Annotated in this window: 48 protein-coding genes and 1 pseudogene; 24 read left to right on the top strand and 25 right to left on the bottom strand. The window is 57.1% G+C overall.

The features are described 5' to 3' along the window. Positions 1-172: 172 nt before the first annotated feature. Entirely contained in the window at positions 173-982 is an 810-nt protein-coding gene (gene iolB / locus ACESQ2_RS22595; protein ID WP_025107465.1) for a 5-deoxy-glucuronate isomerase, read from the bottom strand. Positions 983-1000: 18 nt separating this feature from the next. After that, the gene (locus ACESQ2_RS22600) at positions 1001-2506 is read right to left on the bottom strand and encodes a CoA-acylating methylmalonate-semialdehyde dehydrogenase (protein ID WP_373171329.1); all 1506 of its coding nucleotides are present in this window, start codon (positions 2504-2506) and stop codon (positions 1001-1003) included. 361 nt (positions 2507-2867) lie between these two features. Between ACESQ2_RS22600 and ACESQ2_RS22605 the strand changes: the two genes are divergently transcribed. Beyond that, positions 2868-3689, top strand: coding sequence for a TIM barrel protein (locus ACESQ2_RS22605; protein WP_032747679.1), 822 nt, complete (start codon positions 2868-2870; stop codon positions 3687-3689). A gap of 86 nt (positions 3690-3775) precedes the next feature. Then, the gene (locus tag ACESQ2_RS22610; protein ID WP_046878221.1) at positions 3776-5278 is read left to right on the top strand and encodes a helicase HerA-like C-terminal domain-containing protein; all 1503 of its coding nucleotides are present in this window, start codon (positions 3776-3778) and stop codon (positions 5276-5278) included. 41 nt (positions 5279-5319) lie between these two features. Here ACESQ2_RS22610 and lptG read toward each other — a convergent pair whose 3' ends face one another. Together lptG and lptF are read right to left on the bottom strand one after the other, a co-directional pair. Continuing rightward, on the bottom strand, positions 5320-6402 hold the full coding sequence (lptG, locus tag ACESQ2_RS22615) for an LPS export ABC transporter permease LptG (RefSeq protein ID WP_014227676.1): 1083 nt from the start codon (positions 6400-6402) through the stop codon (positions 5320-5322). Beyond that, positions 6402-7499, bottom strand: coding sequence for an LPS export ABC transporter permease LptF (gene lptF, locus ACESQ2_RS22620; protein WP_004098132.1), 1098 nt, complete (start codon positions 7497-7499; stop codon positions 6402-6404). The genes lptG and lptF overlap by 1 nt, the downstream gene beginning before the upstream one ends. Before the next feature lie 393 nt (positions 7500-7892). Between lptF and pepA the strand changes: the two genes are divergently transcribed. From pepA to ACESQ2_RS22645, 5 genes are all read left to right on the top strand, one after another. After that, complete coding sequence (gene pepA, locus ACESQ2_RS22625; protein ID WP_004098131.1) at positions 7893-9404, top strand: leucyl aminopeptidase; 1512 nt, start codon at positions 7893-7895, stop codon at positions 9402-9404. A 122-nt stretch (positions 9405-9526) separates the two neighbouring features. Further along, a complete protein-coding gene (holC, locus tag ACESQ2_RS22630) occupies positions 9527-9970 on the top strand; it encodes a DNA polymerase III subunit chi (RefSeq protein WP_004098129.1) in 444 nt (147 codons plus the stop codon). Next, complete coding sequence (locus tag ACESQ2_RS22635) at positions 9970-12825, top strand: valine--tRNA ligase (protein WP_373171330.1); 2856 nt, start codon at positions 9970-9972, stop codon at positions 12823-12825. Before holC ends, ACESQ2_RS22635 begins: the two co-directional genes overlap by 1 nt. Positions 12826-12947: 122 nt before the next feature. Beyond that, entirely contained in the window at positions 12948-13451 is a 504-nt protein-coding gene (locus ACESQ2_RS22640) for a GNAT family N-acetyltransferase (RefSeq protein ID WP_004098126.1), read from the top strand. 152 nt (positions 13452-13603) lie between these two features. Beyond that, complete coding sequence (locus ACESQ2_RS22645) at positions 13604-14626, top strand: alpha/beta hydrolase (RefSeq protein ID WP_064405950.1); 1023 nt, start codon at positions 13604-13606, stop codon at positions 14624-14626. A gap of 40 nt (positions 14627-14666) precedes the next feature. Here ACESQ2_RS22645 and miaE read toward each other — a convergent pair whose 3' ends face one another. Together miaE and rraB are read right to left on the bottom strand one after the other, a co-directional pair. Continuing rightward, the gene (miaE, locus tag ACESQ2_RS22650) at positions 14667-15425 is read right to left on the bottom strand and encodes a tRNA isopentenyl-2-thiomethyl-A-37 hydroxylase MiaE (protein ID WP_014227673.1); all 759 of its coding nucleotides are present in this window, start codon (positions 15423-15425) and stop codon (positions 14667-14669) included. Positions 15426-15477: 52 nt separating this feature from the next. Beyond that, positions 15478-15903, bottom strand: coding sequence for a ribonuclease E inhibitor RraB (gene rraB / locus ACESQ2_RS22655; RefSeq protein WP_004098122.1), 426 nt, complete (start codon positions 15901-15903; stop codon positions 15478-15480). 99 nt (positions 15904-16002) lie between these two features. On the opposite strand from rraB, the gene ACESQ2_RS22660 reads away from it, so the two are divergent. Further along, the gene (locus ACESQ2_RS22660) at positions 16003-16098 is read left to right on the top strand and encodes a hypothetical protein (protein WP_370798676.1); all 96 of its coding nucleotides are present in this window, start codon (positions 16003-16005) and stop codon (positions 16096-16098) included. Beyond that, positions 16068-17072 carry an ornithine carbamoyltransferase gene (argF, locus tag ACESQ2_RS22665; RefSeq protein ID WP_014227672.1) on the top strand — a complete coding sequence of 335 codons (1005 nt, stop codon included), beginning with the start codon at positions 16068-16070 and terminating at the stop codon, positions 17070-17072. The genes ACESQ2_RS22660 and argF overlap by 31 nt, the downstream gene beginning before the upstream one ends. Positions 17073-17183: 111 nt before the next feature. Here argF and ACESQ2_RS22670 read toward each other — a convergent pair whose 3' ends face one another. After that, on the bottom strand, positions 17184-17636 hold the full coding sequence (locus ACESQ2_RS22670) for a YhcH/YjgK/YiaL family protein (protein ID WP_373171332.1): 453 nt from the start codon (positions 17634-17636) through the stop codon (positions 17184-17186). Between the two features lie 192 nt (positions 17637-17828). On the opposite strand from ACESQ2_RS22670, the gene ACESQ2_RS22675 reads away from it, so the two are divergent. From ACESQ2_RS22675 to ridA, 5 genes are all read left to right on the top strand, one after another. Continuing rightward, entirely contained in the window at positions 17829-17933 is a 105-nt protein-coding gene (locus ACESQ2_RS22675) for a pyrBI operon leader peptide (protein ID WP_072351778.1), read from the top strand. Between the two features lie 36 nt (positions 17934-17969). Beyond that, a complete protein-coding gene (gene pyrB, locus ACESQ2_RS22680) occupies positions 17970-18905 on the top strand; it encodes an aspartate carbamoyltransferase (RefSeq protein ID WP_014227670.1) in 936 nt (311 codons plus the stop codon). Between the two features lie 11 nt (positions 18906-18916). Next, the gene (pyrI, locus tag ACESQ2_RS22685) at positions 18917-19378 is read left to right on the top strand and encodes an aspartate carbamoyltransferase regulatory subunit (protein ID WP_004098115.1); all 462 of its coding nucleotides are present in this window, start codon (positions 18917-18919) and stop codon (positions 19376-19378) included. Positions 19379-19638: 260 nt separating this feature from the next. After that, on the top strand, positions 19639-21102 hold the full coding sequence (gene gbpA / locus ACESQ2_RS22690) for an N-acetylglucosamine-binding protein GbpA (protein WP_049103809.1): 1464 nt from the start codon (positions 19639-19641) through the stop codon (positions 21100-21102). 154 nt (positions 21103-21256) lie between these two features. Continuing rightward, positions 21257-21643: a 2-iminobutanoate/2-iminopropanoate deaminase gene (gene ridA, locus ACESQ2_RS22695; protein WP_009652347.1), complete on the top strand. Its 387-nt coding sequence runs from the start codon at positions 21257-21259 to the stop codon at positions 21641-21643. A 67-nt stretch (positions 21644-21710) separates the two neighbouring features. On the opposite strand, the gene mgtA is transcribed toward ridA, so the two are convergent. Beyond that, entirely contained in the window at positions 21711-24419 is a 2709-nt protein-coding gene (gene mgtA / locus ACESQ2_RS22700) for a magnesium-translocating P-type ATPase (RefSeq protein WP_373171333.1), read from the bottom strand. 144 nt (positions 24420-24563) lie between these two features. Then, positions 24564-24617 carry a mgtA regulatory leader peptide MgtL gene (gene mgtL / locus ACESQ2_RS22705; RefSeq protein WP_219539102.1) on the bottom strand — a complete coding sequence of 18 codons (54 nt, stop codon included), beginning with the start codon at positions 24615-24617 and terminating at the stop codon, positions 24564-24566. A 180-nt stretch (positions 24618-24797) separates the two neighbouring features. Between mgtL and treR the strand changes: the two genes are divergently transcribed. From treR to treC, 3 genes are all read left to right on the top strand, one after another. After that, a complete protein-coding gene (gene treR, locus ACESQ2_RS22710; RefSeq protein ID WP_373171335.1) occupies positions 24798-25745 on the top strand; it encodes a trehalose operon repressor TreR in 948 nt (315 codons plus the stop codon). Between the two features lie 128 nt (positions 25746-25873). After that, the gene (treB, locus tag ACESQ2_RS22715) at positions 25874-27292 is read left to right on the top strand and encodes a PTS trehalose transporter subunit IIBC (protein WP_014227666.1); all 1419 of its coding nucleotides are present in this window, start codon (positions 25874-25876) and stop codon (positions 27290-27292) included. A 54-nt stretch (positions 27293-27346) separates the two neighbouring features. Then, a complete protein-coding gene (gene treC, locus ACESQ2_RS22720; RefSeq protein ID WP_368767771.1) occupies positions 27347-29002 on the top strand; it encodes an alpha,alpha-phosphotrehalase in 1656 nt (551 codons plus the stop codon). A gap of 123 nt (positions 29003-29125) precedes the next feature. On the opposite strand, the gene celB is transcribed toward treC, so the two are convergent. The 3 genes from celB to ACESQ2_RS22735 all read right to left on the bottom strand — a co-directional run bounded on the left by celB (position 29126) and on the right by ACESQ2_RS22735 (position 32203). Beyond that, complete coding sequence (gene celB, locus ACESQ2_RS22725) at positions 29126-30481, bottom strand: PTS cellobiose transporter subunit IIC (protein WP_049069346.1); 1356 nt, start codon at positions 30479-30481, stop codon at positions 29126-29128. Between the two features lie 26 nt (positions 30482-30507). Next, positions 30508-31815, bottom strand: coding sequence for a 6-phospho-beta-glucosidase (locus ACESQ2_RS22730; RefSeq protein ID WP_046878189.1), 1308 nt, complete (start codon positions 31813-31815; stop codon positions 30508-30510). A 79-nt stretch (positions 31816-31894) separates the two neighbouring features. Then, positions 31895-32203 carry a PTS sugar transporter subunit IIB gene (locus tag ACESQ2_RS22735; RefSeq protein WP_014227662.1) on the bottom strand — a complete coding sequence of 103 codons (309 nt, stop codon included), beginning with the start codon at positions 32201-32203 and terminating at the stop codon, positions 31895-31897. A gap of 259 nt (positions 32204-32462) precedes the next feature. Between ACESQ2_RS22735 and ACESQ2_RS22740 the strand changes: the two genes are divergently transcribed. From ACESQ2_RS22740 to nrdG, 3 genes are all read left to right on the top strand, one after another. Then, the gene (locus ACESQ2_RS22740; RefSeq protein ID WP_032750034.1) at positions 32463-33206 is read left to right on the top strand and encodes a MurR/RpiR family transcriptional regulator; all 744 of its coding nucleotides are present in this window, start codon (positions 32463-32465) and stop codon (positions 33204-33206) included. A gap of 370 nt (positions 33207-33576) precedes the next feature. After that, positions 33577-35715, top strand: a complete 2139-nt coding sequence (gene nrdD / locus ACESQ2_RS22745; protein ID WP_032695170.1) for an anaerobic ribonucleoside-triphosphate reductase — start codon at positions 33577-33579, stop codon at positions 35713-35715. A 320-nt stretch (positions 35716-36035) separates the two neighbouring features. Beyond that, positions 36036-36500, top strand: coding sequence for an anaerobic ribonucleoside-triphosphate reductase-activating protein (gene nrdG / locus ACESQ2_RS22750; protein ID WP_046878219.1), 465 nt, complete (start codon positions 36036-36038; stop codon positions 36498-36500). Positions 36501-36507: 7 nt separating this feature from the next. Here nrdG and ACESQ2_RS22755 read toward each other — a convergent pair. From ACESQ2_RS22755 to pmbA, 13 genes and pseudogenes are all read right to left on the bottom strand, one after another. Further along, positions 36508-36627 (bottom strand): annotated as a pseudogene (locus ACESQ2_RS22755) (type II toxin-antitoxin system mRNA interferase toxin, RelE/StbE family); the annotation flags it as partial. Positions 36628-36653: 26 nt separating this feature from the next. After that, positions 36654-38564, bottom strand: coding sequence for a transcription antiterminator (locus ACESQ2_RS22760; protein ID WP_046878188.1), 1911 nt, complete (start codon positions 38562-38564; stop codon positions 36654-36656). Between the two features lie 22 nt (positions 38565-38586). Further along, positions 38587-39738 carry a lactonase family protein gene (locus ACESQ2_RS22765; protein ID WP_046878187.1) on the bottom strand — a complete coding sequence of 384 codons (1152 nt, stop codon included), beginning with the start codon at positions 39736-39738 and terminating at the stop codon, positions 38587-38589. An 87-nt stretch (positions 39739-39825) separates the two neighbouring features. Further along, on the bottom strand, positions 39826-40566 hold the full coding sequence (locus tag ACESQ2_RS22770; protein WP_014227653.1) for a KDGP aldolase family protein: 741 nt from the start codon (positions 40564-40566) through the stop codon (positions 39826-39828). Further along, positions 40563-41681, bottom strand: a complete 1119-nt coding sequence (locus tag ACESQ2_RS22775) for a DgaE family pyridoxal phosphate-dependent ammonia lyase (protein WP_014227652.1) — start codon at positions 41679-41681, stop codon at positions 40563-40565. Before ACESQ2_RS22775 ends, ACESQ2_RS22770 begins: the two co-directional genes overlap by 4 nt. Next, positions 41665-42798 (bottom strand): amidohydrolase/deacetylase family metallohydrolase, encoded by a 1134-nt coding sequence (locus tag ACESQ2_RS22780; protein WP_373171338.1) that lies wholly within the window; start codon positions 42796-42798, stop codon positions 41665-41667. The genes ACESQ2_RS22775 and ACESQ2_RS22780 overlap by 17 nt, the downstream gene beginning before the upstream one ends. Before the next feature lie 42 nt (positions 42799-42840). Then, positions 42841-43485 (bottom strand): DUF4310 family protein, encoded by a 645-nt coding sequence (locus ACESQ2_RS22785; RefSeq protein ID WP_004098076.1) that lies wholly within the window; start codon positions 43483-43485, stop codon positions 42841-42843. Between the two features lie 12 nt (positions 43486-43497). Continuing rightward, the gene (locus ACESQ2_RS22790) at positions 43498-44274 is read right to left on the bottom strand and encodes a DUF4311 domain-containing protein (RefSeq protein ID WP_004098075.1); all 777 of its coding nucleotides are present in this window, start codon (positions 44272-44274) and stop codon (positions 43498-43500) included. Between the two features lie 21 nt (positions 44275-44295). Continuing rightward, positions 44296-44595: a DUF4312 family protein gene (locus ACESQ2_RS22795; protein ID WP_004098073.1), complete on the bottom strand. Its 300-nt coding sequence runs from the start codon at positions 44593-44595 to the stop codon at positions 44296-44298. A 2-nt stretch (positions 44596-44597) separates the two neighbouring features. Then, entirely contained in the window at positions 44598-44960 is a 363-nt protein-coding gene (locus tag ACESQ2_RS22800) for an SFCGS family glycine-rich protein (protein ID WP_004098072.1), read from the bottom strand. A gap of 11 nt (positions 44961-44971) precedes the next feature. Then, a complete protein-coding gene (locus ACESQ2_RS22805) occupies positions 44972-45310 on the bottom strand; it encodes a PRD domain-containing protein (RefSeq protein WP_004098070.1) in 339 nt (112 codons plus the stop codon). 291 nt (positions 45311-45601) lie between these two features. Continuing rightward, on the bottom strand, positions 45602-45988 hold the full coding sequence (gene cybC, locus ACESQ2_RS22810) for a cytochrome b562 (RefSeq protein ID WP_032695164.1): 387 nt from the start codon (positions 45986-45988) through the stop codon (positions 45602-45604). 36 nt (positions 45989-46024) lie between these two features. Then, the gene (gene pmbA, locus ACESQ2_RS22815; RefSeq protein ID WP_004098067.1) at positions 46025-47377 is read right to left on the bottom strand and encodes a metalloprotease PmbA; all 1353 of its coding nucleotides are present in this window, start codon (positions 47375-47377) and stop codon (positions 46025-46027) included. Between the two features lie 94 nt (positions 47378-47471). On the opposite strand from pmbA, the gene yjgA reads away from it, so the two are divergent. The 4 genes from yjgA to ACESQ2_RS22835 all read left to right on the top strand — a co-directional run bounded on the left by yjgA (position 47472) and on the right by ACESQ2_RS22835 (position 53057). Continuing rightward, a complete protein-coding gene (yjgA, locus tag ACESQ2_RS22820; protein ID WP_004098062.1) occupies positions 47472-48023 on the top strand; it encodes a ribosome biogenesis factor YjgA in 552 nt (183 codons plus the stop codon). Positions 48024-48672: 649 nt separating this feature from the next. Next, entirely contained in the window at positions 48673-50184 is a 1512-nt protein-coding gene (locus ACESQ2_RS22825; RefSeq protein WP_049079517.1) for a CoA-acylating methylmalonate-semialdehyde dehydrogenase, read from the top strand. Between the two features lie 194 nt (positions 50185-50378). Further along, a complete protein-coding gene (locus tag ACESQ2_RS22830; RefSeq protein ID WP_224260361.1) occupies positions 50379-51521 on the top strand; it encodes an iron-containing alcohol dehydrogenase in 1143 nt (380 codons plus the stop codon). A 327-nt stretch (positions 51522-51848) separates the two neighbouring features. Continuing rightward, positions 51849-53057 carry an aldose 1-epimerase family protein gene (locus tag ACESQ2_RS22835; protein ID WP_046878183.1) on the top strand — a complete coding sequence of 403 codons (1209 nt, stop codon included), beginning with the start codon at positions 51849-51851 and terminating at the stop codon, positions 53055-53057. The last annotated feature ends 215 nt before the right edge of the window (positions 53058-53272 follow it).

Here is a 53272-nt window from a genome sequence, read left to right on the forward strand (position 1 = left end):
ACGTAAACGTCTTATCCGGGCTACTTGTCCGCAGACGACGGTAAACCCGTAGCCCGGCTAAGCGCAGCGCGAGCCGGGGATATGGCAGAATTGCGACGACGATCTTATTCGGGTAACAGGATCAAAAAGGCCGGCTAGCATGGCTAACCGGCCTTTTTATCCTCAACCGATGCTAATCGTGGCGAGGATAATCTGGGCTATTGATCCACGCGTGATCCTCTTCCCAGGTAAACATCCATTTGCGATCCGGGCCGGCCATCACGTTCAGATAGTAGCTGTCATATCCGGCAATCGCCGCCACCGGATGGTAGCCGCGCGGCACCATGACCACATCGTGGTTGTAGGGGGCCATGCAGGCATCAAGGCTGCGGTCATCGGTATAGACGCGCTGGAAGGCAAAACCCTGCGGCGGATCGAAACGGTGATAGTAGGTCTCTTCCAGCTGGGTTTCCTGGCCCGGCAGCGCCGTATCATGCTTGTGCGACGGCCATGAGCTGGTCGCCCCTTCCTCGGTGTAAACCTCCACCACCAGCAGGCAGTCCGCCTGCGCGCTATCCGGCAGAATATTGTGCACCAGCCGCTGGTTACGCCCTTTACCGCGATGCTCTACGCCCACGTCCTGCGGGGAGATAACCCGTGCAGGGAAGGTTCCTTTACCCGGGGCGCTGCATACGGCCAGCTCGAGGTCAGAATCTGCCGTCACTTCGACTTTATCCTGCGGCGGCACGTAGACTGACCAGGGCGGCGTCCGCTCAAACGGCGACATACGCTGGCCGAGGTTCGGGAAATCCGCCTGCGTGGTTTTTACCGAAGCCAGGCCGGCAACCAGCACCAGGCACAGTTCGCGATCGCCGCTTTCCAGGGTGACGGTTTGCCCTTTCTTTAACATCCAGACATCAAAACCAATGTACTTCCACCCCGCGCTCTGCGGGGTGATGTGCTGAATCTGCCCTTCTTTTTTTGCTTTAGCCAGTAAAGACATGGCGCTCTCCTTCGCCGATTAGCCTAACGTCGGCATACTGAATTCAGATACGGTTTGCTGACCCTGCGGCCAGCGGACGGTGGCGGTTTTCATACGCGTATAGAAGCGCACGCCGTCCGGGCCATGGACGTTCAGTACGCCGAATACGGAGCGTTTCCAGCCGCCAAAGCTATGGAAGGCCATTGGAACGGGTACCGGTACGTTGACCCCAACCATTCCGGCCTGGACATCATGGACAAATTCACGCGCGGTGTGGCCGTTGCTGGTAAAGACGGCGCTACCGTTGCCGAACTCATGGCTGTTCACCAGCTCCAGCGCGCTGTGGTAATCCGCCACGCGAACAATCCCCAGCACCGGGCCAAAAATCTCTTCGCGCCAGATAGTCATCTCCGGCGTGACGTTGTCGAACAGCGTTCCGCCGACGTAGTATCCCTCTTCAAACCCGGGCACCTGCGGCTTGCGTCCGTCAACCACCAGCGTCGCCCCCTCGCTAACCCCTTTATCAATATATCCCAGCACTTTTTTCTGATGGGTATCGGAGACGACCGGCCCCATTTCGTTCTCTTCTTTTCCGCGCATACAGCCCGGCCCAACCTTCAGGGATTCCACCAGCGGCTTCAGGCGCGCAATCAGTTTATCCGCCGTTTCATCACCCACGGCAACCACCACCGGCAGCGCCATGCAGCGCTCGCCCGCCGAGCCGAACGCGCCGCCCATAATGGCATTCACGGTGGCATCAAGATCGGCATCCGGCATCACAATCGCGTGGTTTTTCGCCGCGCCAAACGCCTGTACTCGCTTGCCATAAGCGCTGGCGGTTTTATAAATATGCTCCGCCACGCCGGAAGATCCGACAAAGCTTACCGCCGCGATCCGCGGGTCCCGGTATAGCTGCTCGGCATCTTCGTTGCTGCAGTGCACGACGTTAAAGACGCCATCCGGCAGACCCGCTTGTTTCAGCAATTCCGCCAGACGCACCGCGGCAGTAGGCGCCAGCGCTGGCGGCTTCAGGACAAAGCTGTTGCCGCAGGCCAGCGCCAGCGGGAACATCCACATCGGTACCATCGCCGGGAAGTTGAACGGCGTAATGCCCGCTACCACGCCCAGCGGCTGCATCAGAGAATAGCTATCAACGCCGGTGCCGACATCCGATGAGAACTCCCCTTTGATCAGGTGCGGAATACCGCAGGCAAACTCAACGACTTCCATGCCGCGCGTCAGCTCCCCCATCGCGTCGGAAAACACTTTACCGTGTTCGCTGACGATAATCCCCGCCAGCTCTTCAGCGTGCTGTTCCAGTAACATTTTAAAATTGAACATCACGCGGGCGCGGCGCAGCGGCGTGGTGCGCGACCAGCTTTCAAAAGCATCACGCGCCACCTGAATGGCGTCAGAGACTTCCTGCGCGGTCGATAACGTGACTTCGCGGACCACTTTGCCCGTCGCGGGGTCGAAAACCGGCATTGTTTTGCTGCTGCCGCTGGTAACGGTTTTCCCGCCAATAAAGTTTCCTGTGATAGTCATGCTCTCGCCTCATCTGTATGGGGTATCGGGGGCCAACGCAGTACGGCCCATTACTGGATCTGCTGTGCTGTAACCGTAGTAAAATGAAATTAATATTTCAATATTGATGACTAGTGAAATTCTATTTTGGTGATGATGGTCGCAATTTCGTGTAAGAAATTGCCGGCTTGCGGACTAAAGCACGATAAAAAGAGTTGAGATTTAGCGCCACCTGCAACCCGTGCTCTTTAAAACGCAGCAGAAAAATATTTTGCGAGTCGGCTCAAAAAATCACCATTTCATACATTGCTAATTTTGGAATAAATGTTTTGACTATGAGGCATTCGAACGAATCCGATCCCTACATTTCTGGAGAGTCAAAATGGCTATTGCATCGCAACGTTTCTGCATCAACCGCAAGATCGCCCCGTCACTCAGCATTGAGGCCTTTTTCCGGCTGGTGAACAGCCTGGGGCTGAACAAAGTCGAGCTACGTAACGACCTCCCCAGCGGAAAAGTAACCGACGACCTGAGCCACCAGCAGGTGCGGGAGCTGGCTGACCGCTACCATATTGAGATCCTCACTATCAATGCGGTCTACCCCTTCAACTGCCGCACCGCAGAGGTTCGTAGCCTGACGGAGTCATTGCTGAAAGAAGCCAAAGCCGTTGGTGCCAAATCGCTGGTGCTGTGCCCGCTGAACGATGGTACCGAGGTTCCGGCGAGCGAAACCCTTAACGCCCTGCGTGACCTGGCGCCGCTATTCGCCTTCTACGGTATTCAGGGGCTGGTGGAGCCGCTCGGTTTCCCGCAGAGCTCGCTCCGCTCCTCGGCGCAGGCGCAAACGCTGATCCACGACGCGCGGGTGCCGTTTAAGCTGCTGATAGATACCTTCCATCATCATCTTTATCCGCAGGCGGAGCAGGAGTTTAACCAGGTGGATATCGGCGAAATCGGTCTGGTCCATCTTTCCGGCGTAGAGGATACCCGCCCGCGCGAAGCCCTTACCGACAATGAGCGCATCATGCTGACCGCAAAAGACCAGCTGCAAAGCTGCGAGCAGGTCAAAAACCTGGAGGCGCGCGGCTATCAGGGCGTGTATGCGTTCGAACCCTTCGCGCCGGAATTGGCAAACTGGAGCGAAGACGATATCCGCCGCGAAATCGAACAGAGCATCGCGTTAATTCAGCGCCACTGCGCCTGACGTGAATAAGCGAAGGTGCGCGTGATTTCCCTCCTTTTGCTATCAGGTTGCCTATACTCGCAGCAGGATAAATGGAGAAATCGCTCATGAGCTCACCTCTGCTGATTGCACGCACGCTGGATAAACAGCTGCATTTACTGCCCGCTATGGCCAACCGCCACGGCTTGATTACCGGCGCCACGGGGACCGGTAAAACCGTCACTCTGCAAAAGCTGGCGGAGTCTTTCTCGGAAATCGGCGTTCCGGTATTTATGGCCGATGTGAAAGGCGACCTCACCGGTATCGCCGAGTCGGGCCAAAGTTCGGAAAAGCTGCAGGCGCGTCTGGAAAAAATCGGCGCAACGGACTGGCAGCCGCACGCCAATCCGGTGGTGCTATGGGATATTTTTGGCGAAAAAGGCCACCCGGTTCGCGCCACGGTTTCCGATCTCGGGCCGCTGCTGCTGGCTCGCCTGCTCAACCTCAATGAGGTTCAGTCCGGGGTGCTGAATATCATCTTCCGTATCGCCGACGATCGCGGGCTGCTGCTGCTCGACTTTAAAGACCTGCGCGCCATAACCCAATACATTGGCGACAACGCCAAAGCGTTTCAGAACCAGTACGGCAACATCAGCAGCGCCTCCGTTGGGGCGATTCAGCGCGGATTATTAACCCTGGAGCAGCAGGGCGCGGAGCACTTTTTCGGCGAACCTATGCTCGATATCCAGGACTGGATGCGCGTCGACGCTGAGGGTAAAGGGGTGATTAATATCCTGAGCGCCGAAAAGCTTTACCAGATGCCGAAGCTGTACGCCGCCAGCCTGCTGTGGATGCTCTCCGAGCTTTACGAACGCCTGCCGGAGGCCGGTGACCAGGAGAAGCCAAAACTGGTCTTTTTCTTTGATGAAGCGCATCTGCTGTTTAACGATGCGCCGCAGGTGCTGCTGGATAAAATCGAGCAGGTCATTCGCCTGATTCGTTCTAAAGCCGTCGGGGTCTATTTTGTTTCACAAAACCCGGCGGACATTCCCGATGCGGTTCTCGGTCAGCTGGGTAATCGCGTGCAGCACGCCCTGCGCGCCTTCACGCCGAAAGACCAAAAAGCGGTAAAAACCGCCGCGCAGACCATGCGCGCGAATCCCGCGTTCAGTACCGAACAGGCGATCCAGGAGCTGGGCACCGGCGAGGCGCTGATCTCCTTTCTTGATGAGAAAGGCAGCCCTTCGATAGTGGAACGCGCGATGGTTATCGCACCCTGCTCGCGTATGGGGCCGGTCACCGATGACGAACGTAACGGGCTGCTTAACCACTCGGCGCTGTACGGAAAATATGAAGAAGAGATCGACCGTGAATCGGCCTTTGAAAGGCTGCAACAGGGCGTTCAGAGCACAACGGAGCAGCAGCAATCACCGCCCGCAAAAGGCCAGCAAAACGGCGATGACGACGGTCTGCTCGGCGGGCTCAAAGACATTCTGTTCGGCACCACCGGGCCGCGCGGCGGCAAACGCGACGGCATTGTGCAAACGGCGGCCAGGAGCGCGGTGCGTCAGGTCACCAACCAGATAGTCAGGGGAATGCTGGGAAGCTTACTTGGCGGGCGGAAACGCTAAAAAAAGCCCCCTTTCTGACTTCAGGAAGGGGGCGCGTGACGTCAGGTTTTACGCATCATCAGCCAGAGGCTCAGCAAGAAGAAGCTGGCGCTCGGCAACAGCGCGCCGATAATCGGCGGAATGCCGTACACCAGGGTGAGCGGGCCGAAAATCTGGTCCAGCACGTAGAAGATAAAGCCGAAGCTGATCCCGGTCACCACTCTGACGCCCATCGGTACGCTACGCAGCGGGCCGAAGATAAACGACAGCGCCATCAGCATCATCACCGCCACCGACAGCGGCTGGAAGATTTTGCTCCACATATTGAGCTGATAGCGGCCCGGATCCTGACCGCTGGACTTCAGATAGGTAACATAGTTGTGCAGGCCGCTGATGGACAGCGCGTCCGGGTCCAGCGCCACCACGCCGAGCTTGTCCGGCGTCAGGTTGGTCTTCCAGGTCCCGCTGACCGTCTGCGTTCCGGTGACCTGTTTCGGGTCAGTCAGGTTGGATTCATCCACCTGCGACAGTCGCCAGAGCTTATTCTCGGTGTCGAACTTTGCCGAAGCGGCATAGCGAACGGACTGCAAGCGGCGCTGGTCGTTAAAGGCGTAAATGCTCACCCCGCCCAGCTCATCGTTGCCTTTTACCCGCTCGATATACACAAAGTTATGGCCGTCTTTCGCCCATAGCCCCTGCTGAGTGGAAAGCAGCGAACCGCCGTACATCTGCTGAGCACGATAGTTACGCGCCATCTGCTCGCCCTGCGGGGCAACCCACTCGCCCATCGCCATGGTCAGCAGCACCAGCGGAATCGCGGTTTTCATCACCGACAGCGCCACCTGCAAACGGGTAAAGCCGGAAGCCTGCATCACCACCAGTTCGCTGCGCTGCGCCAGCATCCCCAGCCCCAGCAGCGCGCCGAGCAGCGCCGCCATCGGGAAGAAGATTTGGATATCTTTCGGCACGCTGAGAATCGTGTAGATTCCGGCCCCCAGCGCATCATAGTTGCCCTGCCCGGCCTTTTTCAGCTGGTCGACAAACTTGATGATGCCCGAGAGGGAAACCAGCATGAACAGGGTCATCATGATGGTATTGAAAATCGTCTTACCGATATAACGGTCAAGTACCCCAAACGCCTGCATCACGCCGCTCCTTTGTTAAAACGGGCACGGAAGCGGCGCATCGGCACCGTATCCCACAGGTTCAACAGCACGGCCAACGCGAAATAGAGCAGGTTTACCGCCCACATCCAGACCATCGGATCCATTTTGCCTTTACCGCCGCTCGATTTAATCGACGTTTGCAGCAGGAAGAACACCAGATAGAGCAGCATCGCCGGCAGCATCGACAGCACGCGGCCCTGGCGCGGGTTCACCACGCTGAGCGGCACCACCATCAGGGCCATGATGAACACCGTTGCCACCAGCGTGAAGCGCCAGTGCAGCTCCGCCCGGGCGCGATCGGTATCGGTATGCCACAGGGTGCGCATATCCATCTGCTCGGTATCGTTCGGGTCGGAGGCCACCGCCTGATGGCCGACTATCGCCTGATAGTTTTTGAAGTCGGTAATGCGGAAGTCGCGCAGCATCGCGGTGCCTTCAAAGCGGGTGCCCTGATTCATGGTCACCACCTGCGAGCCGTCTTTACGCAGCGATAGCTCGCCGGTATCCGCGACCACCACCGACGGGCGCGCGTTGCCTCGCGGCCGTAGCTGAGCAAGGAAAACGTCGCTGAAGCGGTTGCCGTTGACGTTCTCAATAAACAGCACCGCGCTGCCGTCGCTGGCCTGCTGGAACTGGCCCTGAGCCAGCGCCGCCATGCCGGGGTTCGCTTTCGCCTCCGCCAGCACTTCATCCTGGTGACGAGAAGACCAGGGGCCGGCCCACATCACGTTGACCGCCGCGACGACGCCCGTAAAGAGCGCCAGGATCATGGCGGCTTTCACCAGCACGGCTTTACTCAGGCCGCAGGCGTGCATCACCGTAATTTCGCTTTCGGTATACAGTTTGCCCAGCGTCATCAGCAGCCCGAGGAATAAACTCAGGGGCAGAATAAGCTGCGCCATTTCAGGTACGCCCAGCCCTAACAGCGAGAGCACCAGATTTGTCGGGATATCGCCATCAACAGCGGCGCCGAGGATCCTGACCAGTTTCTGACAAAAGAAAATGAGCAGCAGGATGAATAGGATCGCCAACTGGCTTTTCAGCGTCTCACGAACCAGATATCTTATGATTATCACTATAAATACGCCCGTAAAAACCCGTTTTATTGCAGGAAAATTGCTTGTTTCATGGCTTAAACGTCATTTATTCTCTTTGGTCGTCGAAAACATCGCTAAGATTAAATGACTCGCTGGTTCTGCGTATCAGGATCTTTTCTGACGAACCAAGGCCGTAATAACGTTAAGATTAACACGAAGTCACCACAACAGCGGACATGAGTTACGAAAGCTTTCAATTTCTATACTCTATGGATTTCGAGTTGCAGGCAGGCGGCAAGACTGTGAAGCCCCGGAGCTTACATCAGGTAAGTGACAGGGGTGAGCAGGCGCAGCCAACGCATCTGCAACTTGAAAGACGACGAGTATATCTGTAGCCACCACTGTTGTCTTTAAGATTCAGGAGCATAGTGCATGGAGTTCAGTGTAAAAAGCGGTAGCCCGGAGAAGCAGCGGAGCGCCTGTATCGTGGTCGGCGTCTTTGAACCACGTCGCCTCTCCCCCATCGCCGAACAGCTTGATAAAATTAGCGACGGTTATATCAGCGCCCTGCTGCGTCGCGGCGAGCTGGAAGGCAAACCTGGCCAGACTTTATTGCTGCACCATGTGCCGAACATTCTGTCAGAGCGCATTCTGCTTATTGGTTGCGGCAAAGAGCGCGAGCTGGATGAACGTCAGTACAAGCAGGTCATTCAGAAAACAATCAATACGCTGAATGATACCGGCTCAATGGAAGCCGTCTGCTTCCTGACCGAGCTGCATGTCAAAGGCCGCAATAACTACTGGAAAGTGCGTCAGGCGGTCGAGACCGCCAAAGAGACGCTATACAGCTTTGACCAGCTGAAAACCAACAAAAGCGAGCCGCGTCGCCCGCTGCGTAAAATGGTCTTCAACGTCCCAACTCGTCGCGAGCTGACCAGCGGCGAACGCGCTATTCAGCACGGTCTGGCGATTGCTGCCGGCATCAAAGCGGCGAAAGATCTCGGCAATATGCCGCCAAATATCTGTAATGCCGCCTATCTGGCCTCTCAGGCGCGCCAGCTGGCCGATACCTACAGTAAGAACGTCATTACCCGCGTTATCGGCGAACAGCAGATGAAAGAGCTGGGAATGAACTCCTATCTGGCGGTCGGCAACGGTTCGCAAAATGAATCGCTGATGTCGGTTATCGAATATAAAGGCAACCCGGCGGAAGACGCGCGCCCTATCGTGCTGGTGGGTAAAGGTCTGACCTTTGACTCCGGCGGCATCTCCATCAAGCCTTCCGAAGGCATGGACGAGATGAAATACGACATGTGCGGCGCGGCGGCGGTGTACGGCGTGATGCGTATGGTTGCCGAACTTCAGCTACCGCTGAACGTTGTCGGCGTGCTGGCCGGATGTGAAAACATGCCGGGCGGCCGCGCCTATCGTCCAGGCGACGTGTTGACCACGATGTCCGGGCAAACGGTGGAAGTGCTGAATACCGATGCCGAAGGGCGTCTGGTGCTGTGCGATGTGCTGACCTACGTTGAGCGCTTCGAGCCGGAAACCGTTATCGACGTGGCCACGCTGACCGGCGCCTGCGTGATTGCGCTGGGCCACCACATCACCGGCCTGATGTCGAACCACAACCCGCTGGCCCACGAGCTGATCGGCGCGTCCGAACTGGCGGGCGATCGCGCATGGCGTCTGCCGCTTGGCGACGAGTTCCAGGAGCAGCTGGAGTCTAACTTTGCGGATATGGCCAATATCGGCGGCCGTCCCGGCGGGGCGATTACCGCGGGCTGCTTCCTGGCGCGCTTTACCCGCAAGTACAACTGGGCGCACCTGGATATCGCCGGTACCGCGTGGCGTTCCGGGAAAGCCAAAGGCGCGACCGGTCGTCCGGTGGCGATGCTGTCGCAGTTCCTGCTTAATCGCGCCGGATTTACCGGCGAAGAGTAATTGCCGTCTGATGCCCGGTGGCGTTACGCTTGCCGGGCCAACGAAAAGATGCCGTTTATAGGCCGGGTCAGCGTAGCGCCGCCCGGCTTAAGCATTTAAAGTCACCACAAGAAGCCCCATATATGAAAAACGCAACGTTCTATCTTCTGGACAATGATACGCAACAAGACGGCCTGAGCGCCGTTGAACAACTGGTGTGTGACATTGCCGCAGAACGTTGGCGCAGCGGCAAGCGGGTACTCATCGCCTGTGAAGATGAGCAGCAGGCCATTCGTCTGGACGAAGCGCTCTGGGCTCGACCCGCGGAAAGTTTCGTTCCGCATAATCTGGCGGGAGAAGGTCCGCGCGGCGGCGCGCCGGTGGAGATTGCCTGGCCGCAAAAGCGCAACAGCAGCCCGCGGGATATTCTGATTAGCCTGCGGCTAAACTTTGCAGATTTTGCCACCGCTTTCACAGAAGTGATAGACTTCGTCCCTTATGAAGATTCTTTGAAACAACTGGCGCGCGAACGCTATAAAGCGTACCGCATGGCTGGTTTCAACCTGAACACGGCAACCTGGAAATAATGGAAAAGACATACAACCCCCAAGATATCGAACAGCCGCTTTACGAGCACTGGGAAAAGCAGGGCTATTTCAAACCCAATGGCGACGAAAGCCAGGAAAGTTTCTGCATCATGATCCCGCCGCCGAACGTCACCGGCAGTTTGCATATGGGTCATGCCTTCCAGCAAACCATCATGGATACCATGATTCGCTACCAGCGCATGCAGGGTAAAAACACCCTGTGGCAGGCCGGTACCGACCACGCGGGTATCGCTACCCAGATGGTGGTTGAGCGTAAGATTGCCGCCGAAGAAGGTAAAACCCGCCACGACTACGGTCGCGACGCCTTTATCGATAAAATCTGGCAGTGGAAAGCGGAATCCGGCGGCACCATTACCCGTCAGATGCGCCGCCTGGGCAACTCCGTGGACTGGGAGCGCGAGCGCTTCACCATGGACGAAGGCCTGTCCAACGCCGTAAAAGAAGTCTTTGTCCGCCTGTACAAAGAAGATCTGATCTACCGCGGTAAGCGCCTGGTCAACTGGGACCCGAAACTGCGCACCGCCATCTCCGATCTGGAAGTGGAAAACCGCGAGTCTAAAGGCTCGATGTGGCATATCCGCTATCCGCTGGCCGACGGCGCGAAAACCGCTGACGGTAAAGATTATCTGGTCGTCGCCACCACCCGTCCGGAGACCGTGCTGGGCGATACCGGCGTGGCCGTTAACCCGGAAGATCCGCGCTATAAAGACCTTATCGGCAAATTCGTGATCCTGCCGCTGGTTGACCGCCGCATTCCGATTGTGGGCGATGAACACGCCGATATGGAAAAGGGCACCGGCTGCGTGAAGATCACCCCGGCGCACGACTTTAACGACTATGAAGTGGGCAAGCGTCATGCGCTGCCGATGATCAACATCCTGACCTTTGACGGCGACATCCGCGAAACCGCGGAAGTTTACGACACCAAAGGCAACGAGTCCGATGTTTACTCAAACGCCATCCCGGCGGAGTTCCAGAAGCTGGAGCGCTTTGCCGCGCGTAAAGCGGTGGTTGCCGCTATCGACGCCCTGGGCCTGCTGGACGAGATTAAACCGCACGATCTGACCGTTCCGTACGGCGACCGCGGCGGCGTGGTAATTGAGCCGATGCTGACCGACCAGTGGTACGTCCGCGCCGACGTGCTGGCTAAACCGGCGGTTGAAGCGGTGGAGAACGGTGACATCCAGTTCGTGCCGAAGCAGTACGAAAACATGTACTTCTCCTGGATGCGCGATATTCAGGACTGGTGTATCTCCCGCCAGCTGTGGTGGGGTCACCGCATCCCGGCATGGTACGACAACGACGGCAACGTCTACGTTGGCCGCACCGAAGACGAAGTGCGTCAGGAAAATAACCTGGGCGCCGACGTGGCGCTGCGCCAGGACGAAGACGTTCTCGATACCTGGTTCTCCTCCGCGCTGTGGACCTTCTCCACCCTCGGCTGGCCGGAAAACACCGATGCCCTGCGTCAGTTCCACCCGACCAGCGTGATGGTTTCCGGCTTCGACATCATCTTCTTCTGGATTGCCCGCATGATCATGATGACCATGCACTTCATCAAAGATGAAAACGGCAAGCCGCAGGTGCCGTTTAAAACCGTCTATATGACCGGTTTGATCCGCGATGACGAAGGCCAGAAGATGTCCAAATCGAAGGGCAACGTTATCGACCCGCTGGATATGGTCGACGGCATTTCCCTGCCGGAGCTGCTGGAAAAACGCACCGGTAACATGATGCAGCCGCAGCTGGCGGAAAAAATCGCCAAACGCACCGAGAAGCAGTTCCCGAACGGCATTGAGCCGCACGGTACCGACGCCCTGCGCTTTACCCTGGCGGCGCTGGCCTCTACCGGCCGCGATATCAACTGGGATATGAAGCGTCTGGAAGGTTACCGTAACTTCTGCAACAAGCTGTGGAACGCCAGCCGCTTTGTGCTGATGAATACCGAAGATCAGGATTGCGGCTTTAACGGCGGCGAAATGACCCTGTCGCTGGCGGACCGCTGGATCCTGGCGGAATTCAACCAGACCATCAAAGCCTACCGCGAGGCGCTGGACGGCTTCCGCTTCGATATTGCCGCAGGCATTCTGTACGAGTTCACCTGGAACCAGTTCTGCGACTGGTATCTGGAGCTGACCAAGCCGGTAATGAACGGCGGTTCCGAGTCTGAGCTGCTCGGCACCCGTCACACGCTGGTGACCGTTCTGGAAGGTCTGCTGCGCCTGGCGCACCCGATTATTCCGTTCATCACCGAGACCATCTGGCAGCGCGTGAAGGTCATTTGCGGTATCACTGCCGATACCATCATGCTGCAGCCGTTCCCGCAGTACGATGCGTCTCAGGTTGACGAAGCGGCGCTGGCCGATACCGAATGGCTGAAACAGGCGATCGTCGCCGTGCGTAACATCCGTGCGGAAATGAACATCGCCCCAGGTAAGCCGCTGGAGCTGCTGCTGCGCGGCTGCAGCGAAGCCGCGATTCGTCGCGTGAACGACAACCGCAGCTTCCTGCTGAACCTGGCGCGTCTGGAAAGCATCACCGTGCTGCCTGCCGATGATAAAGGTCCGGTTTCCGTGACCAAAATTATCGACGGCGCCGAGCTGCTGATCCCGATGGCTGGCCTTATCAATAAAGAAGATGAGCTGGCGCGCCTCGCTAAAGAGGTGACCAAAATCGAAGGCGAGATTGGCCGCATCGAAAGCAAACTCTCCAACGAAGGCTTTGTGGCGCGCGCGCCGGAAGCGGTGATCGCCAAAGAGCGTGAGAAGCTGGAAGGTTACGCGGAAGCAAAAGCGAAGCTGATTGAGCAGCAGGCGATTATCGCCGCGCTGTAATTCACTCGCCCCTTATCCATTCGGATAAGGGGCGTTTTCTGTGAAAGATCCTCGCTTGCACTCTCCCCTCCCGCAGTGTTATTAACAACATTATCCGTCATTATTTTGCAATGAGTCTTCACATGAATACGAGCGCAACCCTACCGCTAACCCTGCGCCGCATCACGGCTAATGATAATCCGGCGATTGCCGCTGTTATCCGCCAGGTCTCCGCTGAATATGGTCTGACCGCCGACAAAGGCTATACGGTAGCCGATCCGAATCTGGATGAACTCTATGAGCTTTATAGCCAGCCGGGTTCCGCCTATTGGGTCGTTGAGCAGAATGGTGAAGTGGTGGGCGGCGGCGGAGTGGCACCGCTCTCCTGCAGCGAGCCCGATATCTGCGAACTACAAAAAATGTATTTTATGACCTCCGCGCGCGGCCAGGGGCTGGCGAAAAAGCTGGCGCTGATGGCCCTTGATTACGCCCGCGAACAGGGATTCAAACGCTGCTATCTGGAAACCACCGCCTTCCTGAAAGAAGCTGTCGGTTTATATGAGCACCTCGGCTTCGAGCATATTGCTGAGCCGCTGGGCTGCACCGGCCACGTTGACTGCGAAGTCAGGATGTTGAAAGTGCTGTAGCGCCCGCAAAACGGCGACGTTGATTAATCGAAAAAATGCATGGTTTTCATGCAAAAAGAGCGTTATTCACCGCCCGTTTTCGCTAATACACTCTTCGAGCATTGGATCTTTTCGCCTGCCGTCGCGGCAGGCTTTGCTCAGGATAGAACACCATGAAAAAACTCCCCCTCCTGCTCACCGGCGGCCTGCTGCTTGCCGGCATGGCTTCCTGCGTTAACGCCGGCGAACTTGCTGGCAATACCGAAGGCGCTCAGGTCATTCGCGTGGAAAAAACCCGGGGCCGTATCGATGCGCTCAACGATATCGTTTATAGCCAGGTAAAAAGCACCGTCGCCGTTCGTCAGCTGCATATGTCTTTACTGGTACCGCGTAACGGCGATCTGAAACCGGCAATCATCTATTTCCCCGGCGGCGGTTTCACCAGCGCGACCTGGAATAAGTTTATCGAGATGCGTATGGCGCTGGCGGCGGCGGGATTCGTCGTCGCGGCGGCGGAATACCGTACGGTTCCCGACACCTTCCCAGCCCCGGTTATCGATGGTAAAGCCGCCGTACGCTATCTGCGCGAACATGCCGCGGAATACGGTATAGACCCGTCGCGTATTGGCGTGCTGGGGGATTCCGCAGGCGGCTATATGGCGCAGATGCTGGCGCTCACCAACGGCGACAAAACGTTCGATCGTGGCGATAACCTGGCGCAATCCTCGGACGTGCAGGCCGCCGCCACGCTGTACGGTATTTCGAACCTGTTGAATATCGGCGAAGGTTTTCCGCAGGCGATTCAAAAGGTGCACCAGTCGCCGGCGGTCACTGAAGCGCTGCTGGTACACGGTAGCGCCTTTCGCGACTGGCCGGGAGCGACGATTGACAGCGATCCGCAAAAAGCCCTGGCGGCCAGCCCGATGGGCCATATCAGCGGTAAAAAGCCGCCGTTTTTAATTATGCACGGCAGCGCCGACACCCTGGTTTCACCGGTACAAAGTCAACAGCTCTATCGCGCGCTGAAAAAGGAGGGCAACCCGGCCGATTACGTGTTGCTGGCGGGCGCGGAGCACGGCGATGACAGCTGGTATCAGAAGCCGGTTATTGAACGGGTGGTGAACTGGTTTAAAGCGACCCTCGGCGCGCCCAAAGCCGCCGCGACGGCAGAGAAAGACAAAAACGCCAATCTGTAATGGATCGTCAGGCCGCTGCGGTGAAGCGGCGGCCTGACGTTCAGGCGGGCACGCCGCTGTGAAAACGAAACTCCGCTTCAGGCGCGTTAATAAGCGCCGCTTCCGCTTCGCCAAGCTGGCGCACGCGTTCGCTGATATCGTCCTGGGCGATTCTCTGCGCCAGGTCCAGATAGTCCTGATAGTGGCGCGCTTCGGAACGCAGCAGCGACAGATAAAACTTCTGCAGATCGTCATCCAGCCATGGCGCCAGCGCGGCAAAACGCTCGCAGGAGCGGGCTTCAATATAGGCTCCGCAGATGAGTTTATCGATCAGCATGACCGGTTCGTGAGAACGCACTTCCCGGCGCAGCCCGCGGGCATAGTTGCTGGCGGTGATTTTGACGTACGGGATTTCGCGGGAAAGCATGATTTCCCTCACCTGCCAGAAGTGATGCAGCTCCTCTTTGATCAGCAGAATCATGCTGTCGAGTAGCTGACGTCCCCAGGGATCGTCGGTCTGCGGCATGGCGCTTTTATTTATCTGCTTATGCAGCGCGACGAAATCCGGCTCCGGGCCCCAGCGGTAGGTGAAGTCCTCATACGGCTTCAGGCAGGCCAGCAGCTCATCCGCGTCCGCTTTATCCGCGACGTATCGACGCACCAGCAGCATAGCGTTTTGCGCCGCTTTCAGCTCGCACACCATATGGTCGGTCAACAGCAGCGGGAGGTTTTCCGGTTTACGGGCTTCATCAATCCACGCCTGAGGAGTTGGGCAATGCAGAAAGCTTAAAATCGGGGCGAGTATTTGCGGGTAATCCATTAAAATTCCTTGCTATACGGCGGCATATCGCACCGCCGTATACCTCTGCTACTTAGTGGCGAACGCCGTCGTCGTCTTCATCAACCAGATCTTCGTCGTCGTCACCTTCTTCGTCTTCCCCGTTCGGATCTTCGTAGTAGGTGCCCCAGCCGTCGTACTCGACGTCGTATTTTTCCGCCAGGGTCATCAGCTGCTCAACCTGGGCGTCAATCAGCTCGGCATTCAACGCGGATTCGCTGAGAATATCGCAGCAAATCACGGTATCGCCCTCTTCGACTTCCAGCTCTTCCGGCTCAGTCACTTCGTAGCCCAGCTTGAAGGCCTCGACCGCCACTTTCTCCAGCGTTTCGAAATCATCGGCAGAGAGATGATGCTCAATGGTGTACAGCGCGTCAGGATCGCTGCCGTCTTCGAGCAGCTCTTCAATAATCAGGCGCGTTTCTTCACGCTGTTCTTCCAGTAATTCCGGGTTTGCCATGGCTCGTTCCTCATAATGTGTCGCGGATGCTTCTATTGTCACATACCGCCGTGATTGCCTCCACCTTCTGAGCGAAAGATTTATGACACGGGGTTGCAAATGAATATTCATACATATAAAGTGAATTTTAATTCAACAAATGGCTTGAGCCATGTGAGGGAACCATGTCCGCGTTTTATCAGAAGCATTTTTTAAAGTTGCTCGATTTTACCCCCGCCGAAATCACCGCTCTGCTTGAGCTGGCGGCCAGGCTTAAAGCTGATAAGAAAAACAATATTGAAATTCAGCATCTCACCGGCAAAAACATCGCGCTCATCTTCGAAAAAGACTCTACCCGCACCCGATGCTCTTTCGAAGTTGCCGCATTTGACCAGGGCGCTCGCGTCACCTGGCTCGGCCCCAGCGGCAGCCAGATTGGCCATAAAGAGTCGATTAAAGACACCGCCCGCGTGCTGGGGCGCATGTACGACGGTATTCAATATCGCGGCCACGGCCAGGAAGTGGTTGAAACCCTGGCCGAGTATGCCGGCGTTCCGGTATGGAACGGCCTGACCAACGAATTCCACCCCACCCAGCTGCTGGCGGACTTACTGACCATGCAGGAGCATCTGCCGGGCAAAGCCTTTAATCAGATGACCCTGGTCTACGCCGGCGACGCGCGGAATAATATGGGCAACTCCATGCTCGAAGCCGCCGCGTTGACCGGGCTGGATCTGCGTCTGGTCGCGCCAACCGCCTGCTGGCCGGAAGAGAAGCTGGTCGAGCAGTGCCGGGCGCTGGCGCAGAAAAACGGCGGCAATATTACGCTGACCGAAGATATTGCGGCGGGCGTGAAGGGCGCGGACTTTATCTATACCGACGTCTGGGTATCGATGGGCGAAGCCAAAGAGAAGTGGGCGGAGCGTATCGCGCTGCTGCGCGGGTATCAGGTAAATAGCGAGATGATGGCGCTGACCGGCAATCCGCAGGTGAAATTCCTCCACTGCCTGCCCGCGTTCCACGACGACCAGACCACGCTCGGCAAACAGATGGCGGCGGAGTACGGCCTGCACGGTGGTATGGAAGTGACCGACGAGGTATTTGAATCCGCGGCGAGCATCGTTTTCGACCAGGCGGAAAACCGCATGCATACCATCAAAGCGGTGATGGTGGCGACGCTGGGTAAGTAAGCGTTCTCGCGATATTCCCCCGGATTGCGCTGCGCTTATCCGGGCTACCCGCCCCCAAACCGCGCGGATCTGTAGCCCGGGCAAGGCGCCAGCCGCAGCCCGGGGTATTTTTTACGCCATCAGCATCTTCACTACCGCTTTGCGCACCTTCGCCGGCGTGCCCACGGCGCACAGCGGCTTATGCACTTCACCGGGATAGACCACCACAAAGTCGCCTTCGCTGAGGATGACGGTTTTTTCCTGCGCACCCTCCGCCAGGAAAGCGATGTCTTTCTCCGCCAGCCAGTCGATATCCGGCGCGCCGGCAGGGAGAACGCTAAAGGTCATTCCTTCCTGGCCTTTCAGTACAATCTGGATGTCCAGGTAGCGGGCGTGATACTCGGCGCGGCGGTCGGCCATCGGCTCGGTGGTATCTTCGGAAATGAGATAGAACAGGTTGTTGCCGTCAATATCATGTTTACCCAGCGGCGTCGCGTCGGTGACATGCGCTTTAACATGTTCGATAGCCTCACGCAGAGACGCCGGCAACCCGCTTTGCAGATGGTGAATATTTCCAACGATCATAATAGCCCTCAAATATAAAACAGCTTTTCATTTCGCGTTTATACCCCCCATCCGACTGCCATACCACCTCTTTTTGCGGGTTTTTTGCGTTAACGCATGATTCCCCAGGCAAACGTTTACCTGTTTGTGGATTAATCGCTTGATCCGAAATATGAGCTGCGTATAATGCCACCCGTTTTGCCGGGAGGAATTATGGTTCAGTGTGTACGACATCGCGTCTTACCGCGTCTGAAAACAGACGCTGGCCTGCCGTTTTTTCTTTCCGTTGCATCCGTATTCGTAAAGCCCCTTATTTAAGGGGCTTTTTTTTTGCCCAGGCGTCAGGAGATAAACATGGCTAACCCGCTATATCAAAAACATATCATTTCCATAAACGATCTCAGCCGCGAAGACCTTGAACTGGTACTGGCAACCGCAGCAAAACTCAAAGCCAATCCGCAGCCGGAGCTGCTCAAGCATAAAGTGATCGCCAGCTGCTTTTTTGAAGCGTCGACCCGCACCCGCCTGTCGTTTGAGACCTCCATGCACCGCCTGGGCGCCAGCGTGGTCGGTTTCTCAGACAGCAGCAACACCTCGCTGGGCAAAAAAGGCGAAACCCTGGCCGATACCATCTCGGTCATCAGCACCTATGTCGATGCCATCGTCATGCGCCACCCGCAGGAGGGCGCGGCGCGTCTGGCGACCGAGTTCTCCGGCGGTATTCCGGTACTCAACGCCGGCGACGGCGCGAACCAGCATCCGACGCAGACCCTGCTGGATCTGTTCACCATTCAGGAGACCCAGGGCCGTCTGGAAAATCTTAACGTGGCGATGGTGGGTGACCTGAAATATGGCCGCACCGTTCACTCCCTGACCCAGGCGCTGGCGAAATTTAACGGCAACCGCTTCTACTTTATCGCCCCGGACGCGCTGGCCATGCCGCAGTACATCCTCGACATGCTCGATGAAAAAGGCATTGCCTGGAGCCTGCATAGCGCCATTGAAGAGGTGATGGAAGAGGTGGACATTCTGTATATGACCCGCGTGCAGAAAGAGCGTCTCGATCCGTCGGAATATGCCAACGTGAAGGCGCAGTTCGTCCTGCGCGCCGCCGACCTGGAAGGCGCACGCGCGAATATGAAGGTGCTGCATCCGCTGCCGCGCATTGATGAAATCACCACCGACGTCGATAAAACGCCGCACGCCTGGTACTTCCAGCAGGCGGGCAACGGCATCTTCGCGCGCCAGGCGTTACTGGCGCTGGTACTGAATAGCGATCTGGCACTGTAAGGGGAAAAGAGATGACACACGACAATAAATTACAGGTAGAAGCCATCAAACGTGGCACCGTTATCGACCATATCCCGGCGCAGGTCGGCTTTAAGCTGCTGACCCTGTTCAAACTGACCGAAACGGATCAGCGCATCACCATCGGCCTGAACCTGCCGTCAGGTGAAATGGGCCGCAAAGATTTGATCAAAATTGAGAACACCTTCCTGACCGACGAGCAGGTCAACCAGCTCTCCCTGTACGCGCCGCAGGCCACGGTAAACCGCATTGATGAGTATGAAGTCGTCGGTAAATCCCGACCGAATCTGCCGGACCGTATTAACAACGTGCTGGTATGCCCGAACAGCAACTGTATTAGCCACGCCGAGCCGGTATCCTCCAGCTTTGCGGTGAAGAAACGCGAAAACGATATCGCGCTGAAGTGCAAATATTGTGAAAAAGAATTTTCACATCATGTCGTGCTGGCAAATTAAATTCGCCAGCTTTTATCCGGAGCAGCCCGATAAACGGGACTGCTCCTGAACGATAATTTAAATCATCCGCACGGCCGTCAACTCACTGACCTCGGGTCAGATAATCAACATTCATCAATTTCTCATCAACTCGTCTCATGATTAAAAATAACAAACAATGAGATTAATCATTAAATATCACTGCTATTGAACCTGAATTTTTCCCTTCATACACTCCAGTGCGTTTTCTATTTTTTTAATCAATGTTCACAGGATGAATTATGAAAGTGAAAAAAATATCGTTATATACAGCAACATTATTATTTACCTCCTCAGCATTGGCTCACGGCTATGTGGAATCGCCGCCAAGTCGGGCGTACCAATGTCATTTAGGGAAAAACACCGACTGCGGTTCGGTGCAGTGGGAACCGCAAAGCGTCGAGCAAGCGAGCGGTTTTCCTGAAGGGGCAATGCCGCCTGATGGTAAACTGGCCAGCGCGGGTAAAAGCAACTTCTCGCAGCTGGATAGCCAGAGCCCGACTCGCTGGGCGAAAACCACGATAAAGAGCGGTAAAAATAATTTCGTCTGGCACCATTCTGCGCCGCATAGAACGACTAACTGGCGTTATTACATTACCAAACAGAACTGGGATCAAAATAAGCCGCTGACGCGCAGCGATTTTGAAACTAAGCCATTTTGTCAAATCGACGGTAATGGCGCGACGCCGGCTGTACAGGTCACGCACTCCTGTAATGTACCCGATCGCACCGGCTATCAGGTTATTTATGCCGTCTGGGAAATTGCCGATACGGCAAATAGTTTTTATCAGGCCATTGACGTTGATTTCGGCGGCGCCAGCGATGAAACGGAGAATGAATCCCTCTGGACAACGCAGCTCGCAGGCCAGCTTAGCGGAAAAGATCTGCATGCGGGAGATAAAGTCATTGCCCATTTCTTTAACGCGAGCGGTGAAGTTCATTCGCTGCAAACGGAATTGACCATCGCCAGCGAAGCGCAAGGAAAAAGCAGCCAGTGGTCTTACGATCTGGCTGAAGCTATTAATACCGCGCATCAGGGCAAGCTGCGCGCCGGGGTAAAAGGGAGTGATGGCAACATTACCCCCCTCCACGGCGTTAACCAGGTGTATGTGCCAAAAGACAGCACCGTTCAAAGCGTTACGCTGACCTACGCCGAGTCGCAGTCAGACGATATCGTGGAAGAATCCCTGAGCGTCGCCAACGTTAACGCAACCAAAATCGCCAACGGGAAAGCGACGGTGACGTTCAACGCCACGGCCAGCGGAAAAATGCATCTCACCGCCACCGTCAACGACCATGCGGGCACGCAGAAAGGGAGCATTCAGCAGACGATAGATAATCGCTCCCTGACGGTATCTATTCCGCTGACCAACGTTCAGGCAGGCCATCATATGCTGCGCTACTCTGCCAGCAATGCGCAGGGCGCCACCCTCAGCCAGGGGGTCATTGACCTGATGCTGGAAGAGAGTACGGTTCAGCCGGACCCGACGCCTGCGCCTGCGGGAAACTACGACTATACCTTCCCGGATAACCTGAAAAGCTATAAGGCGGGAACGAAAGTCATGCAGCCTAAAAACGGCAAAGTGTACCAATGTCGCCCGTTCCCCTACAGCGGCTACTGCGTGCAGTGGAGCCAGTACGCCACTCAGTTCGAACCGGGTACAGGTTCTGACTGGGCCATGGCATGGACGGAAGTCACCCACTAACTTCATCCTTCAGGCTCACGCCTTATGCGGATAGCGCGCTGCGTTATCCGCTTTTCTCCTTCGCAAAATGCGGCCTGCTTAATGATAAAGCAGCCAGCACTCTTTATAATGACCCACGCCAGTCAGATTACATTCACATATTTCAGGAGAACTCATGTCTAAAACTATCGCGACGGAAAATGCGCCAGCAGCCATCGGCCCGTATGTTCAGGGCGTCGATCTGGGTAACATGATCATCACTTCCGGCCAGATCCCGGTAGACCCGAAAACCGGTAGCGTGCCGGAAGATGTCGCCGCTCAGGCGCGTCAGTCGCTGGAGAACGTGAAAGCTATCGTCGAAGCCGCGGGCCTGAAAGTGGGCGATATCGTTAAAACCACCGTTTTCGTCAAAGACCTCAACGATTTCGCCACCGTTAACGCCACCTATGAAGCCTTCTTCACCGAGCACAACGCCACCTTCCCGGCGCGCTCCTGCGTGGAAGTGGCGCGTCTGCCGAAAGACGTAAAAATTGAGATTGAAGCGATCGCCATTCGTCGCTAATCGTAGACAGTATGAACAAAGGCAGCCCGGGGCTGCCTTTGTTGTTTCTGCACGTAAAGCGCCTCGCTCACTGCCAGCCGTAGCGGCGGCTGTAGAAGCCTTTGACCATCTGGGTTAGCGTCATATAGCCCGCAAGGATCGCAATCAGCCATGGGAAGTAGCTGAGCGGCAGCGCCTGAAGCTGCAGGTAGCCCGCCAGCGGCGAGAACGGCAGCGCAATCCCCACTACCATCACCAGCAGCGTCATCACGATCAGCGGCCAGGCCGCGCGGCTCTGGATAAAGGGGATCCGCCGCGTACGGATCATATGCACGATCAGCGTCTGCGACAGCAGGCCCACCACAAACCAGCCGGACTGGAACAGGGTCTGATGTTCCGGCGTATTGGCGTGGAACACCCACCACATCAGGCAGAACGTCAGAATATCGAATATGGAGCTGATTGGCCCAAAGAAGACCATAAAGCGGCCGAGATCCGCCGGGTTCCAGCGCTGCGGTTTACGGATCTGCTCATCGTCCACGTTATCAAACGGAATGGCGACCTGGGAGACATCGTACAGCAGGTTCTGGATCAGCAGATGCAGCGGCAGCATCGGCAGGAACGGCAGGAAGGCGCTGGCGACCAGCACGCTGAAGACGTTACCGAAGTTGGAGCTGGCGGTCATTTTGATGTACTTGAGCATATTGGCGAAGGTCCGACGGCCTTCAATAACCCCCTCTTCCAACACCATCAGGCTCTTCTCCAGCAGGATGATATCCGCCGCCTCGCGGGCGATATCCACCGCGCCGTCGACGGAAATACCGATATCCGCCGCGCGCAGCGCCGGAGCGTCGTTAATGCCGTCGCCCATAAAACCCACCACGTGTCCTTCGCGTTTCAGCAGGGTCACGATACGCTCTTTGTGCAGCGGCGCCAGGCGAGCAAACAGGGTGGTACGTTTTGCCAGCTCGGCCAGCTCATCATCATTCAGCGCTTCAACCTGGCTGCCGATAACCACGTCACCCGCGTCCAGCCCCACTTCATGACAGACTTTCGCCGCCACCAGTTCGCTGTCGCCGGTCAGGATTTTGACCGTAATACCGCTGGCCTTCAGCGCCTTCAGCGCCGGGCCGGTGGTCTCTTTCGGCGGATCGAGGAAGGCGATATAGCCTTCGAGGATCAGGTCTGACTCATCCGCGCGCTGGTAGTCGCCTTCGCGGGCGGGCAGGTACTTCGTCGCCACCGCCACCACGCGCAGTCCCTGACGGTTGAGGGTGTCGGTTACGCGACGGATGCGCCGCAGCATGGTGTCGTCCAGCGGTACGATGTCGCCGTTATAGCGCACCTGGGTCGAGACGTTGAGGATCTCCTGCAGCGCCCCCTTGCAGATTAGCTGATGGACGTTGTCCTGCTCCTGCACCACCACCGACATGCGGCGACGCTCAAAATCGAACGGGATCTCATCGACTTTCTGCCAGCGTTCCGCCAGCCCGCGCGCTGGCTCCAGCTCGACGCCCTCCAGCACCGCGGTATCGAGCAGATTCTTCAGCCCGGTCTGATAGTGGCTGTTCAGCCAGGCCGTATGCAGCACGCGTTCGCTCACCTTGCCGGAGACATCGGTGTGGTTCTCCAGCACGATTTTATCCTGCGTCAGGGTGCCGGTTTTATCGGTGCACAGGATGTCCATCGCGCCAAAGTTCTGTATCGCGTCGAGGTGCTTGACGATTACTTTCTGTTTCGACAGCTTTACCGCCCCGCGCGCCAGGGTCGAGGTGACGATCATCGGTAGCATTTCCGGGGTCAGGCCCACCGCGACGGAGAGCGCGAACAGCGCCGCCTCCCACCAGTCGCCTTTGGTGTAGCCGTTAATCAGCAGCACGATCGGGGTCATCACCAGCATAAAGCGGATCAGCAGCATGCTGACCCGGCTGATGCCTTTCTGAAAGGCGTTCGGCTCGCTTTCCTGCTCGCTGACGCGGCCAGCCAGCTGGCCAAACCAGGTGCCGCCGCCGGTAGCGAAAACAATCGCCTGCGCCGAACCGCTGACCACGTTGGTGCCCATAAAGCACAGGGTGTCGCACTCCAGCGGGTTTGCCTGCAGCGGGTCGCGGGTGCGGGCCACTTTTTCCACCGGCAGCGATTCACCGGTCAGCGAGGCCTGAGCGACAAACAGGTCGCGCGCCTGAATGACGCGCAGGTCTGCCGGGATCATGTCTCCCGCCGATAGCTTGACGATATCCCCCGGCACCAGCTGGTCGATGGGCAGCTCGCACCAGCGGCTCTCGCCCTGTTCGTTCACCACCCGCAGGACCGTCGCGGTGTTGCTGACCATCGCCTTCAGGGCGTCCGCCGCTTTAGTTGAACGGGCTTCCTGAATAAAGTTCAGCAGCGTGGAGATCCCCACCATCAGGGCGATAACCGCGGCGGCAAACAGATCTTCCGTTGAGTAGGAGACGATACCCAGAACGGTCAGCAGCAGGTTGAAGGGGTTGCGGTAGCAGCTCCAAAGATGCACCCACCACGGCGACGGCTTCTGCGCCGGGATCTGGTTTTCGCCATACTGCGCGATTTTCTGCGCCACTTCGCCTGCATTTAGCCCTTCCGGATGGCTGGCGAAGGCGCGCCAGATTTCATTCTCATCCATTGCCGCCACGTCCAGGCACTGCTTGCCGAGGGAGTCCGGGATCGGCGCGCTCGCCAGATTGCGGGCATCGGGTAGCGGATCGCGTTGTACTAAACGACGCGGTAAATGACGACCAAGCTGGGCAAACAGCTGGCGGGTAAAATTTTTAAACATAAACAGTCCCTCCGCGCTCGCGCGAGCGAACGCAGGCTACCGACAGGCGCGAGTCAACCTTACCTGTCAGGCATGTTATTTTTATGGCAGGGACGTCAAAGACATCGCTGCTTTACGCTTCCGGTAAAGCAGCGCTACGCAGATTTACCGGAAAAAAAGGGGGCTCCATCGAGGATGAGGAGTGGGATCGGGGTCCATAAAATCTCCGGTAAATGAATACAAACGGCGCGAATTATACCGTCGCCGATAATCTATTTGTGGCTATTATGGCGATAATACCCCCGGGCAACTAAACCAGACGTAAACCAGACTTTGCTCATTGTGGTTTCGTTGAGTAGCATTAGGCTCACTTTAAGCGGACCACAACGAGAACCCTGCATGCAAAACCGGCTGACCATCAAAGATATCGCACGCTTAAGCGGCGTCGGGAAATCGACGGTATCGCGCGTGCTTAACAACGAAAGCGGCGTCAGCGAACGCACGCGTGAGCGCGTTGAAGCGGTGATGCAGCAGCACGGGTTTTCGCCCTCACGTTCCGCCAGGGCGATGCGCGGCCAGAGCGATAAAGTGGTAGCGATCATCGTCACCCGTCTGGATTCGCTGTCGGAAAACCTCGCCGTACAGACCATGCTTCCCGCCTTTTACGCTCAGGGCTACGATCCGATTATGATGGAGAGCCAGTTCTCCCCGGCGCTGGTCGAGGAGCATCTCGGCATGCTCGCCCGGCGCAATATCGACGGCGTGGTGCTGTTTGGTTTCACCGGCATCCATGAAGAGATGCTCACCCCGTGGCGAGAGACGCTGGTGCTGCTGGCCCGCGACGCACCGGGCATCGCCTCCGTCTGCTATGACGATGAAGGTTCGATCAGGATGCTGATGCAGCGCCTGTACGATCGCGGGCATCGCCACATCAGTTTCCTCGGCGTGCCGCACAGCGACATCACCACCGGGCAGCGCCGCTACCAGGCCTACCTCGATTTCTGCCAGAAAAAACACCTCACGCCCCTCGCCGCGCTGCCGGGCTTGGGCATGAAGCAGGGCTACGAAAACGTTGCCGGCGTACTGTCGGCTGAAACCAGCGCGCTGGTCTGCGCCACCGATACCCTCGCGCTGGGAGCCAGCAAATATCTCCAGCAGCAGGGAATCGATCGTCTCCAGCTCGCCAGCGTCGGCAGCACGCCGCTGATGAAGTTTCTCCACCCGGAGATCCTGACGGTCGATCCCGGCTACGCCGAGTCCGGACGCCAGGCGGCGCAGCAGCTGATCGAGCAGATCGCCGGAAACCGTGAACCCCGTCAAATCGTGATTCCCGCCGTACTGAATTAAGCCTGTCTTAACGATTTATGTGATCTTCGCTGGGTTTCGGGAACGTTCCCATTTTGCAATTCAAACGGAGCGAGTAGGATCCAATGCAAGTTAAATGCAACCTCTCCCCTCGGTCATGAGGCCTCATCATGAGTAAAGTGAATCAGCAGGACATCGATAAACTTATCGAACTGGTGGGCGGGCGCGACAATATCGCCACCGTCAGCCACTGTATTACCCGTCTGCGCTTTGTGCTGAATAATCCAGCCATTGCCAAACCGAAAGAAATTGAACAGCTCCGCATGGTGAAGGGCTGCTTTACCAACGCCGGGCAGTTCCAGGTGGTGATCGGTACCGAGGTTGGCGACTACTATAAAGCGCTGCTGGCGACCACCGGCCAGGCCAGCGCCGATAAAGAACAAGCCAAGAAAGCCGCGCGGCAGAATATGAAGTGGCATGAACAGCTCATTTCACACTTCGCGGAGATCTTCTTCCCGCTGCTGCCTGCGCTGATCAGCGGCGGCCTGATCTTAGGCTTCCGCAACGTGATCGGCGATCTGCCGATGAGCAACGGCCAGACGCTGGCGCAGATGCACCCGTCGCTGAAAACCCTTTATGACTTCCTGTGGCTGATTGGCGAGGCGATCTTCTTCTACCTGCCGGTGGGTATCTGCTGGTCCGCGGTAAAGAAAATGGGCGGCACGCCAATCCTCGGCATCGTGCTGGGCGTTACGTTAGTTTCTCCGCAGCTGATGAATGCCTACCTGCTGGGCCAGCAGGTGCCGGAAGTATGGAACTTCGGCCTGTTCACCATTGAGAAAGTCGGCTACCAGGCGCAGGTGATCCCGGCCTTGATGGCGGGGCTGGCGCTCGGCTTTATCGAAACGCGGCTGAAACGCATCGTGCCTGACTACCTCTATCTGGTGATCGTGCCGGTCTGTTCGCTGATCCTGGCGGTCTTTCTCGCCCACGCTTTTATCGGCCCGGTTGGCCGCATGATTGGCGACGGCGTGGCCTGGGCCGTGCGTCATCTGTTAACCGGCAGCTTCGCGCCGATTGGCGCCGCGCTATTCGGCTTCCTGTACGCGCCGCTGGTGATTACCGGGGTCCATCAGACCACGCTCGCCATCGATATGCAGATGATTCAAAGCATGGGCGGTACGCCGGTCTGGCCGCTGATCGCGCTGTCCAACATCGCCCAGGCATCGGCGGTGGTGGGAATCATCATCGCCAGCCGCAAGCAGAACGAACGCGAAATCTCCGTTCCGGCGGCCATTTCCGCCTACCTCGGCGTGACGGAACCAGCCATGTACGGCATCAACCTGAAATACCGCTTCCCGATGCTCTGCGCGATGGTCGGCTCCGGTCTTGCCGGGCTGCTGTGCGGACTGAACGGCGTGATGGCCAACGGCATCGGCGTCGGCGGCCTGCCGGGTATCCTCTCCATTCAACCAACCTACTGGCAGGTTTACGCGCTGGCGATGGCTATCGCCGTGGTCGTGCCGATTGTCCTGACAACGGTTGTTTACCAGCGCAAATTCCGCCAGGGCACCTTACAGATTGTCTGACGTCTTATTTTCGGGGCGCGCTGTCGCCCCCCTTTTTTGTAGCAGGAACGCAATATGAATACCCTTCCCCTCTGGTGGCAAAACGGCGTTATTTATCAAATCTATCCGAAGAGTTTCCAGGACACCACCGGGACTGGCACCGGCGATTTGCGCGGCGTGACCTCCCGCCTCGACTATCTGCAAAAGCTTGGCGTTGACGCTATCTGGCTGACGCCGTTTTACGTCTCGCCGCAGGTGGATAACGGCTACGATGTGGCCAACTATACCGCTATCGATCCCGCCTACGGCACGCTCGACGATTTCGACGAGCTGGTGGCCCAGGCGAAGGCGCGAGGAATTCGTATCGTGCTGGATATGGTGCTGAACCACACGTCGACCGAGCACGCCTGGTTCCGCGAAGCGCTCAACAAAGAGAGCCCGTATCGTCAGTTCTATATCTGGCGCGACGGCGAACCGACCACGCCGCCGAACAACTGGCAATCTAAGTTTGGCGGCAACGCCTGGCAGTGGCACGCCGAAAGCGAGCAGTACTATCTGCATCTGTACGCCGTCGAGCAGGCGGATCTGAACTGGGAAAATCCGGCGGTGCGCGCGGAGCTGAAAAAAGTCTGCGAATTCTGGGCCGATCGCGGCGTCGATGGCCTGCGCCTCGACGTGATCAATGTTATCTCCAAAGACCAGACCTTCCCGTCCGATACCGCGGGCGACGGCCGGCGCTTCTATACCGATGGTCCGCGAGCGCACGAATTTTTGCAGGAGATGAGCCGCGATGTCTTTACCCCGCGCAACCTGATGACGGTGGGCGAAATGTCCTCCACCACGCTTGAGCATTGCCAGAAGTACGCGGCGCTCGACGGCAGCGAGCTATCGATGACCTTTAACTTCCACCATCTGAAGGTGGACTATCCCGGCGGCGAGAAGTGGACGCTGGCGCGCCCGGATTTTGTGGCCTTGAAATCGCTGTTCAGGCACTGGCAGCAGGGGATGCACAATCGCGCGTGGAACGCGCTGTTCTGGTGTAATCACGACCAGCCGCGCATCGTCTCCCGCTTCGGCGACGAGGGGGAGTACCGCGTCCCGGCGGCGAAAATGCTGGCGATGGTGCTGCACGGCATGCAGGGCACGCCCTATATCTATCAGGGCGAAGAGATTGGCATGACCAACCCGCACTTTACGCGCATCACCGATTATCGCGACGTTGAAAGCCACAACATGTTTATCGAACGCGCGGCGCAGGGCCGGGATGCGGATGAACTGTTGGCGATTCTGGCCAGCAAATCGCGCGATAACAGCCGCACGCCCATGCAGTGGAACAGCGGTGAGGGCGGCGGATTCACCGCCGGCGAGCCGTGGATTGCGCTGTGCGATAACTATCGCGAGATTAACGCCGAGGCGGCGCTGGCGGACCCGGAATCGGTGTTTTATGCCTATCAGCAGCTGATTGCGCTACGCAAGAGCACGCCGGTGCTGACCTGGGGCGACTATCAGGATCTGCTGCCGGAACATCCGTCGCTGTGGTGCTATCGCCGTCAGTGGCAGGGGCAAACGCTGGTGGTCGTGGCGAACCTGAGCCGCGAGTGCCAGCGCTGGCAGCCGGAAGGGATGAACAGCGACTGGCAGGTGCTGATGAGCAACTACGCGGAAGCGGCGAATCGCCCATCCGATATGACCCTGCGCCCGTTTGAAGCGGTATGGTGGCTGCAGGAGTAACCCCTCCCCGGCTTGCGCTGAGAGTCCCGGGTCGCGCTGCGCTTACCCGGGCTACAGGTTCACCCTCTTCTGCGAGCCGGTAGCCCGGACAGGCGCGTCAAGCGCCGCCTCCGGGAATATGCTTTAAATACGATCGGCCGCAGACAGCGTCGCGCTGGCTTCCGGCTGCGCGGACGCCTGCTCTTCTTTCGCCTTCAGGCGATCCCATGCCCGGAAGAACGGATAGTAGATCACCAGCGAGATCGCCAGGTTCACCACCTGCAGCACCGCGCCGGAAATATGCCCTCCCGTCGCCAGATAGCCGCTCATAAAAATAGGCGTGGTAAACGGCAGCGCAATCCCCGCCGGCTTCATCACCAGCCCGGTGGCCATCGCAGTATACGAGACAATCACCAGCAGGACCGGCGTCAAAATAAACGGCAGGAAGAAGTACGGGTTCATCACCAGCGGAATGCCGAATACCATCGGCTCGCTGATATTGAACAGCGCTCCCGGCGCGGCAATTTTCCCCAGCTGTTTCATCTGCTGGCTACGGCTGCGCAGCAGCATAAAAATCACCAGCCCCAGCAGCGCTCCGGTACCGCCGGGCGCAATCCACAGGTCATAAAACTGCTGGGTGATGATATGCGGGATCGGCAGCCCATTCTGAAACGCTTCCAGGTTTTCCGACATATTCGACAGCCAGACCGGGCGAATAAACACCAGCACAATGGTGTCGCCGTGCAGCCCCAGGGTCCACAGGATACCAATCAGGATCACCGAGATAATCATCCCCGGCAGCGAACCGCCGACGTGCGACATGGGAATACCGATAAGGGTGGTAATCATGCTATTGATATCACCGAACGGCGAAGCTTCAACGATCAGGCGCAGCGCCAGCACCACGGCCAGCACGCAGAAGCCGGGGATCAGGGCGAGAAAAGATTTCGCCACCGCGGGCGGTACGCCCTCCGGCATGCGAATCACCAGATTACGGCTGGCCACCAGGCGGTAGATCTCCGTGGAAAGCAGCGAAATCACAATCGCCACAAACAGCCCCTGGCTGCCAATCATCCCCACCGGCAGCACGCCTTTGACAAGCTGCGCCGCCGAACCGTCTGCCGGCGTAAAGAGCGTCACCTGGGGGATCGTCATCACAAACGCCACCAGCGACATCGCCCCGGCGCTGAGCGGGTCCAGGGTGCGATATTTTTCCGCCAGCCGGTAGGCAATGCCGAACGCGGAGAGCAGCGCCATGATGTCATAGGTCGCTTTGACCGGGTACAGCATCTTATCGCGCCAGGCATCGCCAAACACGCTGGTCATCATCTCACCGTAGCCGGGAATCGGCAGGTAGGCGAATATCAGGAAAAACGAGCCAATCAGCATAAACGGCATATTGAGAATAATGCCGTCGCGTACCGACAGGACATGCTTCTGACCGCCGATTTTCAGCGCGGCGGGCATGACAGAGCGTTCAATAAATGAAGTACGAGACATAGTGGTATCCCCGAAGGCGGAAAAGTTTAGTTAAACTGCGTTAACCAGGGGCGGTTGATGGTTAACACCTCATCAAGCAGCGCCCGGGCATCGGTCACATTCCCGACCAGCGGGTTACTCACCAGCGCCAGCAGCGCGCTATCCCGGCAGCCGTGGACCGCGGCCTCAATCGTCAAGCGCTCGAAGGCTTTCACCTGTTGCGTCAGCCCGTTCATGATCGGCGGCAGCGCGCCAAAGGCCAGTGGTCGTGCGCCCTGCGCGTCAATAATGCTGTTAATTTCCACCACCGCATCATCATCGAAGCCGTGAATCGCGCCGTTGTTGCGGGTGTTGACGACCATCTCTTTGCCAAGATTGTTGTAGATGGCGTTAATCAGCTCCACCGCCACTTCGGAATAGTACGCCCCGCCGCGGAAGCTCAGCTGTTCGGGCTTTTCATCCAGCTCGGGCCGGGCATAGATATCAAACAGCTCCTGTTCCACCTTCATCACCTGTTCCGCGCGGGTGCCTTTGGTTTTGGCCGACTCAATCTCTTCCGCCAGCATCGCCGGCGTCAGCCAGAAATAGCGATGATAGGGACAGGGGATGGCCTTCAGGGCCCGCAGAAACTCCGCCGGCCACGGCAGCGATTGAATATTGTTCATCGAGAGCGATTGACCGTCACACAGCATGTCGATGACCTTACTGGTCACCTCTTCCCGCCCCTGCATCACCTTGTGTACCCAGACCATATGATTCAGCCCGGCGAAGCTCAGCCGGACCTCCTCTTCTTTTGCGTCCAGCATTCCGGCAATCATGTGCTGCATATTGATGGGCACGTTGCACAGGCCGATGATTTTCGCGCTGCTGTAGCGGCTCACCGCCTCCGTCACGATCCCTGCCGGATTGGTAAAATTAAGGATAAAGGCGTCGGGCGCCAGCGCTTCCACCTTGCGGGCAACCTGTAAAATCACCGGAATCGTGCGCAGCGCTTTGGCAAAGCCGCCGACGCCGGTGGTTTCCTGACCCAGCAGATGGTACTTCAGCCCCAACCGCTCATCCGCCGCCCGCGCCGCCAGCTGCCCAACCCGCAGCTGGGTCAGCACGAATTGAGCGCCGCGAATGGCCTCATCGAGGCCGAAATGCACGCTGACCTTCACCTGTTCGAGGCCATGGCGCTTTAGCATACGCTGGGTCAGCGCGGCGATAATCGCCACTTTCTCGCGCCCGGCTTCGACATCCACCAGCGCCAGTTCCGTGACCGGAATCTGCTGATGGCGAAGGATAATGCCTTCGACAAGTTCCGGCGTATAGCTGCTGCCGCCGCCGATGACGGCAATTTTCAATGTTTGCATAGTGGCCTCATTTTTGGCGTACAGATCCCCGCGCAAGGCCGCAGCGGCGTTGCGAAATGAACGCGTTGATGGGTAAGGGTTAGGAGTTCAGCAGAGCGAGCGCTTTATCGAGGACGGCGGCCCCGCGCATCATGCCGTAATCCGCCATATCGATCACCGCCACGGCTTTCCCGTGCGGTGCAGCAAGCTCCGTCAATCGGGCCGCTTCATACTTCACCTGAGGCCCCAGTAAGATCACGTCGGCATTGGGCAACTCGCGCTCAAACTCGGCGACGGGTACGGCGTAAATCTCCAGCCCCAGCGCGCGCTGCTGCGCCTCGGCCTTCATTTTGTTAACCAGCATGCTGGTGGACATTCCGGCAGCGCAGCACAGGACGATACGTGGCATAATTCCTCCCAATGGATTTGGCGTAAGCGAGCGCTAAACAGACACCATCGACTATAAGACGAGGTGCCGGTATGGGTGAAGGCTATATGAAAATTTTTTTCACGTACGTGATCGGAGCGTTATTTTTCACCTCTTTACTCCGGCATAAAAGCGAAAGCGGCAATAATCTCAGGCATCGTGCGTGATTAAGTGGTATAAAAAGCCCTCATACTTGAAAAATATTTTCAATCAGGCGGTGGCGGAGAAAGAGGCTGAAAGCATGGATATCGTAGGACAGTTACAGGAAGGCATGACTCGCTTTAGCGCTCAGGAATCAAGAGTCGCGGCATTTATTCTGCAGAATTTAAGTTTTACCGCCAGCGCTTCGATTGATGAACTGGCGGTGCGTGCTGGCGTGAGCGCAGCCACAATTACCCGCTTTGCCCGCTCCGTCGGCTGCGAGGATATTCGTGATTTGCGAAAGCAGCTGGCGCAGGCTTGCGAACGTCGTACCAGCTGGCTTAACGAGGAGAGCGCCGCGCTGCCCGTCGCGTGGCGCGACAAATTAAGCCTGATTAGCACACATCTTGAGCAGCAGCTGGTGAGCACGCCCGAATCAACGCTGCAAAAGCTGCGCACGCGCCTGCAAAATGCCCGCGCCGTACACTGTTTCGCCCTCGGCGCACAGGACATCGCGCTGGCGACGCTGCTTCAGCACCAGCTGCTCTCCATCGGGATCGTGATGAATCTCTGCCAGGACAGCGCCCTGATGCGGATGATCGCCAGTACCCTCAGCGACGATCATCTCCTGCTGGTGCTGGCAACCGGCGAGGCCGACGCGATTTTGCAGGGCGCGACCCTGCTGGCCCGGGTACAGGAAGCGACAATTTTCGCCCTCACCCCCGCCAACCACGCGTTGAGCAATATGGCCTCCGCGCTGTTGCCCCTGCCTGAGAATGCGCAGGCCGCGCGTTACGCCCTGCTGCTGCTGGTTGACCTGCTTAACGACGCGCTGCTCGCCTGACGTTATCCCTTTCGGGCCTGAATTTCCTGCGTTCAGGCCCCATTTTTGCTTATTTTATAAGCGGATAAATTTACATTAAGCGCAAGCGCCCATCATTCCTGCTCTCCTCTTTTTACTTTGTTCTGCATCAATAAAATTGCAAACATCTTTGATGCAAAGCACTACATATAGAACTTAAAATGCGTCCCGGCCCCACATATTGTATTAATAGTCTATTATGTCACCACACCCATCGTACTCAGGCGGTGATGGGATGTGGATAAAAAGGGCCGGGATCGGAGGGAAACGGCGGCAGCTACAGCGCCCCGGGACTTCGGTTGACCTTCCGCCTCTGTGGATAACCTGTTCTGTAAAAAATTATGGAGTGATCATGACACCGCATGTGATGAAACGCGATGGCTGTAAAGTGCCGTTCAAGTCAGAGCGCATTAATGAAGCAATTCTACGTGCAGCTAAAGCAGCGGGAGTCGATGACGCAGACTATTGCGCCACCGTCGCAGAAGTCGTTAGCCAGCAAATGCAGGGCCGCGCCCAGGTGGATATCAGCGAGATCCAGACCGCCGTTGAGAACCAGCTGATGTCCGGTCCCTACAAGCAGCTGGCGCGCGCCTACATTGAATATCGCCACGACCGCGATAGCCAACGTGAAAAGCGCGGTCGTCTGAACCAGGAAATTCGCGGCCTGGTTGAGCAGACCAACTCGGCGTTACTCAACGAGAACGCCAACAAAGACAGTAAAGTCATCCCTACCCAGCGCGATCTGCTGGCGGGCATCGTCGCCAAGCACTACGCGCGCCAGCACCTGCTGCCGCATGACGTGGTCATGGCCCACGAGCGCGGCGTGATCCACTATCACGATCTCGACTACTCCCCGTTCTTCCCGATGTTCAACTGTATGCTGATCGATCTTAAAGGCATGCTGACCCAGGGATTTAAAATGGGCAACGCCGAGATTGAGCCGCCGAAGTCGATCTCTACCGCTACCGCGGTAACGGCGCAGATTATCGCTCAGGTCGCCAGCCATATTTATGGCGGTACGACCATCAACCGCATCGATGAAGTACTGGCGCCGTTTGTTACCGAAAGCTTCAATAAGCACCGTAAAATTGCCGAAGAGTGGCACATCCCCGACGCCGAAGGCTACGCCCGTTCCCGCACCGAGAAAGAGTGCTACGACGCCTTCCAGTCGCTGGAATATGAAGTGAACACCCTGCATACCGCCAACGGTCAAACGCCGTTCGTGACCTTCGGTTTCGGCCTCGGCACCAGTTGGGAATCGCGTCTGATTCAGCAGTCCATTCTGCGCAACCGCATTGCGGGACTCGGTAAAAACCGTAAAACGGCGGTATTCCCGAAGCTGGTCTTCGCCATTCGCGACGGCCTGAACCACAAGTTTGGCGATGCGAACTACGATATTAAACAGCTGGCGCTGGAGTGCGCGAGCAAGCGCATGTATCCGGATATCCTCAACTACGATCAGGTCGTGAAGGTGACCGGCTCGTTCAAAACCCCGATGGGCTGCCGCAGCTTCCTCGGCGTGTGGGAAAACGAGGACGGCGAACAGGTGCACGATGGCCGCAACAACCTCGGCGTTATCAGCCTCAACCTGCCGCGCATCGCGCTGGAAGCCCGTGGCGACGAGACTGAGTTCTGGAAACTTCTCGACGAACGCCTGCAGCTGGCGCGTAAAGCGCTGATGACCCGCATCGCCCGCCTGGAAGGGGTGAAGGCTCGCGTGGCGCCGATTCTGTATATGGAAGGCGCCTGCGGCGTGCGTCTGAAAGCGGACGACGACGTCTCTGAGATTTTCAAAAACGGCCGCGCGTCGATTTCGCTGGGCTATATCGGCATTCATGAAACCATCAACGCGCTGTTCGGCAACAAGCATATGTACGATAGCGAAGCGCTGCGTGAGAAAGGCGTCGCCATCGTTCAGCGCCTGCGCGAAGCGGTAGACCAGTGGAAAGACGAGACGGGCTACGGCTTTAGCCTGTACAGCACGCCGAGCGAAAACCTCTGCGACCGCTTCTGCCGTCTGGATACCGCTGAGTTCGGCGTGATCGAAGGCGTAACCGATAAAGGGTATTACACCAACAGCTTCCACCTTGACGTAGAGAAGAAGGTAAACCCGTACGATAAAATCGATTTTGAAGCGCCTTATCCGCCGCTGGCTAACGGGGGCTTTATTTGCTACGGCGAGTACCCGAATATTCAGCACAACCTGAGAGCGCTGGAAGACGTGTGGGATTACAGCTATCAGCACGTGCCCTATTACGGTACCAATACGCCGATCGACGAATGCTACGAGTGCGGCTTTACCGGTGAGTTCGAATGCACCAGCAAAGGCTTCACCTGCCCGAAATGCGGTAACCACGATGCCTCCCGCGTGTCGGTAACCCGCCGCGTGTGCGGCTATCTCGGGAGCCCGGACGCCCGTCCGTTCAACGCCGGCAAGCAGGAAGAAGTGAAGCGCCGGGTTAAGCACCTGGGCAACGGGCAGATCGGTTAATTCCAGGTGGTTTAGCCCCTCCCCTAATCCTCTCCCCTGCCGGGAGAGGGGACCGGCCGGCCACTCGAGCCGTTCCCGGATCGCGGCGCAAAGCGCCTTATCCGGGCTACAACCGCGTATGCGGCTCTTCGTAGCCCGGCCGAGCGCAGCGACGCCGGGAGCTGTTCCCTTTACAAATGCAAAGCCCCTCCGTTTTCGCAAAGCAATTCGCGTCAGAGCAAGGCGGCAAACGAGGGAATCCCCGGGAGCGTACATTAAGTACGTGACTGGGGTGAGCGAGCGCAGCCAACGCGGCTATGGCGTTAATTGAGAAGCGAAAAATGAATTACCATCAATATTACCCGGTAGATATTGTTAACGGTCCGGGCACTCGCTGCACCCTGTTCGTTTCCGGCTGCGTTCACGAGTGCCCCGGCTGCTATAACAAGAGCACCTGGCGGCTAAACTCCGGCATGCCGTTCACCGCCGAGATAGCCGACCGCATTATTGCTGACCTCAACGATACCCGCGTTAAGCGCCAGGGGATCACGCTTTCCGGCGGCGACCCGCTGCACCCGCAGAACGTCCCGGAGATCCTTAAGCTGGTGCAGCGCGTTCGCGCCGAGTGCCCCGGCAAAGATATCTGGGTGTGGACCGGCTACAGGCTTTCCGAACTTAACGCCGCGCAGATGCAGGTGGTGGATCTCATCAACGTGCTGGTTGATGGCAAATTTGTGCAGGACTTAAAAGACCCGGCGCTGATCTGGCGCGGCAGCAGCAACCAGGTTGTACATCACCTGAGATAGCCTCCCGCTACAGCCGTTTATGGACGTTCCGATAGACGGCTAATTTCTCTCGTTTTCCCACAGCAATAACATAAACCCTCACCACCTCATCCCGAACCTGATATACCCGTCGGTATCCCGAAGCGCGCGCGGCTCGAACTCTGGCTGCGCATCTCAAAACCGGCTGACGCACTCCATGGCCACCGTTTTAAACTCAGCAAAACTGCGGGTGGCGGCAAGGCGGGTCATAGCGCGTTCGCGCAGGAAGGTGACGAAAATATCGTAGATCGCCATCGCCTCTTCATACTCGCTTTTACTGATGGCGAGCAGGAAGATGATATGCGCGGTTTCATCGCCCCAGGCGATACCGTGCGGGGCGATGACCGTATAGACCACGGTCTTTTTCGCCAGCAGGCCGAGGGCGTGAGGCAGCGCGATCCCGTCGCCGAGCATGGTGCTGACGATAGCCTCACGCTCCACCACCGACCCATGAAACTCCGCTCCGACAAACCCCTCCTGTTGCAGCTGCTGGCACAGCGTGGCAAACAGCGCCTGCTGATCCATCGGGGTATCTATCACCTGGAAGTGGGCCTCATCAAAATACTTATTCAGCATCCAGGGACGCGTGCGGTCCACCAGCACCAGCTTGCCGATTTGGTCGAGCTGGTAGTCGGTAGGAAACGGCGCAATGGTGACCACCGGCTTCTCTTTCTCGCTGATGCGCACGGTGGAAATGACAAAATCTTCCGCGATCTCTTCCCGCTGTTCATATTCGCGTTGCGAAAGGGTGGCGGCAATTTCCAGCTGCGGATACTTACGCTGAAGAATGGCTTCAATCATCCGCACCATCGCGTTGCTGGTATCGCAGACCAGCAGCACCTGCGGCTGACGCTGATAGCCGATATTGTAATGGCGCTCCAGCCCGACGCCGATATGCAGCACCAGAAAGCCGATCTCGTTTTCGCTGATGGCGTAGGGAGTATATTTCCCCCAGCTCGATACCGCCGCCAGGGTCATGTCCCACGCCATGGGGTAGTGCTGTTTGATATTTTCCAGAAGCGGGTTGGGGATCATTATCTGGTAGCGCACGCGGGTGATCATGGTCTTAATATGAGTCAGTAAATCCGCATGCAGCTGGGCATCGTCCAGCAGATTGTAGTTATATTGCTGATTGATATAGCGCAGGATGTAGTTCACCAGCGCTTCGTCGTCGTCGGCGCTGATGGTGCCCGGATCGACGTCCTGCACCTGGCGGGCGGCAAGGTGGACGCACAGCCACTCCTCTTCCGCCGGAGCAAGCAGTTTGCCCGCCAGCTGCTGCATCGTGTTTGCCAGCTCGCGTGCGGCGTCGCGTACGTTTTGCGCCACATCTTCGGCGCTAAAATCGGCCAGCGGATACCCTTCGCTCACGCGGCGCACGGCAACCGCGCCGTACAGGCAGATAAAGCGCTCTCCGGCGTCCGTCAGCCGCACGTGATGGCGGGTTAACGTCTCCTGCAGTACGCCGGCCAGCAGCGTCGGTACGCTGGCGTCAAACGCCTCTTCGCCAATAAGCGGGTTCAGCGGCCCCGGCTGGCTCAGCTCCCACAGCAGATCGGTCAGGCAGGCGCGAATGGAGACCTCGCTGCCGAACAGCTTCATGCCGTGGCGCGGCCGGGTCTCGAGGGTGAGCTGATAACGTTGAAAACGCTCGCGTACGTCAACCATATCGCCCTGTAAGGTGGCGCGGCTGACGAACCACGCATCGGCCAGATCCTCCAGCTTGATAGAAAACGCGGAAGTTAAAAAGCGCACCAGCAAAAAGTGGATGCGATCCGCCGCGGTTCGCGGGATGTGCTGCGCTTTCGGCGCGCTCTCTTCCAGCGTCTGATAGCGCGTCGGATCGTGAATCACCAGCTGATAGCCGCTGCCGCGGGTGAGGATAAACTGCGCGCCGTAGTGCAGCAGCAGCGCGTTCAGCGCGGTGATATCCGCGCGTACCGTGCGAGTAGAAACCGACAGCCGCTGCGCCAGCTCCTCCTGCGGCAGCGTTTCGTTTTGCAACAGAGTAAACAGCTGCGCTAAACGTTGATGGGGAAATCGCATGTCAGTTCCTTTTTCTTACGGCTCAGGGTTGAGCGGATATCACCATCTGCGACGGGCTGCCAACCGGAGTGTAGTCCGGAGAGAACGTCAGCCTGCCATCCTTCGGCGCGACGCGAAAGCGGGTGATGTTGTCGCTACGCTGGTTCATGACGTACAGCCACTGCCCCTGACTGTCCAGCGTCAGCGTGCGCGGATAGTCGCCTCGGGTCCAGATATCGTCCTGGTGGCTCAGGCTGCCGTCAGCCAGCACCGTAAAGTGGGCGATACTGTTATGCAGTCGGTTGGCGACGTACAGCTGCTTGCCATCGCGGCTCAGGACCAGGCCGGCAGCAAAGCTGGTGCCCTTATACTCTGCAGGCAGCGCCGAGACCGTTTTCCCCTCGCGCAGCAGGCCGCTTTGCTTATCGAGATGATAAAAAGTGAGCGTCGACGCCTCTTCGTTAATCAACCATAGTCCGTCGCCCTGCGGCGTAAACACAAAGTGGCGCGGTCCGGCGCCGGGAGATGAGGCAGCGATAAACGGCGGATCGTTCGGCGTTAGCTTCCCGGTGGCGTTATCCAGCCGGTACTGATAGATCCGATCCAGCCCGAGGTCGGTGGAGTAAACGAACTTACCGCTGGGATCGGCGGCGATCATATGGGCGTGGGGGCCGTTATGATCGCTAATGGCAAAACTGCCTTCGACGGCTGCCGCCGGGCGTTCCGCGCCCGCAGGCCCTTGATCCTGACGTACATCCACCGCCTCGCCCAGGTTACCATCTTCTTTCACCGGCAGCACGGCGATACTACCGCTGACGTAGTTTGCCACCAGCAGATGACGTCCATCGGGGGTCAGGGAGAGATAAACCGGCCCGGCGCCGCCGGAAGCGACCTGATTCAGCTCGCTCAGTTCACCGTTGCTGCCGATGCGCCACGCCTGCACCACTCCCTTTTCCACTTCGCTGGCGCCGTACAGGGTTTTGCCATCCGCCGAGACGGTAAGCTGGGCCAGGTCAGGCAGCGTCCCGACCAGCGTTTTATCGCGCAGCGCCCCGGTCTGGCTATCGACGGTAAAGCGATACAGCCCTTCGCCATTGGGGTTGTAGGTGCCGACCCAGGCGTACTGGGTTTGCGCAGCGGCGCCGGCGGCGAGCAGAGAGAGTGAAGCAACAAGCAGGTGACGAGCGGTTGGCATGGTGACTCCTTGATGGTTCGGTGACGGTTTCCCTTCGCCCTAACCCTCTCCCCGTTGGGGAGAGGGCCGGGTGAGGGATAATCGGCGCTATTTTACTAACTGTTTGGTGATCGAAAGCAGCTGACGCACGTCCGCCGGGCGGGTGTGACCGCTGGCTTTATCAATAATCGAACTGTAGATATGCGGGATAATTTTACTTACCCCTGCGTCCAGCGCGATCTGCAGGATCTCGCCGTAGTTTTCCAGATCGATCCCGCCGGTGGGCTCCAGCCAGAAATCATGACGGGCGCAGGCCTCGGCCACCGCAATAAACTCATCGCGATGCTTCAGCCCGCCCATCGGGAAATATTTAATCGAACTGCCGCCCATATCTTTCAGCAGCGCAATCGCGGTTTCCAGCGGTACGATGCCGTCCGGTGCGCCGCTGCTGAGCGGGCCGGTGGAGATCTTCACCATTCCCGGCGTACCGGTTGGCGACACCAGGCCGTTAACCACGGTTTCGTTCTGCCCCAGCAGCGCGCGGCTGGTCGCCACGCCGGTAAATACCTGGTTGACGTGCTGCGGCTGCACCTGACGCGAAATTTCGCTGACCATCGCCGACTGGTTCGGGTCGCCCGCGCCCAATCCCACGGAGAGCGCGTTATCAATCCGCTGCGCGTATTCACGCATATCGGCAACCGCGCTGGCGACGTCCGGGTAATTTTTGGAGAGCACGCCCACCAGTACATGACCTTCCGCCGCCTCATAAATCTCGCTGGCGTTCTCTTTGCTCCCCGCCAGCACGTTCAGGCAAACGCGGTCACGATAAAAATTAGGGGTCAGTTTCATGCGTTTTTCTCCTTGTTCAAAACTTCAGCGATGCGACGGGAGACAATCTCCAGCTGCTGCGCGTTCACGCTGCGGACATCGGCTTCAATAATGCCTTCATTTGCTTTATAGCCACGGAAGTAGATGGCGTATTCGCCCTGCTTCAGCGCATTGACCAGATCGCCGGTATCGACGCCGGTCACCGCTTCATCAAACTTGATCTCCGCCCGCGCGATATCGCGGCCGGCGCTGTCCCAGACCACGCGCGCGGTGACGCCATCGAGCGTATTGAGCTGCTGAATAAACGGCGTCATCTTCGCCACCATCTCTTCACCGCTCTCTTTGCGCGCCGTCAGATAGTGCTCAATGGCGCAGGTCAGGCCGAGGATCCCCTCTTTGCCCACCTTCATCGCCCGGCCAATGCCGTTCGACTGGCGTTTGACCCACTCAACGTATTGGGTTTTGCCAATCACCAGCCCGCTGGTCGGCCCTTCGATCGCCTTCGCGCCGCTATAAATCACCAGATCCGCGCCGGCGCGATAGTAGGCCTGGAGGTCTTCCTCCGCCGCCGCGTCGACAATCAGCGGCAGATTATGGCTCTGCGCCACCGCTGCCGCCTGCGCCACGTTGAGCATGCTTTTCTGCACGCAGTGGTGGGATTTGATGTACAGAATGGCCGCGGTGCGCGGGGTAATGGCCGCCGCCAGCTGCCCGGCGGAACATTCATTGGCGTAGCCCGCTTCCACCAGCCTACCGCCGCCCAGCGCCACCATGGTGCCCACCGGCGCGCCAAAATTGACGTTATGACCCTTAGGCAGCACGATTTCGTTGTTTTCAATCGGCGTCACGTGCAGGTTTTCCAGCAGCCAGTCGCTGTCTTTTACCAGCACCGCCGCCACCGACTGGGCGATGCCCGCCGAGGCGCAGGAGACGACGGTCGCCCCTTCCACGTCCAGCAGTTTCGCAATATACGCGCCGGTTTTATTGACCAGATCTTTCATCTCGAAGTACTGGTTCATCCCCGCCATCGCGGCGTCCACCACTTCCGGCCGCGGCGTGGAGACGCCGAGAATGGTCATACGACCGGAGGTATTAATCACCTGTTTTAAATCATATTTCTCAAAAATCGAAGGCATTTTCCGCGCTCCCTTGTTCGGTCAGATAGCCCTTGCCCGCGCGAACGGCGGCAAGCGGCAGCAGAATCTTGTCGGTCTGAAGGCTCTCTTTTTCCGCATCCACCAGCACCGTTGGCGTCTGCGCGAGGGTAAACAGCGTCAGGTCGGCGTCGTAACCCACTTCCAGCCGCCCTTTGTGGCTAAGACGCAGGCCTTCAGCGGCGTTGGCGGTCACGCAGTCAATGACCTGCGGCAGCGACATGCCAATGGCGAGGAATTTCGACATCACCAGCGCCAGCGAGCGCACCGGGCCGTCGATACGGTTGCGGCAGTAAATATCGGAGCTGATGGTGTGCGGCAGAATGCCCATAGCAATCGCCCGCCGCGCCACCTCGAAGCTGAAGCTGGCGGTGCCGTGGCCGATATCAAGGCGCACGCCGCGCTGTAGCGCGCGGGAAATCGAGCTTTTCAGCTCGCCGGACGGCGTCAGGATACGATTGGGTTTACCGTTGTAGCAGTGGGTAATGATGTCGCCGGAGGTCAGCAGGTCGGCGATCTCATCCAGGTCGGGCGGATTGTTGCCGATATGCACCATCAGCGGCAGGCCGCCGTTTTCCTGCTGAATCGCCTTTGCGCGCGCCAGCGGCATAATGCCGTTTTCCCCCACCACGCTGCTGCTCATCCGCGCCTTCAGGCCAACGATAAAGTTCGGGTAGCGGTTGACCGCCTGCTTCACCGCCTCCGCGTCGATATTCGCCATATTGGCCAGTTCATTCTGGGCAATCAGCCCGACACGGGAAATGTTAAGCAGGGCGTAAACTTCGGTCGCGGCTTTGCGGGTCAGCTGGTAGAAATCATCCACGTCGTCCGCGCCGGTGCTGCCCGCGTCAATCACGGTGGTCACGCCGGTAGCAACCCCCACGCTGTCCGGCTCATCATGGTAAATCGGCGAGTTCGGATAGCAGTGAACGTGAGAGTCAATCCAGCCTGCGCTGACGTAATAACGACCGTCCAGCTCAAGGGTTTTGCGCGCAGGCGCGCTAATCTCGCCAAGCGCCGCGATTTTACCGTCCCGGATGGCGATATCGGTCAGGGTATCGTCGACGAGGCGCGCACGGCGCAGGAGTAAATCAAACATGTCTCTCTCCTGTTAACGCGGGCGCCGAGGCGCCCGCAGGACTTAACTAATCGCCACCGGGAAGATTGACCCAAGAAGCATGGCGCCAAGGATCGCGCCGCCGGTGATAGGCTTCTGCCAGATGTAGAACAGCAGCGCGCCCGCCAGGGAACCGATGCCGATAGGAATAGAAGCGGTCATGGCGCTGAGGATAATCAACGGTCCGAGGAAACGGCCTGAGGCGTTACCGGCCCCCATCATGACGTCCGCACCGTAGGTGGAATCGCTCTGGTTGATGGTGAATTTACGCGCCAGGATAATGATGTAGCCAATCGCGAGGCCCAGCACCAGGCCGGTGACCAGCGAGGCGGCAAAGTTGGCGACCGGGAAAACAAAGCCCGCGCCGAGCAGCAGCGCCGGAACGCCTAAGCCGACGCCGGTCTGAATCGCCCCGCCGATATCCAGAATCCCCACCAGCGAGCCTTCGATAATACGCGCGAACAGGAAGCTGGCGCCGAACGCCGCTACCGCGCCGTAGGCCCCGGTATCAATTCCCGCTTTCAGCATCGCCACGAAGGCGACTTCGTTAAACGCGCCGATGCCGTAGAGGTAGTACATATGCGTCCCGGCAAAGACGCCGGCGGAGAGCAGGCCAACAAAGATCGGGAACGACCAGTCGGCATACCAAAAACCTTTATTTTGTTCCATGAGAGGCTCCTGTTATTTACCGCTGAGCGAGTTGTGGATCAGTTCCAGCCAGTTCGGCACGGTCAGATGGAAGGATTCAATCATCTTCATATCGAAACCGCGGAAGAAGCCGCTCAGAACGAACAGCGCGACGATCGCCACCATCATCACCTTGGTGACGCGGTGCCAGCCGCTCTCTTCAACGCCTTTGCCGATCAGGATGCCCAGCACCAGGCCCGGAACGGCGTTACCCATAATCAGCTGCGCCGCGCCGCCGAAAATCGTCGCCCAGAAGCCCGATTTTTTACCGGCATCAATCGCCGCCAGCCAGAAGATGACCGGCATCACCGTATTCACCAGCAGGTTTGCCGCCGGAACCAGCACTTTAACCGCCGTCACCTGCAGCGCTTCCGGTACAGAAGAGGCGGTGAGGTTGAGGAAAGCGACCACGATCATGCCGATAATGCCGCAGGCGATGGCCATTTTTTTCGGATCGTGCAGCGTCTCGCCGACGTTGCGGTTTTTAATCATCAGCGCTGCCGCCCCCCAGTTGGGGATAATGCGGTGGTCAACGTCCTGAGTGAAGGAGCCTGCCGCGACGGAAGAGGCCCAGGCGTTGAAGAAGAAGCCCAGGCCAAATGAGAAGTGGGAAGCCGGATCGCCTTCACATGAATTCAGCTCGCCCAAGGTACGAAACGCCCCCATCCCCTGCGTGGTGGGCGCATGAAACATGCGTGCCGCTCCGGCGCCTACGCCGACGCCAACCAGGCCGCCGATGATAAGCGATTTTATTAAAATTATCAGGAACATAGTCTGACCCTTTGGTGAAAATCAGGTTTGCGTGACGAAATCCACTTTATCGAGATTAATGGCGGTCACGGTGACGGTGACCTTCAGCTCCACGCTGTAGGTTCGTCGCTCACGGCGCAAAAAGAAGAATAAAAAGGCCTCTTTCCGTACCGCTTCACGCGCATGAACAACCTCCACGTCCTGTGGTTCAATACGCAGTAAGATGTGCGGCGACGTTTTCATCACCGCCGCCTGGACATGGTTCAGGGCATCGGCAAAAGCGCGCGTTTTGCTCTCGCCTTTGCCGGTAACGCTCACCGTGGTGGTGAATTGCTCTTTCATGCTCACGCGCCGTACTTCTTCTTCCAGGCCTCAACCAGGCGTTCACCCAGCTCTTCTTTATCCATAAAGCCGAAGCCCAGTACGTTGTAGCCTTCGTTGATCGCGGTGACGCCTTCATCAACGGAACGCATGCCATATTTCGCCTTGTAGCCGTGCTTATTCTGCGCGGTGATCGCCCCTGCGCCGCCGCTGCCGCAGAAAGAGATACCGAAGGTGGCGTTTTCCGCCTTCATCATGTCGCCCAGCTTCATATCCGCGGCAACGCCCGGCACGACCACGGCGCGAGCGCCGGCTTTTTCCGCACCTGCGGCAACTTTTTGTCCTTTACCCAGGCGATCGCCAATAACAACGGTGATTTGTTCCATTTGTGTGCTCCTTACAGGTTATCTTTCGCGACTTCGAAGTGGACGGACAGCAGCCAGGCTTCTTCATCTGGCAGATTGCCGAACTGCGCGACCACTTCGCGGGCCAGCATCATTGAATCTTCTGAGATCTCTTCGAACAGGCTGGCATCCACTTCCGGCAGCGGCTCGCCGCTGATTGACCGATGGGCCATCGCCCGAACGTGGGAAGTCAGCATTTGCTCCTGAACGTCGTTGGGGACGATGTTGCGGCGGCTTAATAGTGCGAAAACCTGCTGCAGCATCTTGTCGGCCAGCTGTTCGGTTAGCGTGGCCTGCTCCTCTGGGACGTGTGTTACCGCTCCGTTATTCACTTGAATTACCCCGTTGATGTCTCTGGGGATAACACTAATGCCGGGGGCAAAGAGTTTGTAGCGAGTTGTTTTCCACTTCGAAGTGGAAAGGAAGAAGGCAGGCGTGATCTATTTCACATAGTTATTGTGAATGTATTCGCCCCAACCAATTCTCGTGATGAACATCACAAGATCATCGGTGTCACGGTGGCGAAAACCGGCATGCAGGAAAAGCGAAAAATGTGACGGTGATGGAGTTTTGAATTAACAGAATGTGGGAGGCATCGGCTGACGCCTCCCCACAAAGAGAAATTAACGGTACTTCTTATGGTATGTATTGCGGGTGGTTTTAAACTCTTCCGCTGCGGCCTGGGCTTCTTTGACTTTGCCTTCATCAGCCAGCTTCAGCGCGCCGTCAATCTGGCCGATCAGCACATCGAAACCGTGACGATAGTCTTTCATTTCCGCGCTGTCCGCCGCTTTACCTTCCAGCTTCGGCGGCGTCTCTTTCTGGGCGTCAGCCGCCGCTGTGCGCATCTTATTCAGCGCCGCTTTCAGCTCGCCGGCATCTGAAGTTTTCTGCACCACTTGCAGGTTCTCAGCAAGGGTATCCATGTCTTCGCCCAGATCGGCGAAAGCCGATGCCGAACCAAGCGCAAAAGCCGATACGGCCAGCATCGCTAACAGTTTTTTACGCATTGCTCACTTCCTTTTTTATTATTAAGCACACAAGTGTTATTGCCCGGCGATCTTCATCTCCGGCAGCAGTACGGAACCGCACTGAATGTTGCTGCGCGTTTCGATATCGTCGCCGATGGTCACGATATTACGCCACATATCTTTCAGATTTCCTGCAATGGTTATCTCACTGACCGGATACTGAATTTCGCCGTTTTCTACCCAGAAGCCGGACGCGCCGCGTGAGTAGTCGCCGGTGACGCCGCTTACACCCTGCCCCATCAGTTCCGTTACGACAAGGCCGGTTCCCATCTCTTTAAGCAACTTTGCAAAACTCAGGCCGCGGCCGTTGATCCGCCAGTTGTGAATACCGCCGGCGTGGCCGGTGCTCTTCAGCCCCAGCTTACGCGCCGAGTAGTTGGTCAGCAGCCACTGGGTCAGTACGCCGTCTTTAATGATATCCCGGCGTTCCGTACGGACGCCTTCGCTATCAAACGGCGTCGAAGCCAGACCTTTCAGCAGGTGAGGATGCTCTTCAATGGTCAGCCAGTCCGGCAGGATCTGGCTACCCAGCGCATCAAGCAGGAAGGTGGATTTACGGTAAACCGAACCGCCGGCGATCGCCCCGACCAGATGGCCAAACAGACCGGTAGCGACTTCGTTGGCGAAAATCACCGGCGCTTTCATCGTCGATAGCTTACGCGGGGCCAGGCGCGACAGGGTGCGGCGGGCGCACTCTTCGCCAACCCACTCCGGCGACTGCAGGTCGTCTATCGCCCGTCCGATGGTGTAAGCGTAATCGCGCTCCATATCGCCATTCTCTTCGGCAATCACGCAGCTGGAGAGCGAGTGGCGGGTAGAGCAGTAGCTCTGCAGCATGCCGTGGCTGTTGCCGAACACTTTAATGCCGTAGTGGCTGTTAAAGCTGCCGCCTTCAGTATTGCTGATGCGTTTATCGGCTTTTAGCGCCGCCTGTTCAGCGCGGGAGGCCAGCTCGATGGCTTCATCCGGGGAAACTTCCGCCGGATGGAACAGGTCAAGATCCGGGGCTTCAAAAGCCAGCAGTTCTTTATCCGCCACGCCCGCGCACGGGTCCGGCGAGGTATAGCGGGCGATATCCAGCGCCGCCTGCACCGTGCGGGCAATAGCCTGCGGGCTGAGATCGGTCGAAGACGCGCTGCCTTTGCGATTCTGGTGATAAACGGTGATGCCGAGAGCACCGTCGCTATTGAATTCTACGTTCTCCACTTCGCCGTAGCGGGTGCTCACGCCGATACCGGTAGTTTTACTGACGGAGACTTCCGCGCCGTCGGATTTGCCTGCCGCCAGTTCCAGCGCCGTGGTCACGGCCTCTTCCAGCGTCTTACGCTGTTGTGCAACTTGAGAGATGACTTTCATCGCTAATGCCATAATGTAAGAAGGAGTTAACTGAAGTCTAACAGAGAACCGTTTTTCAGTGCGCGCCTTAACTGGTAACATTAGTCTCTTTTTTAAGGAGCCTGAGATGACAAAGCAGCCCGAAGACTGGCTCGACGACGTCCCTGGTGATGACGTCGAAGATGAAGACGATGAAATTATCTGGGTCAGTAAAAGTGAAATTAAGCGTGATGCCGAAGAACTGAAGCGTCTTGGCGCGGAAATGGTCGAGCTGGGTAAAAACGCGCTCGATAAAATCCCGCTGGATACCGACCTGCGCGACGCGATTGAACTCGCCCAGCGTATCAAGAAAGAAGGCCGCCGCCGCCAGATGCAGCTGATTGGTAAAATGCTGCGCAGCCGCGACGTCGAGCCGATTCGTCAGGCGCTGGACAAGCTGAAGAACCGCCACAACCAGCAGGTTGCGCTGTTCCATAAGCTTGAGCAGATCCGCGATCGTCTGATTGATAATGGTGATGATGCCGTGGCTGAAGTGCTGAACCTGTGGCCAGATGCCGATCGTCAGCAGCTGCGTTCGCTGATCCGCAACGCCAAAAAAGAGAAAGAAGGCAACAAGCCGCCGAAGTCCGCGCGTCTTATCTTCCAGTACCTGCGCGAACTGGCCGAAAGCGAAGGCTAATTCTGTATGACTCCCCCGGATTACGGCTGTTGCCCGATCCGGGCGACCCACTCCCTCGAACGCAATGCCATGGACAATGGTCAATTCGAATTTTCCCTGCATTTAAATCGGTTTTAATTTTTCATTTTCATTCCAGCTCGCGCTTATATTTAACTTTTATTTCACAAAAAAGCCGTTCCATTGCAATCCGGCTGGCAACCCCCCCTCGCCATCAACGCCAATGCCAATGCCAATGCCACCAACACAACCCGTTAACTTTATTAAATAAAACAATACAACCCTGCCTTTAGGGCGCTGACTTTATCAGCAGTTTGCTTATCTTTGATCCACGTCTCAAAACGGTTTTGATATTTCATATATCATAATAATGAAAAATAAATTTCATTAAAGTACAAGAACCGAAACGGTGCGTGCGCGTATTTTTGGCCAGTGAGTTCTGTTAATTAAAACCTGGCGTCTGCAGGCTTTCCTCAGCAGAAAGTCGACAAAATCATCCGCACCGCCGCAGGTGAATCGCCCAGCGGAGGCCATCGTCCGGCAAGAAGCAGGAATTCACTTTTCACGAGAGGGGCTAACCCGGCGGTCGGTTATTTGCCGCCGACCGGAGCCAGATTTTAGAGAGTCGACAGCTATCATCATGGAGAAAAATATGACTACTGTACCAAGGCTGAAATATTTCGTTGATGGTCAATGGCGCGTATCGCAGACCGAACGCTATATGGACGTCTATAACCCAAGTACCGGGGAAGTCATGGCTCAGGCCCCCTGCTGCACCGAGCAAGAAGTGCTGGATGCCGTTGCCGCGGCGCGCAAAGCCTTTCCGGCGTGGTCAGATACGCCGGCCATTAAACGCTCGCAAATTATGTTCCGCGTTCGCGAATTATTAATCCAGCATCAGGACCGCTTAACCGAGCTGGTGGCAAAAGAAAACGGTAAAGCCTGGGGCGACGCCCAGGGCGATGTATTAAAAGCGAAAGAAGGTACCGAGCTTGCCTGCTCGATTCCCACTCTCATGGCCGGTGAAAACCTGATGGACGCCTCTGCCGGGATCGACACCAACCTTTATCGTGAGCCAATTGGCGTGTTCGCCGGTATTGTGCCGTTTAACTTCCCGGCAATGATCCCGATGGGATGGATGGCGCCATTATGCGTCGCCTCCGGTAATACCATGGTGATTAAAGCGGCCAGTATGACGCCGATGACCTGTATGGAAATCACCAAACTCTATCAGGAAGCAGGAGTGCCGGATGGGGTGATTAACGTCGTGACCTGCTCACGCAATGAAGCCGATATCTTGCTGACCCACCCGGACGTCAACGGCGTCTCCTTCGTCGGCTCAACCTCCGTGGGTCTGCACGTTTACTCCAAAGCCGCCGCTCACGGCAAGCGCGTTCAGGCGCTGTGCGAAGCGAAAAACCATGCCCTGGTGCTGGCCGATGCGCCAATTAACCGTACCGCAGCGGGGATTATCAACGCCGCGTTTGGCTGCGCGGGCGAACGCTGCATGGCGCTGCCGGTTGTCGTGGTGCAGGAAGAGATCGCTGATAAGCTGATTGCCGCCGTCGCCGAGAAAGCCAAACAGCTGAAAATCGGCCCCGGCTATCTGCGCGATACCGATATGGGTCCGGTGATTTCTAAAGATCATAAGCAATCGGTCATCAACTGGATTAATAAAGGCATTGAGGAGGGGGCAAAGCTGGTGCTCGATGGTCGCGCTATTCAGGTGCCGGGCCAGGAAAATGGCTTCTACGTCGGGCCAACCATCCTGGATCGCGTAACCGAAGAGATGAGCGTCGGCACGCAGGAAATTTTCGGGCCGGTGCTGTGCTTTAAGCGGGTCAAAACCTTCGAAGAAGGTCTGCAACTTATGAACAATAACCCGTTTGCCAACGGCTCGGTTATTTTCACCCAAAGCGGCTACTACGCCCGCGAATTCCAGAAACGCACCCACGGCGGCATGGTCGGTATCAACGTCGGTATTCCGGTGCCGGTCGGCGTATTCCCGTTCTCAGGCCATAAGCAGTCCTTCTTCGGCGACCTGCACTGCCTGGGCAAAGACGGCGTCCGTTTCTACACCGAATCAAAATGCGTGACCTCGCGCTGGTTTGATGAAGAGGAAGCGAAACGCGAAAAAGTCGACTCCTGGGACGGTACGATTTAAACGCCGCTAATACACCAAATAATTCAAGTTGTAGTCAACGCACCAGCCGCTCGAAGTATGACGGTCAACTCCCTCCAGATATTGCTTCGGCAATATCTGGAGCATTAATTCGATTTTTTTACTCTGCACGTGTCGCTGAATCGTAAATGACGAATGCACACTAAAAAAATCCTTAATATTAAATGGAGTTTCCTATGACCCAGGCCTTCTCAATTCCTCGCAGTATTATTTATGGCGAAAATGCTTTAGAACATCTTTCCACGCTGAGCGGCAAAAAAGCCGCGTTAGTCACTGGCGGAAGTTCCATGAAGCGTTTTGGCTTTCTGGATAAAGCCGTCAGCGAACTTAATAAAGCGGGTATGGAGTGCATTATTATCGATAATGTCGAACCCAATCCGTCCATTAAAACCGTCTGGCGCGGCGCAAAAGCGATGCAGGCTTTTGAACCGGACTGGATAGTGGCGATTGGCGGCGGCTCCGCGCTTGATGCCGCAAAAGTGATGTGGTGTTTCTACGAGCATCCGCAGCTGAAGTTCGAGGATATTCTTCCGGTCGGTTCCATGCCGGCGCTACGCACTAAAGCCCGATTTGTGGCGATCCCTTCCACCAGCGGCAGCGCCTCTGAGATCACCGCATTTTCAGTGATCACCGACACGGCAAATCATATCAAATACCCGATTGTTGCCGCCGATCTGGTACCGGATATCGCCATTCTCGACCCCACCATTCCGGCAAAAATGCCGCCGCACGTTACCGTTCATACCGGAATGGACGTTCTGACCCACGCCATTGAAGCCTATGTGTCCACCGCGGCCAACTCGTTTACTGACCCCTATGCGGTAGAAGCGATCCGGCTGGTGTTTACGTATCTGGAAATCGCCTGGCGCTCACCTGATGATTTAAACGCCCGCATGCATATGCACAATGCTTCTGCGCTGGCGGGAATCGCCTTCACCAACGCCTCGCTGGGGTTAGTTCATTCAATGGCGCATAAGATTGGCGGCGAGTTTGGTATTACCCACGGTCTGGCAAACGCGATTATGCTGCCTTATATCATTCAATATAATGCGAAGTTCACCAAAAAATATCGTCAGCTGGAAGCGGCGTTAGGCATCAAAAACCTGATTGAAGCGATCAACGCGCTGAATCAACGTCTGGGCGTGCCGAAAACGCTAAGCCAGTGCGGCGAAGTTGAAATCAATGAAATCACCTTTGTGAACGTCCTCGACAGAATGAGTCACCATGCCGTTGACGATCCCTGCACATTAACGAATCCTAACTATCCGTCCGTTCAGGATGTCAAAGGACTCTATACCAAAGCGTTCTACGGGGCTTGATAACCTCCCCGCTGCGTTTTTTTTAAACGATAAAGCCGCTTCAACCAGGGCCGCCTGGGCCACTAAAGCCCGGCGGCCCTGTCGTTTCTAAAGGCTTCATCATAGCCGTAGCCAGTAATAGCTGAATCGTTAAAGCTAAAATCATCTTGACTCACATTTTTTTAGCAACAACTTTTATAATTACTTAAAAAAAGCGATTTAAATCTCATTTAAAAATATAAAAACGGCCGTTTTCTCACCAGGTGAGACACTTCACATTTTCATAATCCACTTACAACTAAATTCCCTGCATCAGCAACACAATCGATTCAGCAAAAGGGTTAAAAAATGAAAAAAACATTAGCTTTAACAGCAATCGCTATGCTTGTTTCTGGGCCTGTAGTCGCGAAAACATGGGTGCTGACAAGCGCTGAAAGCGGTATGGATAAAGGAAACTGGCAGATAACCAGCGACCAGCTGAAGATAAAAGATCATAACTTCAGCATTGAGCAAAAAGTCCTTCACGGCGGGAAACAGGAAGGCAGCAAAATCCTCGTGATCCACAGCAAAGACGGCCTGACGATTACCCTGAGCCCGACTCGCGGCATGAATCTGCTGAAAATCGAAGGTTTTGGTTCACGGATGGGCTGGGACTCACCGGTAAAAGAGGTGGTCAACCCGGCCTTTATTAACCTCGAAAGCCGCAACGGGCTGGGCTGGCTGGAAGGCTTCAATGAAATGATGGTGCGCTGCGGCTATGAATGGACCGGCCACCCGGTAACCGCAGACGGGCAGATTTATACCCTGCACGGTAAAGTCGGCAACACGCCGGCTTCACAGGTGGAAGTGGAAGTCGCGGACACCGCGCCGTATGAAATTCGCGTTCGCGGGCTGGTGAAGGAGAGCACGTTTAAGAAAGCGGATCTGCAGACCATGACCGAGCTGCGCTATGTACCCGGCAGCAACAGCTTCAGCCTGCACGATGTCTTAACCAACCATGCTGACTATCCGCATGACTATCAGATTATCTATCACAGCAACTTTGGCAAGCCGATCCTCGAAGAGGGGGCCCGCTTTATGGCGCCGATCGCCAGCATCAGCCCGTTCAATGACTACGCCAAAGCCGGCTTAAAAACCTGGCAAACCTACGCCGGTCCAACCAAAGGTTTCGATGAAATGGTGTTTAACATGCAGCCGCTGGCGGACGAAAATCATCAAACGCTGGCCGCCGTGGTCAACAAAGCCGGCGACAAAGGGGCATCGATTCAGTTTGATACCCGCCAGCTGCCGGTGCTGACGCTGTGGAAAAACACCGATACCGAGAAACAGGGTTACGTGACCGGTATTGAGCCGGGTACCAGCTACGCCTATCCGGTAACCATCGAGCGCGAGCAAAAACGCGTTAAGCAGCTTCAGCCCGGGGCAAGCACCCAGTTTGATCTGACCTATACGCTGCTGCACAGCAGCGAGCAGGTTGCCGACGTGGAGAAGAAAATCGCGGCCATTCAGGGCGATACCAAAGTGGCGGAAAACGAAACGCCTATCGCGAAGGAGTAGCGTAAGCTTTGAGCCCATCCCGGGTTGCGGCGTAACGCCTGACCCGGGCTACCGGCCCACAGACGGCGCTGAACCCGTAGCCCGGCTAAGCGCAGCGCGAGCCGGGAGAAAAGCGGAGGTGGCATTGCGCGCTGCTTCCCGGAGGCGGCGCTTGACGCGCCTGACCCGGGCTACCGGCCCGCAGACGACGGTAAACCCGTAGCCCGGCTAAGCGC

Origin of the sequence: Klebsiella sp. Q11, from assembly GCF_964241505.1 — a bacterium.
Taxonomy (GTDB): Bacteria; Pseudomonadota; Gammaproteobacteria; order Enterobacterales; family Enterobacteriaceae; genus Klebsiella; species Klebsiella michiganensis.

Coding starts and splice junctions, on each gene's coding strand:
- iolB (WP_025107465.1), bottom strand. CDS start 982: ATGTCTTTACTGGCTAAAGCAAAAAAAGAAGGGCAGATTCAGCACATC.
- ACESQ2_RS22600 (WP_373171329.1), bottom strand. CDS start 2,506: ATGACTATCACAGGAAACTTTATTGGCGGGAAAACCGTTACCAGCGGC.
- ACESQ2_RS22605 (WP_032747679.1), top strand. CDS start 2,868: ATGGCTATTGCATCGCAACGTTTCTGCATCAACCGCAAGATCGCCCCG.
- ACESQ2_RS22610 (WP_046878221.1), top strand. CDS start 3,776: ATGAGCTCACCTCTGCTGATTGCACGCACGCTGGATAAACAGCTGCAT.
- lptG (WP_014227676.1), bottom strand. CDS start 6,402: ATGCAGGCGTTTGGGGTACTTGACCGTTATATCGGTAAGACGATTTTC.
- pepA (WP_004098131.1), top strand. CDS start 7,893: ATGGAGTTCAGTGTAAAAAGCGGTAGCCCGGAGAAGCAGCGGAGCGCC.
- holC (WP_004098129.1), top strand. CDS start 9,527: ATGAAAAACGCAACGTTCTATCTTCTGGACAATGATACGCAACAAGAC.
- ACESQ2_RS22635 (WP_373171330.1), top strand. CDS start 9,970: ATGGAAAAGACATACAACCCCCAAGATATCGAACAGCCGCTTTACGAG.
- ACESQ2_RS22640 (WP_004098126.1), top strand. CDS start 12,948: ATGAATACGAGCGCAACCCTACCGCTAACCCTGCGCCGCATCACGGCT.
- ACESQ2_RS22645 (WP_064405950.1), top strand. CDS start 13,604: ATGAAAAAACTCCCCCTCCTGCTCACCGGCGGCCTGCTGCTTGCCGGC.
- miaE (WP_014227673.1), bottom strand. CDS start 15,425: ATGGATTACCCGCAAATACTCGCCCCGATTTTAAGCTTTCTGCATTGC.
- rraB (WP_004098122.1), bottom strand. CDS start 15,903: ATGGCAAACCCGGAATTACTGGAAGAACAGCGTGAAGAAACGCGCCTG.
- ACESQ2_RS22660 (WP_370798676.1), top strand. CDS start 16,003: ATGAATATTCATACATATAAAGTGAATTTTAATTCAACAAATGGCTTG.
- argF (WP_014227672.1), top strand. CDS start 16,068: ATGTCCGCGTTTTATCAGAAGCATTTTTTAAAGTTGCTCGATTTTACC.
- ACESQ2_RS22670 (WP_373171332.1), bottom strand. CDS start 17,636: ATGATCGTTGGAAATATTCACCATCTGCAAAGCGGGTTGCCGGCGTCT.
- ACESQ2_RS22675 (WP_072351778.1), top strand. CDS start 17,829: ATGGTTCAGTGTGTACGACATCGCGTCTTACCGCGTCTGAAAACAGAC.
- pyrB (WP_014227670.1), top strand. CDS start 17,970: ATGGCTAACCCGCTATATCAAAAACATATCATTTCCATAAACGATCTC.
- pyrI (WP_004098115.1), top strand. CDS start 18,917: ATGACACACGACAATAAATTACAGGTAGAAGCCATCAAACGTGGCACC.
- gbpA (WP_049103809.1), top strand. CDS start 19,639: ATGAAAGTGAAAAAAATATCGTTATATACAGCAACATTATTATTTACC.
- ridA (WP_009652347.1), top strand. CDS start 21,257: ATGTCTAAAACTATCGCGACGGAAAATGCGCCAGCAGCCATCGGCCCG.
- mgtA (WP_373171333.1), bottom strand. CDS start 24,419: ATGTTTAAAAATTTTACCCGCCAGCTGTTTGCCCAGCTTGGTCGTCAT.
- treR (WP_373171335.1), top strand. CDS start 24,798: ATGCAAAACCGGCTGACCATCAAAGATATCGCACGCTTAAGCGGCGTC.
- treB (WP_014227666.1), top strand. CDS start 25,874: ATGAGTAAAGTGAATCAGCAGGACATCGATAAACTTATCGAACTGGTG.
- treC (WP_368767771.1), top strand. CDS start 27,347: ATGAATACCCTTCCCCTCTGGTGGCAAAACGGCGTTATTTATCAAATC.
- celB (WP_049069346.1), bottom strand. CDS start 30,481: ATGTCTCGTACTTCATTTATTGAACGCTCTGTCATGCCCGCCGCGCTG.
- ACESQ2_RS22730 (WP_046878189.1), bottom strand. CDS start 31,815: ATGCAAACATTGAAAATTGCCGTCATCGGCGGCGGCAGCAGCTATACG.
- ACESQ2_RS22735 (WP_014227662.1), bottom strand. CDS start 32,203: ATGCCACGTATCGTCCTGTGCTGCGCTGCCGGAATGTCCACCAGCATG.
- ACESQ2_RS22740 (WP_032750034.1), top strand. CDS start 32,463: ATGGATATCGTAGGACAGTTACAGGAAGGCATGACTCGCTTTAGCGCT.
- nrdD (WP_032695170.1), top strand. CDS start 33,577: ATGACACCGCATGTGATGAAACGCGATGGCTGTAAAGTGCCGTTCAAG.
- nrdG (WP_046878219.1), top strand. CDS start 36,036: ATGAATTACCATCAATATTACCCGGTAGATATTGTTAACGGTCCGGGC.
- ACESQ2_RS22760 (WP_046878188.1), bottom strand. CDS start 38,564: ATGCGATTTCCCCATCAACGTTTAGCGCAGCTGTTTACTCTGTTGCAA.
- ACESQ2_RS22765 (WP_046878187.1), bottom strand. CDS start 39,738: ATGCCAACCGCTCGTCACCTGCTTGTTGCTTCACTCTCTCTGCTCGCC.
- ACESQ2_RS22770 (WP_014227653.1), bottom strand. CDS start 40,566: ATGAAACTGACCCCTAATTTTTATCGTGACCGCGTTTGCCTGAACGTG.
- ACESQ2_RS22775 (WP_014227652.1), bottom strand. CDS start 41,681: ATGCCTTCGATTTTTGAGAAATATGATTTAAAACAGGTGATTAATACC.
- ACESQ2_RS22780 (WP_373171338.1), bottom strand. CDS start 42,798: ATGTTTGATTTACTCCTGCGCCGTGCGCGCCTCGTCGACGATACCCTG.
- ACESQ2_RS22785 (WP_004098076.1), bottom strand. CDS start 43,485: ATGGAACAAAATAAAGGTTTTTGGTATGCCGACTGGTCGTTCCCGATC.
- ACESQ2_RS22790 (WP_004098075.1), bottom strand. CDS start 44,274: ATGTTCCTGATAATTTTAATAAAATCGCTTATCATCGGCGGCCTGGTT.
- ACESQ2_RS22795 (WP_004098073.1), bottom strand. CDS start 44,595: ATGAAAGAGCAATTCACCACCACGGTGAGCGTTACCGGCAAAGGCGAG.
- ACESQ2_RS22800 (WP_004098072.1), bottom strand. CDS start 44,960: ATGGAACAAATCACCGTTGTTATTGGCGATCGCCTGGGTAAAGGACAA.
- cybC (WP_032695164.1), bottom strand. CDS start 45,988: ATGCGTAAAAAACTGTTAGCGATGCTGGCCGTATCGGCTTTTGCGCTT.
- pmbA (WP_004098067.1), bottom strand. CDS start 47,377: ATGGCATTAGCGATGAAAGTCATCTCTCAAGTTGCACAACAGCGTAAG.
- yjgA (WP_004098062.1), top strand. CDS start 47,472: ATGACAAAGCAGCCCGAAGACTGGCTCGACGACGTCCCTGGTGATGAC.
- ACESQ2_RS22825 (WP_049079517.1), top strand. CDS start 48,673: ATGACTACTGTACCAAGGCTGAAATATTTCGTTGATGGTCAATGGCGC.
- ACESQ2_RS22830 (WP_224260361.1), top strand. CDS start 50,379: ATGACCCAGGCCTTCTCAATTCCTCGCAGTATTATTTATGGCGAAAAT.
- ACESQ2_RS22835 (WP_046878183.1), top strand. CDS start 51,849: ATGAAAAAAACATTAGCTTTAACAGCAATCGCTATGCTTGTTTCTGGG.